The sequence below is a fragment of the Nocardia caishijiensis NBRC 108228 genome (genome assembly GCF_001612825.1).
GTDB classification, from domain to species: Bacteria; Actinomycetota; Actinomycetes; order Mycobacteriales; family Mycobacteriaceae; genus Nocardia; species Nocardia caishijiensis.
Genome location: NZ_BDBE01000030.1, coordinates 400258 through 457928 on the forward strand (window position 1 = coordinate 400258; position 57671 = coordinate 457928).

Annotated in this window: 28 protein-coding genes and 1 pseudogene (2 of these 29 only partly in view); 18 read left to right on the plus strand and 11 right to left on the minus strand. The window is 68.9% G+C overall.

Annotated features, from left to right (window positions below):
- The 3 genes in view from NC7_RS15110 to NC7_RS15120 are tightly spaced (at most 10 nt apart) and all read left to right on the plus strand, a layout consistent with a single transcriptional unit that may run on beyond the window.
- On the plus strand, positions 1-172 hold the 3' end of the coding sequence (locus NC7_RS15110) for an AAA family ATPase (protein ID WP_067983434.1). The gene continues 833 nt to the left of window position 1, outside the view; only the last 172 of its 1005 coding nucleotides appear in the window; the start codon falls outside the window, past its left edge; it ends in the stop codon at positions 170-172.
- Positions 157-1245, plus strand: a complete 1089-nt coding sequence (locus NC7_RS15115) for a class 1 fructose-bisphosphatase (protein WP_067983436.1) — start codon at positions 157-159, stop codon at positions 1243-1245. Before NC7_RS15110 ends, NC7_RS15115 begins: the two co-directional genes overlap by 16 nt.
- A gap of 10 nt (positions 1246-1255) precedes the next feature.
- Positions 1256-2134 carry a phosphoribulokinase gene (locus tag NC7_RS15120; RefSeq protein WP_067983438.1) on the plus strand — a complete coding sequence of 293 codons (879 nt, stop codon included), beginning with the start codon at positions 1256-1258 and terminating at the stop codon, positions 2132-2134.
- On the opposite strand, the gene NC7_RS15125 is transcribed toward NC7_RS15120, so the two are convergent.
- The 4 genes from NC7_RS15125 to NC7_RS28550 form a co-directional block, all read right to left on the minus strand.
- Positions 2135-2488 carry a PLD nuclease N-terminal domain-containing protein gene (locus NC7_RS15125; protein WP_067983440.1) on the minus strand — a complete coding sequence of 118 codons (354 nt, stop codon included), beginning with the start codon at positions 2486-2488 and terminating at the stop codon, positions 2135-2137.
- Positions 2489-2586: 98 nt separating this feature from the next.
- On the minus strand, positions 2587-3822 hold the full coding sequence (dinB, locus tag NC7_RS15130; protein ID WP_067983441.1) for a DNA polymerase IV: 1236 nt from the start codon (positions 3820-3822) through the stop codon (positions 2587-2589).
- Between the two features lie 65 nt (positions 3823-3887).
- Positions 3888-4331 carry a hypothetical protein gene (locus NC7_RS15135; protein ID WP_157102014.1) on the minus strand — a complete coding sequence of 148 codons (444 nt, stop codon included), beginning with the start codon at positions 4329-4331 and terminating at the stop codon, positions 3888-3890.
- Positions 4328-4669, minus strand: a complete 342-nt coding sequence (locus NC7_RS28550) for a hypothetical protein (RefSeq protein WP_157102015.1) — start codon at positions 4667-4669, stop codon at positions 4328-4330. The genes NC7_RS15135 and NC7_RS28550 overlap by 4 nt, the downstream gene beginning before the upstream one ends.
- A gap of 103 nt (positions 4670-4772) precedes the next feature.
- On the opposite strand from NC7_RS28550, the gene NC7_RS15140 reads away from it, so the two are divergent.
- Genes NC7_RS15140 through NC7_RS15160 form a run of 5 tightly spaced genes read left to right on the plus strand, consistent with a single transcriptional unit; the run spans position 4773 to position 8419 of the window.
- Complete coding sequence (locus NC7_RS15140) at positions 4773-5876, plus strand: winged helix DNA-binding domain-containing protein (protein ID WP_067983444.1); 1104 nt, start codon at positions 4773-4775, stop codon at positions 5874-5876.
- 52 nt (positions 5877-5928) lie between these two features.
- Positions 5929-7008 (plus strand): NAD(P)H-dependent amine dehydrogenase family protein, encoded by a 1080-nt coding sequence (locus NC7_RS15145; RefSeq protein WP_067983446.1) that lies wholly within the window; start codon positions 5929-5931, stop codon positions 7006-7008.
- Complete coding sequence (locus tag NC7_RS15150; protein ID WP_067983448.1) at positions 7005-7484, plus strand: carboxymuconolactone decarboxylase family protein; 480 nt, start codon at positions 7005-7007, stop codon at positions 7482-7484. The genes NC7_RS15145 and NC7_RS15150 overlap by 4 nt, the downstream gene beginning before the upstream one ends.
- Before the next feature lie 45 nt (positions 7485-7529).
- Positions 7530-7931 carry an NUDIX hydrolase gene (locus tag NC7_RS15155; RefSeq protein WP_201449887.1) on the plus strand — a complete coding sequence of 134 codons (402 nt, stop codon included), beginning with the start codon at positions 7530-7532 and terminating at the stop codon, positions 7929-7931.
- Positions 7928-8419 carry a hypothetical protein gene (locus NC7_RS15160; RefSeq protein WP_067983450.1) on the plus strand — a complete coding sequence of 164 codons (492 nt, stop codon included), beginning with the start codon at positions 7928-7930 and terminating at the stop codon, positions 8417-8419. Before NC7_RS15155 ends, NC7_RS15160 begins: the two co-directional genes overlap by 4 nt.
- 116 nt (positions 8420-8535) lie before the next feature.
- Here the strand turns inward: NC7_RS15160 and NC7_RS15165 are convergent, their stop codons facing one another.
- On the minus strand, positions 8536-24855 hold the full coding sequence (locus NC7_RS15165) for a non-ribosomal peptide synthetase (protein WP_067983452.1): 16320 nt from the start codon (positions 24853-24855) through the stop codon (positions 8536-8538).
- A 235-nt stretch (positions 24856-25090) separates the two neighbouring features.
- Here NC7_RS15165 and NC7_RS15170 point away from each other — a divergent pair, with 235 nt between their 5' ends.
- From NC7_RS15170 to NC7_RS15180, 3 genes are all read left to right on the plus strand, one after another.
- Positions 25091-26323, plus strand: a complete 1233-nt coding sequence (locus NC7_RS15170; RefSeq protein WP_067983454.1) for a PucR family transcriptional regulator — start codon at positions 25091-25093, stop codon at positions 26321-26323.
- Positions 26324-27009: 686 nt separating this feature from the next.
- Complete coding sequence (locus NC7_RS15175) at positions 27010-45048, plus strand: non-ribosomal peptide synthetase (RefSeq protein WP_067983761.1); 18039 nt, start codon at positions 27010-27012, stop codon at positions 45046-45048.
- Between the two features lie 45 nt (positions 45049-45093).
- Positions 45094-46251, plus strand: coding sequence for an epoxide hydrolase family protein (locus tag NC7_RS15180; protein ID WP_067983456.1), 1158 nt, complete (start codon positions 45094-45096; stop codon positions 46249-46251).
- Positions 46252-46256: 5 nt separating this feature from the next.
- On the opposite strand, the gene NC7_RS15185 is transcribed toward NC7_RS15180, so the two are convergent.
- Positions 46257-46853: a TetR/AcrR family transcriptional regulator gene (locus tag NC7_RS15185; RefSeq protein ID WP_157102016.1), complete on the minus strand. Its 597-nt coding sequence runs from the start codon at positions 46851-46853 to the stop codon at positions 46257-46259.
- Between the two features lie 77 nt (positions 46854-46930).
- Between NC7_RS15185 and NC7_RS15190 the strand changes: the two genes are divergently transcribed.
- The 3 genes and pseudogenes from NC7_RS15190 to NC7_RS30525 form a co-directional block, all read left to right on the plus strand.
- Positions 46931-47167 carry a DUF1272 domain-containing protein gene (locus NC7_RS15190; protein ID WP_067983461.1) on the plus strand — a complete coding sequence of 79 codons (237 nt, stop codon included), beginning with the start codon at positions 46931-46933 and terminating at the stop codon, positions 47165-47167.
- Positions 47168-47235: 68 nt separating this feature from the next.
- A complete protein-coding gene (locus NC7_RS15195) occupies positions 47236-47973 on the plus strand; it encodes an alpha/beta hydrolase family protein (protein ID WP_067983462.1) in 738 nt (245 codons plus the stop codon).
- A gap of 362 nt (positions 47974-48335) precedes the next feature.
- Positions 48336-48419, plus strand: a pseudogene (locus NC7_RS30525) (DUF6183 family protein); the annotation flags it as partial.
- An 87-nt stretch (positions 48420-48506) separates the two neighbouring features.
- On the opposite strand, the gene NC7_RS15200 reads toward NC7_RS30525, so the two are convergent.
- Positions 48507-50942, minus strand: a complete 2436-nt coding sequence (locus tag NC7_RS15200; RefSeq protein ID WP_159372874.1) for a 2Fe-2S iron-sulfur cluster-binding protein — start codon at positions 50940-50942, stop codon at positions 48507-48509.
- A gap of 140 nt (positions 50943-51082) precedes the next feature.
- Between NC7_RS15200 and NC7_RS15205 the strand changes: the two genes are divergently transcribed.
- Together NC7_RS15205 and NC7_RS15210 are read left to right on the plus strand one after the other, a co-directional pair.
- Complete coding sequence (locus tag NC7_RS15205; protein WP_067983467.1) at positions 51083-51646, plus strand: TetR/AcrR family transcriptional regulator; 564 nt, start codon at positions 51083-51085, stop codon at positions 51644-51646.
- A gap of 144 nt (positions 51647-51790) precedes the next feature.
- Positions 51791-51973 (plus strand): hypothetical protein, encoded by a 183-nt coding sequence (locus NC7_RS15210; protein WP_067983469.1) that lies wholly within the window; start codon positions 51791-51793, stop codon positions 51971-51973.
- Between the two features lie 24 nt (positions 51974-51997).
- Here NC7_RS15210 and NC7_RS15215 read toward each other — a convergent pair whose 3' ends face one another.
- Positions 51998-53317 (minus strand): YhgE/Pip domain-containing protein, encoded by a 1320-nt coding sequence (locus tag NC7_RS15215; RefSeq protein WP_236573453.1) that lies wholly within the window; start codon positions 53315-53317, stop codon positions 51998-52000.
- Positions 53318-53395: 78 nt separating this feature from the next.
- On the opposite strand from NC7_RS15215, the gene NC7_RS15220 reads away from it, so the two are divergent.
- Both NC7_RS15220 and NC7_RS15225 read left to right on the plus strand, forming a co-directional pair.
- Positions 53396-54010, plus strand: a complete 615-nt coding sequence (locus NC7_RS15220) for a TetR/AcrR family transcriptional regulator (RefSeq protein ID WP_067983471.1) — start codon at positions 53396-53398, stop codon at positions 54008-54010.
- Positions 54011-54092: 82 nt separating this feature from the next.
- Positions 54093-54476, plus strand: a complete 384-nt coding sequence (locus tag NC7_RS15225; protein ID WP_067983473.1) for a DUF4234 domain-containing protein — start codon at positions 54093-54095, stop codon at positions 54474-54476.
- A gap of 51 nt (positions 54477-54527) precedes the next feature.
- Here NC7_RS15225 and NC7_RS15230 read toward each other — a convergent pair whose 3' ends face one another.
- The 3 genes in view from NC7_RS15230 to NC7_RS15240 are tightly spaced (at most 32 nt apart) and all read right to left on the minus strand, a layout consistent with a single transcriptional unit that may run on beyond the window.
- Complete coding sequence (locus NC7_RS15230) at positions 54528-56897, minus strand: ATP-binding cassette domain-containing protein (protein ID WP_067983476.1); 2370 nt, start codon at positions 56895-56897, stop codon at positions 54528-54530.
- 32 nt (positions 56898-56929) lie between these two features.
- The gene (locus tag NC7_RS15235; protein WP_067983477.1) at positions 56930-57358 is read right to left on the minus strand and encodes a VOC family protein; all 429 of its coding nucleotides are present in this window, start codon (positions 57356-57358) and stop codon (positions 56930-56932) included.
- A gap of 10 nt (positions 57359-57368) precedes the next feature.
- Positions 57369-57671: the 3' portion of a helix-turn-helix transcriptional regulator gene (locus NC7_RS15240; protein ID WP_067983479.1), read on the minus strand. The gene runs 132 nt beyond the window's last position; the window shows 303 of its 435 coding nt (coding positions 133-435); its start codon lies beyond the right edge, outside the window — the gene reads right to left on this strand; the stop codon is at positions 57369-57371.

Consider the following 57671-nt stretch of genomic DNA (forward strand, 5'->3'; position numbering starts at 1 on the left):
CGCCCGCAGCGTGCGCAATGCGATCGATCGGTGCCGCTTGCGTCAGGCGAAACGACTGGTGGAGTCGGGGCGGCCGTTGTCGCGGTCGGATCTGGTCACGCTGTGCGCCGAGGATGTGCTCGGCAGCAGTGTTTTCGAGGAGGTGGGTGCCTCGCCATGCCGACCAGTTTGAAAACGCTGACCCGATACACGATCGAGGAGGAACATCGTCATCCCGGGTCGTCGGGGGAATTCTCCGCGCTGGTGAATGTGGTCGCCACCGCCACCAAGATCATCGCCAATCAGGTGACGCGCGGTGTGATCCCGGGACCGGGTCACGAGGACGAGCTGGGGTCGGCGGGTAGTCGGTTGGATGTCCTGACCGACGAGATCATGGTGGCGCAGACGCAGTGGACCGGGCATCTGTCGGGGTTGCTGTCGGAGCAACGTGCCACCGCGTTGCCGGTGCCCGCCACTCAGCGGCGCGGCAAGTATCTGCTGGCGTTCGACGCGCTCGACGGGTCGAGCAATATCGACGTGAACCTGCCCGTGGGTTCGATCTTCAGCATTCTGCGCGCGCCGCAGGAGGTGCTCGACGGCACCGCCGAACCGTCCGACACCGACTTCCTGCAGCCCGGCGCACGGCAGGTGTGTGCCGGGTTCACCCTGTACGGGCCCGCGACGATGCTGGTGCTCACCACCGGCAGCGGGGTCGACGGGTTCACTCTCGACCGGGAGATCGGTGCTTTCGTGCTCACCCATCCGCGCATGCGGATCCCCGAGGACACCTCGGGTTTCGCGATCAACGCCGCCAACGAACGGTTCTGGGAGCGGCCGGTGCGTCGGTACGTGCAGGAGTGCCTGGAAGGGGTGGAGGGGCCGAGAGGCCGTGATTTCAACATGCGCTGGGTGGCGTCCTTGGTCGCCGACACCTTCCACATCCTGACCAGGGGCGGCATGTATCTGTACCCGCGTGATACCCGCAATCCGGCACGGCCGGGGCGGGTTTCGCTGCTGTACGGCGCCAACCCGATCGCGTTCATCGTCGAGCAGGCGGGCGGGGCCGCCACCACCGGGCACGAACGGGTGATGTTGGTGCCGCCGAGCCAGGTGCATCAACGGGTGCCGTTCATCTTCGGGTCGCGCAACGAGGTGTTGCGCGTCGAGCGGTATCACGCCGAGCCCGACGAGGGCCCAAGCTTCGACAGTTCGCTGTTCGGGACTCGTTCGCTGTTCCGCCCGGCCAAGCACGACCAGCGCACCTAGGAGCCGCCCTATGTCGGTCAAACATCCCGTCGTCGCGATCACCGGGTCCTCCGGTGCCGGAACGACCAGTGTGACACGCACTTTCGAGGAGATCTTCCGTCGCGAGGGCATCAGCGCGGTGGTTGTCGAGGGCGATTCGTTCCACCGCTACGACCGGGCCGAGATGAAACTGGCGATGGCCGAGGCCGAGGCGCGGGCCAACCCCACGTTCTCGCATTTCGGGGAGGACGCGAATCTGCTGCCCGAGCTCGAGGCGCTGTTCCGCGAGTACGGCGAAACCGGTGTCGGGCAGGTGCGCAAGTACCTGCACGACGACGAGGAGGCCAAACCCTACGGGCAGCCCGCTGGCACGTTCACCCCCTGGGAGGATCTCGCGCCGGGCAGCGACCTGTTGTTCTACGAGGGCCTGCACGGTGCGGCGGTGACCGATTCGGTGAACATCGCCCAGCACACGGATCTGCTGGTGGGGGTGGTGCCGATCATCAACCTCGAGTGGATCCAGAAGGTATACCGCGACAAGACCCATCGCGGGTATTCCAGTGAGGCGGTGATCGATACGATCCTGCGCCGCATGCCCGACTACGTGAAGTACATCTGCCCGCAGTTCTCCCGGACCTACGTGAACTTTCAGCGGGTGCCGACGGTCGACACGTCCAATCCGTTCATCGCGCGCAGCATCCCGACAGCGGACGAGAGTTTCGTGGTGATCCGGTTCGCCGATCCGAAGGTGATCGACTTCCCGTATCTGCTGTCGATGCTGCACGATTCGTTCATGTCGCGACCCAACTGCATCGTGGTGCCGGGCGGGAAGATGGAGTTGGCGATGCAGCTGATCTTCACACCGTTGATCCTGCGGTTGATGGACAAACGGCCCAAACGCAACCTGTGATCAGGCCTCGTCGCCGTCGTGCTGCTGTTGCTGTCTGCGGGCCTCGCGGCGCTGCTGTTCGGCGCGTTCGCGCAGGCCGCGCAGGAAGGCCTCGTCGTCGTCGGGGTTGGCGGCGATGTGGCGGCCGGGGCGGTCGTATTCGCTGAAGCGAGTGTTGGACACCGGGCGCGTCGGGCCGACCGGGCGTCCGGCGAACAGCCACAGCAGTGCGCCGATGGTCGGCAGCAGGACGACGACGATCAGCCACCCCATCTTGGGCAGGTGGCGGATGCCGTCGTCGGGGCTGGTGACGATGTCGACGAGGCAGTACACCCACAGGGCGAGGGTCAGAAACCCGATGATCGCGTAATGCATTGCGGTAGTCCTCATGGTGATGGATGGACGGAGGACCCCGACGCCCCCGGCAGCAAGGATGCCGTACGTGCGCACGGTTCGTTGTGTCGGGGTGTCGATCAGTCGGGCAGCAGTGGGACCGACAGGCCCTCACCACGATCGAGCAGGGCGGCGCGGGTGACGGCTGCGGAACCGAAGCGGCGGCGCAGGTCGTCGAGGGTGGCGTCGAGGGTGTTGTCGGCGCGTGGTTCCAGGGGCAGCGTCAGTTGCATGGTGTCGGCGTCGTCGAGGTTGGTCAGTGCCAGACCGATGAGGGTGAGGCCGCGTTCGGCGATGAGTGGTGCGGCGGTGTCGAGGAGTCGGCGGGCGGCTTGTCGGATGGCGGTGGTGGCGTCGGTGGCCTCGGCCAGGGTGTGCGAGCGGGTGGCGCGGGTGAAGTCGTCGAAACGCAGGCGCAGCACCACTGTTCGACACACTCGGTCGGCGGCGCGCAGGCGGCGGCCGAGACGGTCGGTGAGTCCGTCGAGGTAGGCGGCGATTTCGTCGGGTTCGCGGTGGCGGCGTCCCAGGGCGCGTTGGGCGCCGATGGAGCGGCGGCGTCTGCCGGTTTCGACGCGGCGGGGGTCACGCGCCCACGACAGGGCGAACAGGTGGCGGGCGGCAGCGGGGCCGAGGATGGCGCGCAGGTTGGCTTCACCGAGTTCGGCGAGCTGCCCGACGCGGGTGATGTTGTTGGCGTGCAGGGTGGCGGCGGTGACTGTGCCGACGCCCCATAATCGTTCGACCGGCAGCGGGTGCAGGAAGTCGAGTTCGCCGCCGGGTGCGACCAGGCGCAACCCGTCGGGTTTGGCGACGGCGGAGGCGACTTTGGCCAGGAACTTGGTGCGGGCGATGCCGACCGAGATGGGCAATCCGACCTCGGTGCGGACGCGTTCGCGCAACCGCTGGGCGATGTCGGCCGGTTCCCCGCCGATGCGCCGCAGACCACCGACATCGAGGAAGGCCTCGTCGATGGAGATGCCCTCCACGATCGGGGTGGTGTCGTGGAAGATCGCGAACACCGCCTTGCTCGCCTCGGCATAGGCCGACATCCGCGGCGGCACCACCACCGCGTGCGGGCACACGCGCAGTGCCTGCCCCGCGTTCATCGGTGTGCGCACACCGAACGCCTTGGCCTCGTAGCTGGCGGCCAGCACCACCCCACCGCCGACGAGCACCGGTCTGCCCCGCAACGACGGTCGATCCCGCTGCTCGACCGAGGCGTAGAACGAGTCGAGGTCGGCATGCAGGATCGACGCCTCGGCACGGGTCTGGATGCGTGGGTTGCGCGGGGCGGCGGAGTCGGACACGAACATATGTTCGCATCGATGTCCGACAAGAACGCGGCATCCACCAGCTGTCCGCAAATTTTCGGCGAACGTCAGTCTCGGTGAGCTTTCCGGATCCACACTGGTATTCCGGATCGTCGAAGTGCTCCCGCGATGGATTCCATGTCGACTCGAGTACCCTCGAGCCCCGTCTCGTGCAATCGCTGCGCCATCGCCCGTGCCTGCACGAGGGAGACAGACCGCACGGTGCGCAATGCCCGCATCACCAGCGCTACCGGCACGCCGTCGCCCTCGATCTCGAGGATCGACGGGCCGTTCGCCGCCAGGATCGCTTCGCGAAAACCCGCCTGGTCGGGGTGATCGCAGCTCGCCCAGACCGCTCCGCACGCCGCGCAGCATCCGTCCAGGTCCCACCGGACGTGTCCGCCTACCAGCGCCTGGGTCAGGGTCGAGTCCGTTGTCGCGCCGCACTCGATGCACGATGCCGGGTACGGGGACGATTCGGTGACGATGTCGGTTCCGGTGGAGCGGCTCAACACGGTGTCTGTCCAGAAGTTGCCGAATTCCGGTTCGCTACGCGCCGAGGCACCACGATGACTTGGCAGTTCGATGATTCGAGCCACAGCACCAGGCCGTGGACGGACTCGCCGCGCAGTGGAAGCTGTGTATCCAGTGGCAAGCTGGTGACTCGCAAAAGACCGATCGCGTCCTGCTTCTGATCGAGCTCGATGAAGACGCCGAAAGGCTGGCGCCCGATTACTCTTCCGGTCACGAGGCTGCCGACGGGCAGCGATTGCACTGTGTCCGGCCATGCGGTGCGTGCCCGACGCGCCCATTCTTTGTCATCGGGCCAGAAGTACTCGTCTGTCGCCATCGGCTTCGAGTTTATGTGCCGCAGTGTGACGCAACCGCCGGGTTTGTCGTACCGGTCTGCTGGGATGGGGGTCCGGGGTCGTCGGTGAAAGAGGTTGGTGCGCATGGTGAGTGTCGGGTGGGATCAGGTGTTCGCGTGGCGGCTGGGGCGGCAGTTCGTCGCGCCTCGCAGTGGCGGAGCGGTCGAGGAGATCGCGGGGCGGTTGGTCGGGGTGCAGGCGCAGGTGGCGTCGGCGGCGGAGACTGCGGTCGCGGTGCGCGGTGCTTCGGTGGGATCGGTGGGCGCGGCGCTGTCGGCGGGTGGGCTGGTGAAGACGTGGGCGATGCGGGGGACGTTGCACGCGATGGTGCCGGAGCAGGCCGCGGCGGCGTCGGCGTTGATGGGGTCGGCGCGGACGTGGGAGAAGCCGTCGTGGGTCAAGACCTTCGGGGCCACCCCGGACCAGGTGGCGGCCTTGGTCGAGGTGGTGTCGGGGGTGCTGGCCGAGCAGGCGCTCACCCGCGAGGAGTTGGTGGCGGCGGTCCTGGCCGAACCGGGGTTCGAGCATCTGGGTGAGCAGTTGCGGTCGGGGTGGGGCGCGGTGCTCAAGCCGCTGGCGTGGCAGGGGGCGCTGTGTCACGGTCCGATGCGTGGCACGAAGATCACCTTCACCGCGCCGGGGAACGTGGTGCCGGGCTGGGCGGGGCTGCCCGAGCCCGATGTGGCGGCGCCCGAGCTGATCCGGGCTTATCTCGGTGCCTACGGTCCGGCGACGCCGGAGACCTTCGACGCCTGGCTCAGCCGCAACAGCTTGCGCAAGACGGTGGTGCGGGGGTGGTTCGCGGCGCTGGGCGAGGAGTTGACCGAGGTCGAGGTGGAGGGCCGGAAGGGCTGGCTGCTCACCGAGTTCGTCGACGAACTCCGGTCCGCGACCCCGGACGACGCCATTCACCTGCTCGGCCCGTTCGACCAGTACGTGCTCGGCCCCGGCACCGGCGACACCGCGCTGCTGCCGAGCGAGCATCGGGTGAAAGTCAGCAGGACGGCAGGCTGGATCTCGCCGCTGGTCCTGGTCGGCGGTCGGATCGCGGGCACCTGGGAACAGCAGGACGGGCAAGTGGTGGTCACACCGTTCGACGGCGTCCGGTTGCCGCCGCGTGCCCTGAACGCGGCGGTGGAGCGGCTCGGCTCCGCGATCGGGAACACCCTGACGGTCCGGATCGAGTAGGCGGGTTTCTCGAACCGCCTCGAGCGAACCAAGCGCTTGCTACGGTGAGGCGATGATCCCCACGATCGTCTGGGGCACCGGCAATGTCGGCCGCGCGGCCATCCGCTGCGTCACCGCCCATCCGGCGCTGGAATTGTCCGCGGTGCTCGTCCACGACCCCGCCAAGGTCGGCCGCGACGCCGGTGCGCTCGCGGGTCTGGACGCCGAACTCGGCGTGCGAGCGACCGACGACATCGATGCTGTGCTCGCGGCCGGACCCGGTGCGGTGGTGTACGCGGCATCCGGAGACATCCGACCCGACGACGCCCTCGCCGACATCGTGCGCGCGATCCGGGCCGGTGCGGTGGTCGTCACGCCCGCGCTCTACGCCCTCTACGACCCGACCAACGCCCCGCCCGAGATCCGGGAACCGATACTGGCGGCGATCGAGGAAGGCGGCGGCTCGCTGTTCGTGTCCGGGATCGATCCCGGCTGGGGCAACGATGTGCTGCCGGTACTGGTCAGCGGACTCGCGGGCACGCTCGACGTGGTGCGCTGCCAGGAGATCTTCGACTACTCCACCTACGACCAACCCGACTCGGTGCGCTACCTGGTTGGGATGGGGCAGCCGATGGACTACCAGCCGCCGATGCTGCTGCCCTCGGTGCCGACGATGGTCTGGGGTGGGCAGATCCGGTTGCTGGCCAGGGCGTTGGACGTCGAACTGGACGACATCCGCGAGACCGTCGAGCGACGTGCACTCGATGCGACTGTGCAGACGGTGCGGATGGGTGAGTTCGCGGCGGGCACACAGGGCGCGGTGCGCTTCGAGGTACAGGGCATCGTCGCGGGCGAGGCGCGTATCGTCATCGAACACGTCACCCGGATCCACCCCGACTGCGCCCCGGACTGGCCGACACCACCCGACGGTGCGGGCGCCCACCGCGTGATCATCGAGGGCAGCCCACGCATCGAGGTGAATGTGTCCGCCACCGACGAGGGCGGCAACCGGGCGGCGGGCGGAAACGCCACGGCGGTGGGCAGATTGGTCAACGCGATCGACTGGCTCGTGGCCGCCGAACCAGGTCTCTACGACGCGCTCGAGGTCCCGTTGCGCGCCGCGGTCGGCAAACTCGGAAGGAAGACCTCATGATCATCGACGTGCCGCAGGGCAAGGACCCCATCGGGTATGTGTGGGGTGAGATGGTGCCCGGCATCGGTGTCGCGGCGGCGGCGTTCTCGCTGTCGGTGTACGAGCACTCCACGCTGGGGCTGCGGGAATTCGAGGCGGCCCGGTTGCGGATCGCCCAGATCAACGGGTGCCTGTTCTGCCAGGACTGGCGCACCGAACGCGACGGGCACAAGGTCGAACCGGAGTTCGCCGACGCGGTCACCGACTGGCGCGACACCGACCGGTTCGACGAGCGAACCCGGCTGGCCGCCGAGTACGCCGAACGTTATGCCACCGATCATCACGGTCTCGACGACGAGTTCTGGGCGCGGATGTTCGCCAACTACTCCCAGCCCGAGGTGGTGGAGCTGAGCATGAGCATCGGTTCGTGGCTGGCTTTCGGGCGACTCAACCGGGTTCTCGGCCTCGACACGGCCTGCGTGCTGCCCGGGCATTGAGTCGCGCGGGCGCGCTCGGCGGGCCCGCGGGTTAGGCTGCGGGCCGTGGAGTCTCCGATTCGGCAGCTGATCGATACCGTGGCCTGGGTTCTGATCGACAACGGCCGGATTCTGTGTGCCCGTCCGCGCGGTAAGGATGTCTTCTACATTCCGGGCGGCAAACGCGAGGGCTCCGAAACCGATCTGGAGACGCTGGTGCGTGAGGTGGCCGAGGAACTGACCGTCGAGTTGTCGCCCGAGACCGCCGTCCACGTGGGCACCTATGAGGCCGACGACGCGGACGTCGTGGTGCGGATGGCCTGTTACACCGCCGAGTACCGGGGTGTGCTCACGGCGAGCAGTGAGATCGAGGCGCTCGCCTGGTTCGGTTTCGGCGACCGGGATCTGGTGCCGCCGGTCGACCAGTTGTTGTTCGACGACCTGGCCGCCGCGGGGGCCCTGCGGTGATCGACGCGGCGGCCCGCTCGGCGATCTTCGAGCTGATCGCGGTGCCGCTGGCATTCACCCGGGTCCGCACCCGGGTACGGGTGGCGCGGCGGACTTTGCGCGAACCGGTGGGTGCTCATGGGGTGTCGCTGCTCCGGTGCCTGGCGCATTCGGTGCTGTCGGCTGGGGTGGGGGTGGTCGGGTGGTTCCTGGCGTTGCTGAGTGTGTTGGTGCTGGTGCGTGGTCTGGCGTATCCGATGTTGGTTGGCGACGGGTACCGGAATGCGTGGGGCGGGCCGACTCCGGCCGGGGCGTGGGCGGTACACGCAGTGCTCGGTCTGCTTCTGGCACCGTCGTTCCTCGCGGTCGTCGCGGTGCTGGGACGACTACAGGTCCGGTTGATACACACGGTTCTCGGCGGTCACCGATCATGGTGGCCGATTCCGCTCGCCGTGGTGTTCACGGCGGCGGGCACCCTGTTCTGCATCGCGTGGTCACACCAGATCTGACCGATCCTCCGCCGCACGACCTTCTGCGGCATGCGTCCGCACGGGCGCGCCCTGCGCGGATCGGGAGCGCGACGATCCAGGCGTGGGGCAACGACCGTGCCGATTCGTTCGATGCGCTACTGGCCGCCGGAGCGCAGGATCCGGGCGATCTCGGTGAGGGCGTCCGGGTCGGTCATGTGCCAGTGCGTGGCGGGGATCGGGTGGTTGTCGATCGCGGTGACCGCGTCCGTCCACGACGCCGCGCCGGTGGAGCCGGTCGGGTCGTCGGTGGCGGTGAAGTAGGTGAGGGTGCCGTCGAATGTTCGGGGCCGGTAGGCGGCGTCGAGGGTGATCGAGGTTGCCGCGCCGTCGATGATCCGGTCGACGCGCGCTTCGTCGACGGGCAGATCGGGTGCCGATATCGCGCACAGCCGGTGAGCCAGGGCTCGCGCGTCCAGCTCGTCGCCCGCACCGGCGAACCCGCCGAGCAGGTCGGCGGCGGTGACGTCGGTGGCCGTGGCGGGCGAGGCACTGGTGAGACGGCTGTCGAGCATGCCGAGCAAGGCGACCTGTTCGCCGTCTTCCTGCAGTTGCACGGCCATGGCGTGCGCGATCACACCACCCAGCGACCAACCGAGCAGGTGGTAGGGCCCTTCGGGTTGGACTGCGCGCAGATGCTTGAGGTAGAGCAGCGCCCACTGTTCGATCGAATCCGGCAGTGGGTCGGCCGAACTCAGGGCCGGTGACTGCAGACCGTAGACGGGCCGATCCAGGTGCGCGGTGAGACCACTGAACGACCAGGCCAGGCCGCTGACCGGGTGCACACAGAACAGGGGTTCGCCCTGGCCGCCGGTGCGCAGCGGGAGCAGGATGTCGAAGGCGGTGTCGGATCCGGTGGAGTCGGTGCCTGCCGCGCGCAAGGCGGTGAGGATCCCGGCGGGCGTGGGAGCGGTGAATATCCAGGTGACCGGGACGGCCGCGGCCAGCGCCTCACTCAGTTGGGTGGCCAGGCGGGTGGCGAGCAGCGAGGTGCCACCGAGTTCGAAGAAGTGTTCGTCCATGCCGACTCGGTCGAGGCGGAGCACGTCGGCGTAGACCGCGCACACCGCCTGCTCCACCGCACCGACCGGCGCACGGTGGGCGCGCGCGGTGAAGGTGGGTGCGGGGAGGGCGTCGCGGTCGAGTTTGCCGTGTGCGGTGAGCGGAATCCGGTCGAGGACCAAGATCGCCGCGGGCACCATGTGGGCCGGAAACTGGTTGGCCGCCCATTCGCCGAGCCGTTCGACGACGATGCTCTTGCCCTGCGCCGGAACGACATAGGACACCAGCACCGTTTCCCCGGTTCGAGTGACGTGGCCGAGGGTGACGGCGGAGGACACATCGGGGTGCTCGGTGAGCACGGTGTCGATCTCGGTGAGCTCGATGCGGAAACCACGGATCTTGGTCTGGAAGTCGGTGCGACCCCGATATTCGAGTTCACCGTCGGCGGTCCAGGAAGCGAGGTCGCCGGTGCGGTACATGCGTTCACCGGGCGTGAAGGGGTCGGCGACGAACCGGTCGGCGGTCAGGTCGGGTCGCGCGAAGTAGCCGGTGGCCAATTGTGTTCCGGCCAGGTACAACTCACCCGCGACACCGACGGGGACCGGGTTCAGATGAGCGTCGAGGACATAGACCCGGCTGTTGTGGACGGGTCGCCCGATCGGCACGGTGGCCGTGTCGTCTGCTGTCACCCGGTGGCTGGTGATCGACACGGCGGCTTCGGTCGGTCCGTACACATTGAACAGCGCGACCTGCGGGGCGGCGGCGGCGATGCGGCGGGCGAGAGCGACCGGCAACGCCTCACCGATGGCCAGGACACGGCGCAGCGAGGCGGGCATGTCCTCGGTGAGCAGGGCGTCGAGCATCGAGGGGACCGCGTGCAAGGTGGTGACGTTCTCGGTGCGCATGAGCCCCGCCAGGTAGGCGGGGTCGCGGTGCCCGTCCGGCGAGGCGAGCACGATGCGCCCACCGCTGACGGCGGTCGACCAGAACTCCCACACCGACAGGTCGAAGGTCGCGGCGGTCTTCAGCAGCACGGCATCGTCGGCACCGAGACCGAATTCGGCGGTCTTCCACCGCAACTGGTTGACGATCGCGGCGTGCGACACCGCGACCCCCTTGGGTCGCCCGGTCGATCCCGACGTGAAGATCACGTAGGCGGTGTGCGCCGCCCGCAGGGGCGCCACCCGTTCGGCATCGATGAGCGGTTCCGGCGAGTAACCCGCCAAGTCGAGCGCCGCCACCACGACGACATCGTCGGACCCGGCCGCCGCCACCGGTGTTCCGGTATCGGTGAGGGTCAGCAGTGGGGTCGCGGTGTCGAGGATGTAGCGGGTGCGTGCGTGCGGTTGGTCGGGATCGACCGGCACGTACGCGCCACCGGCGGCCGTGACCGCGTACATCGCGACGACCAGATCCACCGACCGTCGCATCGCCAGCGCGACCCGCGTGTGCGGCCCGACCCCGGCGGCGACGAGGTACCGGGCAAGCCGGTTGACCCGCGCGTCGAGGTCGGCGAAGGTCCAGCGGGCGCCGTCGGCGACCAGCGCGATCGCGCCGGGCGTGGACCGGACCGTGGCATCCCGCAGCGAGGCGAGGGTGGCGGCCGGATCACCGTGGCGCACAGGGCGGTTCCCGGCGTCGATGATCCGGGCACGTTCGGCGGAATCGAGCAGGTCGATGGTGTGCAGGGGCGCGGTCGGGTCGGTGAGCACCGCCGACAGCAGCCGGGTGAGACGGTCGAGGAACCCGGCGACGGTGGCCGCGTCGAACAGGTCGGTGGCGTAGGTGCAGTATCCGCTGATACCGGCCGGGGCGCCGTCGTCTCGGTAGCGGTCGGCGACGATCAGGTGCAGATCGAACTGGGACAGCGCACGATCCAGCTCCACCGAGGTGACAGCGATCCCGGGCAGATCCAGGTGGACCTGTCCGAGGTTCTGGAACGACAACCCGACCTGGAACAGCGGGTGCCGGGCCGTGGAGCGGGCGGGGTTGAGCACCTCGACGAGGCGTTCGAACGGGATGTCGGCGTGGGCGAAGGCCTGCAGGTCGATGTCGCGCTGGTGGGTGAGCTGGTCGGTGAAGCTCGCGCGGTGCTCGACCCGGGTGCGGAAGACCAGCGTATTGACGAACATGCCGATCAGGTCGTCGAGGACCGCGTCGCCACGTCCGGCGACGGGTGTGCCGATGGCGATGTCGGTGCTGCCCGACAGTCGTGACAACACCACGGCCAGCGCGGTGTGCACGGCCATGAACAGGGTCGCGCCGTGGGTGCGCGCCAGTTCGGTCAGCGCGGTGTGGGTGGCGGCGTCGAGGGTGAACGGCACCCGGCCACCGGCATAGGTCTGGACCGCGGGACGGGGGCGGTCACGGGGCAGCTCGAGCTGGTCGGGCAGGTCCGCCAGCTCGCGCTGCCAGTAGGCGAGCTGGGTCGCGGCGGTGGAGGCGGGATCGGTTTCGTCGCCGAGCAGGTTCTGCTGCCAGATGGCGTAGTCGGCGTACTGCACGGACAGCGGCGCCCAGTCGGGGGCGTGACCGGCGACGCGGGCGGTGTAGGCCGAGACCAGATCTCGGGTGAGCGGGCCACCGGAGAAGCCGTCACCGGCGATGTGGTGCACCGCGACGGCGAGGATGTGCTCCTCGCCGGTGGCGAACAGGGCCGCGCGCAACGGCACCTCGGTGGTCACCTCGAAGGGTGCCGAAATCAGCTCCGCGACAGCGGCATCCGGGTCGTGTGTGGCAGGTGCGAGCACCAGGCGCGGCACGTCGGGGTGGTCGATGGGCAGCACGACCTGCGCGGGGGCCTGGCCGAGCACCGGGTACACGGTGCGCAGGATCTCGTGGCGGGCGACGAGATCGGCGAACGCGTCGATCAGCGCTGCCGTATCGAGGACACCGGTCAACCGCAGCACGACGGGAATGGTGTAGGCGGCAGTTCCGGTGTCGAACCGGTTCAGGAACCACATGCGCTGCTGAGCGGGCGAGAGCGGAACCCGAGGTGGACGCGGCCCGGCGACCAGCGCGGGCCGGGCCCGCCGCTGCGCCGAGGCGGTGATCGCGGCGGCACACCCGGCGACGGTCGGTGCGGCGAACAGCGCTCGCACCGGCACCCGCGTGCCCACGGCGGCACTCAGTCGTGCGGCCAGCCGGGTGGCGAGCAGTGAATTGCCGCCGAGGTCGAAGAAGTTGTCGTCGGCACCGACGCGTTCGACGCCGAGGACGTCGGCGAAGACACCGGCGACCGTACGTTCCGTCCCGGCGGCGGGTTCCCGGTAGGGGCGGCCGACGAATTCGGGGGCGGGAAGTGCTGTCCGGTCGATCTTGCCGGTGGCCGACACCGGCACACGGTCGAGCACGACCACCGCCGCGGGCACCATGTGCGCGGGCAACAGTGTCGCCGCCCACCGGGTGAGGGCGCCGGGATCGGGGGCGCGACCGGTCACGTACGACACCAGCACCGTCTGCCCGGCCGGGTTCTCGGCGCCGAGCGTGAGGGCGGAACTCACCTGCGGGTGCCGTAGCAGCACGGCGTCGACCTCGCCGGGTTCGATGCGGAACCCACGGATCTTGATCTGGAAATCGCCGCGGCCCAGGTATTCCAACTCGTAGCTGTCCTTGTGGACCCAGCGCACGAGGTCGCCGGTGCGGTACATCCGTGCGCCGGTGTCGCTCCACGGGCAGGCCACGAACCGTTCGGCGGTGGTCGCCGCGCGACCGCCGTAACCACGCGCCAGTGCGGGCCCGGTCAGATACAGCTCACCGGTGACACCGACGGGTACCGGTCGCAGCCGGGTGTCGAGGACGACGGCCCGCATGCCGGGGACCGGGGTGCCGATGGTGATGCGTTCACCGGCGCGCAGGACGGTGTAGGTGGCGCCGATGGTGGCCTCGGTCGGCCCGTATCCGTTGAGGAACGTGCGCCCGGGTGCCCAGGCGGTCACCAGTTCCGGTGCCACGGCCTCGCCACCGGCGGACACACAGCGCAGGTCGGGGAGTCCGGTGGGGTCGAGGGTGCTGAGCAGGGCCGGGGTGATGATCGTGTGGGTGACGCGTTCGGTGCGTAGCAGTTCGTCGAGTTCGGCACCGCCGAGGACCTGCGGTGGGGCGATGACCAGGGTGGCGCCTCGGTGGAAGGCGGTGGTGAGCTCCTCGATCGACTGGTCGAAACTGGGTGAGCACACGTGCAGCATGCGGTCGTCGTGACGCAGGCGCATCAGGTTCGCGGAGTGCGCGACCAGGGCGGCCAGCCCGGTGTGGGTGACACACACCGCCTTCGGGGTGCCGGTGGAACCGGAGGTGTAGATCAGGTAGGCGGTGTTGTCGCGGCGCAGGGGCCTGCGACGGTGGCGGTCGCGCACCGGGGTCGACGCGCGGGCCGCCACCCGGGCACGCACGGCCGGGTCGTCGACGACCAACGACCGCACCGACGCGGCGAGCACACCGGCGTGCGCGGTGACGGTGAGACCCACCCGGGCGCCGGAGTCGGCGAGCATGTGCCGGATCCGGTCGTCGGGGTAGTTCGGGTCGACGGGCAGGTACACCCCACCGGCTTTGGCGACCGCCCACAGTGCGAGGACCGCGTCGTAGGAGCGGGGAATCGCGCAGGCGACGACGGTTTCGGGGCCGACGCCCTCGTCGATCAGGACGCGGGCCAACCTGGAGGATTCGGCGTCGAGGGTGCCGTAGGTGTAGTCGGTTCCGTTGTCACGTACGGCGATTCGACGTTGACCGAAGCCGGTGCCGCGGACCAGGAGCTGGGCGAGTGTGCGGGCGGAGCGGTGGCGCGGCCCGGTCCCGATTCGGTCGAGGAGCTGGATTTCCCCCGGAACCGTCACCGACAGGTCACCGACAGGGGTGGTCGGGCGGCGGGTGATGTCGGTGAGCAGTTCGATCAAGCGGTGAGCGAACAGTGTCGACGCGGCCGAGTCGAGGCCAGTGCCGTCGATGCCGACCGACATTCCCGTGCCCGATTCGGTGACGACGACCGTGAGGTCGGCGGACGGCACGGTCGAATCATGGTCCGGTCGCGCGGCATCGCGCAGTTCGAGACGGAATTGTCCCAGCGATCCGGGTTCGGTGCCGAGCAGCTGGGCGAGGTCGTGGACCGGGATTCCGGCATGGGTATCGGCTTCGGCCGCTGCCCGATCCACCCGGTCGAGTAGCGCGAGAAACGTTTCGTCGGGATCGATCCTGGTGCGCGACAACAGCTCTGATGTGCCGAGCGTGATGTCGGTGGACGTCGTGAGCCGTGCGATCAGGATCGACACCGCGGCGCCGATCGTGCTGGACCAGCCGACCCGCGTGCTGGCGGTCAGGCGGCGCAGCTCGCGGTGCGTGGCCGCCGGGACCGCGAGGGTCCTCGCCGGGTGGAGATCGCCGACCATCGTTTCGGTGGGCAGGGCGAGCCGGGCGGGGAGGTCGGCCAGGGTGGTGCGCCAGAATCGGGAGCGGGTGATCGGGTCGATCGGGTCCGCGCCGATCATCGTCACGATGTCGGTCGCCCGCGCTGATCGGGCCGGATCGGCCTGTGTCGCCCGTGTTCGCGTGGTTGTCAGTTCGGACAGGGCGGTACGCAGCCGGTCGGTGACCGCCCCCGCTACCGCGTCCGACACCAGGTCACGCCGGTATTTGACCTGCACCTGGGTGCAGGCGCCGAGGAAGACCAGGACGGTGATCGGGTAGTGGGTGTGGTCGGCGCCGTGCAGGTCGTCGACGCGCAGACCGTCGAGCGCGCCACCTGCCTGCCGCAAACCCTCGACATCGACGGGGTAGGACTCGAATGCCAGCATGGTGTCGAACAACTCGCCCCGATCGGCGAGGCGTTGGATCGCGCCGAGGCCGAGGTGATGGTGGTCGAGCAGCGCGGCCTGTTCGGTCTGCACCGCGCGGATCACCTGCTCGACGGTGCCGTCCACGCGTACCCGCACCGGGACGGCATCGACGAACAGGCCGATCATGTCGCCGACACCGTCGAGCTGGGGCGGACGACCGGACACGGTGGCACCGAACACGATGTCGGCGCGGCCGGTACTCGCCGCGAGGACCAGCGCCCACGCGGTCTGGAACACCGTGTTGGCGGTGACCTCCGCCGCCGCGGCGAAGGTGGTGAGCGCGGCGGTGGCGGTGACATCGAGGTCGAACTCGCACAGCCCGTAGCCGGTTGCGGTGGGGCGTGGCCAGGTGAGTTCGGGCGCGAGCATGGTCGGCTCGACCCCGTGCAGCAGCCGCGACCACGCCTGCTCGGCGGCGGCCCGGTCCTGGCGGGTGAGCCAGTCGAGATAGTCGCGGTAGGGACGCACCTCGGGCAGGACGCTCGCGTCGCCACCGGTGGTGTACAGGACGAGCAGTTCCTTCATCAGCAACGGCATGGACCAGCCGTCGAGCAGGATGTGGTGACCGGTGAGCACCAGACGGTTGCGCCCGGAACCGGTGCGGTACACCGTGAACCGCAGCAGCGGGGCCACCGCTGGATCGAATCCGGCCGCCTGGTCGGCGGCGAGCAGAGCGGCCAGTTCGGATTCGGTGGTGTCGAGCACGCGCACCGGTGCCTCGATGCTGTCGGCGATCACCTGGACGGGGGTGCCGTCGGCGGTGGTGACGAACGCCGAACGCAGGTTCGCGTGCCGGGTGAGGACGGCGCCCGCCGCGTGCCGCAGCCGGTCGACGTCGAGGTCGCCGGTGAGATCGACCATGAGCTGGATGACATAGGCGTGCACCGATTCCTCGAGCATGTCGCCCAGCGCGAACAGCGAATGCTGCAACGGGGAGAGCGGCAGCACCTCCGACAGCCCGGGACGGTCGCGCCGCCAGGTGTCGAGTTCGGTCTGGGACACCCGGACCAGCGGCGCATCGGACGGAGTCAGCCCACCCGCGCGCGGGTGCCGGGTGTGATCGGCGAGGGCCGACAGCCACTCCGACCAGATGTCGGCCAGCTCCCGAACCTCGGATTCGGCGAGAATGCCGGTGGCATAGCGGAAGTCGGCTTGCAGGCACGGCCCGGTGTCGGTGGCGACGGCGAGGGTGTTGATGTCGAGGACGGCGTTCGCGGGCAGGGCAGGGTCGTGTTCGACGGCGATGTCGCCGAGGTCGTCGGTGGGCAGCCAGTCGCCGTCGGCGGGTCCGGTGGTCACCGCGCGACCGAGGTAGTTGAATCCGATCTGGGCGACCGGTTCGGTCGGGAGATCCCCGGCGCGACGTAGCAGCCCGAAACCGATGCCGTTGTCGGGCACCGCCAGCAGTTGTTCCTTGACCGCGCGCATCGTTGCGGCGAGTGCTTCGTCGTCGAAGCTGGTCGGCCGCAAGGCCGACAGGTCGAGCACGACCGGGTACACGGTGGTGAACCAGCCGATCGTGCGGGTGAGATCGGCGCCGGGCACGACCTCTTCCTGTCTGCCGTGACCCTCGAGCCGCAGCCGCAGCGCGGGAGCGTCGACACCGCGACGGGCCCGCCACACCCGCACCGCCAGCGCCAGCGCCACGAGCAGCCCGTGGTCGGCACCGGCCCGGTACAGGGCGGGCAACGTGGTGAGCAGGGGGTCGGTCACCTCGGACGGGATCCGCACGGTGATCGAGCGGGTGGTTGCCTCGGTGTCGACCGTCGGGTCGAGGGCGCGCGCACCGAGCAGCGGGTCGGTGGTCGCGAGCGCCTGCTGCCAGTGGGGGAGTTCGGCGGTGCGGTCCACGGTGGTCAGGGCGTGCGCCCACCGCCGGAACGACGTGCCGACCGGCGGCAGCGTGATCGGCTGCCCGGCGCTGTGTTGCGCCCACGCCAGGATCAGGTCGGGGAGCAGGATGCGCCACGACACCCCGTCGATGACGTAGTGGTGGGCGGCGACCACGAGCACGTCACCGCCACCGGCGCCGCGCACCCAGGTGAACGCGATCATGCGGGCCGCGGCCGGGTTCAACGTCGCCAGTGCGGCTTCCATCGCCAGGGCGCCGACACCGGTGCGGTCCTGGCCCGCGTCGATCTCGCCGATCAGTTCCTCGACCGGCACCGCGTGCGGTTCGAGCACCTCGAGTCGCCAGCGGCCGTCGAGGTCGCGCAGTCGCGCACGCAACATGTCGTGGTGCGCGACGACGGCACCGAGGGTGGCGAGCAGGCCCGCACGGTCGATGCCGTCGGGCAGCGCCAGCACCATCGTCTGGGCGAAACGGTCGCTCGACCCGGTGGTCAGGAAGTCGGCGAGCACAGGGGTCGGCGGGACCTCACCGACACCGCCACCGGGGAGTTCGGCCAGGGTGATCGTCGCCGGACCGTCGGTGGTCGCGACCCGGGCCAGCGCGGCCACGGTGCGGTGCTCGAAAACATCCCTGGTGGAGAAGGTGATTCCCGAGGCACGGGCCAGTGACACCAGTTGGATCGACAGGATGCTGTCGCCGCCGATGGCGAAGAACGAGTCGTCCACCCCCACCGACGGCACACCCAGCACGCGGGCGAACAGCTCGGCCAGGCGCGTCTGCATCGCCCCCACCGGGGTCTGAGCCGTCTCGGTGACCGCGACCGGATCGGGCAGGGCGTCGCGGTCGAGTTTGCCGTTGGAGGTCAACGGCCAGGCATCGAGGACCACGACCGCCGACGGCACCGCGTGCGCGGGCAGATGGTGCGCGGCGTAGTCGATCAGGTTCGTCGGCACGGGTGTGCTGCCCGATGCCGCGAGCACATAGGAGATCAGTGAGATCGATCCGGTGGCTGTGCGTCTGCCGACGGTGACGGCGCACTCGACGTCGGCGTGGCCGGTCAGCACCGCATCGATCTCGCCGGGTTCGATACGGAAACCACGTACTTTCAGCTGGGCATCGGCGCGGCCGACGTAATCGAGGTCGCCGTTCGCGCGGAGGCGAACCCTGTCGCCGGTCCGGTACAGGCGGGTGCCCGGGGCGCCCCAGGGGTCGGCGACGAAACGCGCCGAGGTGGTGACGGGCTGGTCGCGGTAGCCGCGTGCCAGCGCCGGGCCCGACAAATACAGCTCACCGGTGACACCCGGTGCGACCGGGTTCAGCCGGGCGTCGAGGATCACCGCACGGGTGCCCCGAACAGGGGCACCGATCGTGATCGGTTGTCCGGCGACCAATTCGGCGTAGGTGGAGATGATCGTCGTCTCGGTGGGACCGTAACCGTTGAGGTAGCGACGGTGCGGGCCCTGCCATTTCGCCAGCAGTTCCGGTGTGGTCACGTCCCCACCGACCGACAGGCAGACGAGGGTGTCCAGGCCCGTGGGGTCGAGGGTGCCGAGCACAGCGGGGGTGATGATCGCGTGCGTCACCGCTTCGGTGGCGAGCAGCTCGGCCAGCTCGACCCCGCCCAGGATGTCGGAGCTGACGACGACCAGCGTGGCACCGGTCGAGAAGGCGCACAGCCATTCGAGCACGGAGGGGTCGAACCAGGGCGAACAGACGTGCAGGAACCGATGATTCGACTCGAGACCGTAGCGTTCGACAGCCTCGGCCACCAGCGGACCCAGCCCGGCATGCGTCACTGTGACGCCCTTGGGCAGACCGGTGGAACCGGAGGTATAGATGATGTAGGCCGGGTGGTCGACGCGCAACGGGCTACGGCGGTCGTGGTCGGTGACCGGGGCACCCGATCGGGCGGCACAGGACTCGACGACGTCGGGGTCGTCCAGGACCAGCCAGGTGATGCCGGTCGGGAGCTGATCGAGGTGCGCGGCGAGGGTGATGCCGAGCGCCGCACCGGAATCGGTGACCAGGTGGTCCAGGCGCTGGGCGGGGTTGGCCGGATCCATCGGCACGAACACACCACCGGCCGTGGTGATCGCGACGGCGGCGGCGACCATCTCGAACGAGCGCGGCACAGCCACGGCGACGGCGACTTCCGGGCCGACACCGTGTGCGATGAGCTCGCGGGCCAGGCGCGCGGTGTGCTCGGTCAGCTCGCCGTAGGTGGTCGAGTGACCATCGTGGCGGACGGCGACCCGGTCCGCACCGAGCACCGCGCCCCGGGCCACCAGGTCGGGGAACAGTGAGGTCGTTGTTTCGGTGGGGCGGGTGAACAGTGCTGCCTGCTCGGCTGTGCTGAGGATCGTCAGGTCGCCGACCGGGGTTGTCGGATCCTCGGTGGCGGCGGACAGGACGCGTACCCAGCGCCGGGCGAAGGTCTCGATCGTCTGCGCGTCGAAGAGTGCTGTGTCGTAAGCGAAGTGGGCGCTGATATCGGTCGGCTCGTGGTCGCCGTCGAGTCTGGCGGTGTCGACCGACAAAGCGAGATCGAACGACGCGGTGTCACCGAGGGTCGTCGAGGCCAGGGCGACACGAACCAGGGGATGAGCCGCTGCCCGCGACCTGTCCTGAACGGATGCGGAGTGCTCGCCAGCGAGGTCGCGCGAAGGGCACTGCTGTGGCGGCGCGGAGACGGCGTGCAGCGCCACCATCTCCTCAGGTGTGATTCCGGGACGGGCCACAGCGTGGTCGATGGCCACCGATGCCTCGGTGAGAAGCCGTTCGAAGCTCAGGGCGCCGAGCACACGCAGGCGCAGCACACGGTGCGCGGCAGGAGAATCCGGGACCGCGATGACGATGTCGTCGGTGCCCGACAGACGCGACAGCAGCGTCGCGAAGACCGCATGGACAACGCTGAACGCCGTGGTGTCGTAGGTGTGGGCGGTCTCGCGCACCCGTCGGAACACCTCGGCCGGGACGATGAAATCCACCCGCCCGGGACGCTCGCCCTCGACGACCGAGCCAGCCGGGCCGGGCTTCGCGCGCACCTCGTGGGTGGAACCGGAACCCAGCAAGACGGCGCTGGCCGGAGCCCTTCGAGGGCGATCCATCGGTAGGGCCGACTCCAGCGGAAGGTCCGCGAGGACCGCACGCCAGTACACCGAGTCCGAGAGCGCATCACGTTCGCGTGCAAGGGTTTCGAGCAGATCAGCGGTGCCTCGCTCGGGGGCGGACACGATGACGTCGAGGACCGTGCGCAAGCGACCGGCCAAAGCCTCGGCGATCGGCGCGCCGATCGCCTCGAGCTGGTACTGCAATCCGACCCGGATTCCCACACCGACCTCGACCCCCACTGCGATGGGGTAGTGGGTGGCGTTGGCGGCCCGGACGTCGAGGATCTCGAGACCGTCGAGCGAACCCTGTGCCTGCTGTATCCCGGCCGAATCAACCGGATACGACTCGTAGGCCATGAGCGTGTCGAACAGCTCACCCGCGCCCGCGACCCGCTGGATCTCGGTCAGCCCCAGGTGGTGACCGTCCAGCAGCGCGATCTGCTCGGATTGGACCCGCGACAACAACTCCCGCAACGACGCGGCGTCGCTGACGCGCACCCGCACGGGAACGGTGTTGGCGAACAACCCGACCATGCCGTCCACACCGTCGAGCTGCGGCGGCCGCCCGGACACCACCGCACCGAACAGCACATCGTCCCGCCCCAGCGCACCGGCCAGCACCACACCCCACGCGACCTGGAACACGGTGTTGAGCGTGACCTCGGTGGCAGCCGCGAAACCCGCGAGCTCGCGCGCCTGCTCCGGCGACAACTCCACGACCGCCATCCCGTGACCGCTGGCGGCACCGGAGGGCGCGACGGTGGCGGCGAGCAGACTCGGCTCGTGCCCGGCCAGGGCCACACGCCACGCCTCGCGGGCGGCGCCACGGTCCTGATCGGCGAGCCAGGCGAGGTAGTCACGGTAGGGGCGCACGTGCGGCAGCAACGTCGACACGCCGTCGGCGGCGTAGCAGACGAGCAGTTCACGCATGAGCAGCGGCATGGACCAGCCGTCGACCAACAGGTGATGCGCGGTCACCACCAGGTGCAGGCTTTCGGGCCTGCGATAGACGGTGAATCGGAGCAAAGGAGCGGTGGCCAGATCGAACCGGATGCGGGATTCGGCGGCCAGCAACGCGTGCGGGTCGGTGAGATCGGTGTCGACGACGCGCCAGGGCACCGCCACGTCCGCCACCACGAGGCCGACCGGGATTCCGGTGCCGGTCGTGGCGAAGGCGGTGCGCAGGATGTCGTGGCGGCCGAGTACCGACTCCGCCGCGCGTCGGAGCCGCTCGAGGTCGACCGCGCCGGTCATCTCGACAGCCAACTGCACCAGGTACGGGTCGGTCGGCGACACCTGTGCCAGGAACAGCAACCCGAGTTGCAGCGGCGCCAACGACACCACCTCGCCGAGGCCGGGGTAGGAGCGATGCCAGTCGTCGAGCTCGGCCTGCGAGACGCTCACCAGCGGCACGTCGCTGGGCGAGAGACCACCGGCCGCCGGATGATCCAGATGTTCGGCGAGCACGATCAACGCCGAGGTCCAGCAGTCGGCCAGCTCCCGCACGGCCGACTCGTCCAGGATCAGCGAGGCGTAGGAGAACGAAGCACGCAGCAGCGCACCGTCTTCCGTGGCGACCGCGACCGCGTTGATGTCGACAACCGCGGCGGCGGGCAACTCCGGGTCCTGCTCGGCGTGTGGTTCGCCCCAGTCCGATGTCGGCAACCAGCTGTGGTCGGTCACGTCACCGGTGGAGATTCGCCCGAGATAGTTGAACCCGATCTGCCCCAGCGGACCCGTCAGTTCCGACTCCGGGTCGAGGTGGCGGAGCATGCCGAATCCGATGCCCCGGTCCGGCACCGCACGCAACTGTTCCTTGATCGCCTTGACCACCGCGGCGGTCTGCGCACCCGGTTGCCACGCGCCGTCGGCATCGACCCCACCCACATCGAGGACCACCGGGTACATGCTGGTGAACCAGCCGACCGTCCTCGTCAGATCAGCGCCGTCGACGGCGGACTCCTCCCGCCCGTGGCCTTCCAGACGCACCCGGGTCGCGGACGCGTCGATGCCGCGCCGCGCACGCCAGCTCCGCACCGCCAGGGCGAGGGCGGCGAGCAGACCGTCCTCCGCGCCCGCCCGGTATCGGGCGGGCAGGTCGGTGAGCACCGCGCGCGTGACATCGGCGGGGATCTCGACGCTGAACGTGCGCACGGTCGACGCGGTATCGGCGACCGGGTCCAGGGCGCGCCGCCCCAGCAACGGGTCGGGCACCGCCAGGATCCGCCGCCAGTGATCCAGCTCGGCGCGACGGCTCGGAGCGGACTCCACCAACCCGTGTGCCCACCGGCGAAACGATGTGCCGACCGGCGGCAACGTGATCGGCTGGCCCGCCGCGTGCTGGGCCCACGCGGTCACCAGGTCCGAGAGCAGGATGCGCCACGAGACCCCGTCGATCACGAGGTGGTTGGCGGCCACGATCAGGCCGTCGGGGCCGTCGTCGCGGGTCAACCACCCGAACCCGATCATGCGGTGGCTCGGCGGATCCAGCGTCTCGAGGACGGCATCCATCGCCAACGCGGCGATGTCACCGGAGCCGTCGAAACGTCGCAGCAGGCCGTCCACCTCGACCCCGCCCGGCGGCAGCACATCGAGCGAGCACTGTTCCTCGACCGCGCGCACCCCGGCGCGCAACATGTCGTGATGATCGACGACCGCGGTCAGGACGCGAACCAGGTCGGCCCGATCGATGCCCTCGGGTAAGGCGAGCACCATCTGCTGGGTGAACCTGCCGAACACCCGACCGCCGGTGAGGGTCGCGGCGAGCACCGGTGTCAGCGCGACCTCACCCACCCCACCACCGGGCAACTCGGCGAGCGTGGGCACGGTGTCGGCGCCGAGCGCGGCCACACGGGCCAATCCGGCCACGGTGCGATGCTCGAACACCTGCTGTGGGGTGAACGAGATGCCCGCGTTGCGGGCACGGGTCACCAGCTGAATCGACAGAATGCTGTCGCCACCGGCCGCGAAGAACGAATCCTCGGCGCCGACCCGCTCGACACCGAGCACCTGGGCGAACAGTTCGGCGATCGCCGTTTCCACCGAGCCTTCGGGAGCCCGCGACGTGACGGCGGCGAAAACGGGGGTGGGGAGGGCGTTGCGGTCCAGTTTGCCGTTCGGGGTCAGCGGGATCTCGTCGAGTACCAGCACCAGTGTCGGCACCATGTGCCCCGGCAGCGAGGTGCCGACGAAACGGATCACTTCCTCGGTGTCGACCGAAAGGCCCGGCCGGGGCAGCACATACGACACGAGCGCGGTCGCCCCCGAACCGGCCTTCGCGCCGACGGTGACGGCGTAGTCGAGATCCGGATGCGCGGTGAGCGCCGCGTCGATCTCACCCAGCTCCACCCGGAAGCCACGGATCTTCACCTGGAAGTCGGACCGACCCAGGTACTCGAAGTCGCCGGTGTCGGTGCGCCGCACCAGGTCACCGGTGCGATACATCCGTGCCCCCGCCCCCGCGAAGGGCGCCGCGACGAACCGCTCCGCCGTGAGCCCCGGCCTGCCCTGGTAGCTCTGGGCCAGCGCCGGGCCCGACAGATACAGCTCACCTGCCACACCGACCGGTACGGGACGTAATCGCGCGTCGAGCACAACGGCCCCGATTCCGGGGAACGCGGACCCGATCGTCACGGGCTCACCCGGGTTCAGCGCCGTGCTGCCGGTGGCCAGGACCGTTGCCTCGGTGGGGCCGTATCCGTTGAAGAACGCGCGCCCCGGCGCCCAGCGGCGCACGAGAGTCGGCCCGAACGCGTCACCGGCGACCACCACGACCCGCAACGCGTCGAGACCGTGCGGATCCACCGACTCCAGCGCCGCCGGGGTGATGAGCAGATGCGTCACCCGTTCCCGGGCGATCAGTTCGGCCAGCTCCCGGCCCGCGTAGACCTGTGGCGGCGAAACGATCAGCGTCGCACCGGCAGTGAACGCCACCAGCAGTTCCAGCACGGACACGTCGAAATTGGGGGAACACACGTGCAGCACCCGCGCGGAGGCGTCGACCGAATAGCGCTCGCGCGCGGCCGCGACCAGTCCGGCCAGGCCGGTGTGCGTGACGACCACGCCCTTGGGTCTGCCGGTGGAACCCGAGGTGTAGATGACATAGGCCGGATGCTGATCGGTGAGCGGACGCACCCGGTCCAGATAGGAGAGTGGGTGGGCCGGGTGCGCGGCGATCCGGTCGGCGTCGGAATCCAGCTCGAGCCAGGCGATCGACGCACCCAGGGCAGACCGGTGCGCCGAGCAGGTGAGACCGAGGGCCGCGCCGGAGTCGCTCAGCAGGTAGGCGATGCGCTCGGCGGGCAACGCCGGATCGACGGGGACATAGGCGGCGCCCGTCTTGGCCACCGCCCACACCGCCGCCACCGATTCGATCGAGCGGGTCGAGCCGAGTGCCACGACGTCACCCGGGCCGATGCCGCGGGCCAGCAGCTCGCGCGCGAGCCGGGTCGAGTACTCGTCGAGTTCGGCATAGGTCAGTTCGCGGCGGTCACCGTCGAGGGGGGAGTAGGACACGGCGATCGCGTCACCGGCAGTGTCCACCGCGGCCGTCAGCAGCTGTGCGAAGAGGGGAGCGCCCGGCTTCCGATTGCCTCGACCACGCGGCGACCGACGAACTTCACCCATCCGAGTACAACATCCTCACCTGTCCGGCCCACCACTGCTGAACGACCCACGAACCCTGTGCGGATTCTGGATCTACCGGGGGTGGACCAGGGTGTTCGGCGACCATGACACCACACGACTCGCGGCTACGACACATCTCCGGTCTGTTTGGAGGGCGAAAAAGCTACCTCAAGCCCGAATTTGTGCGGATGGCACAATACGACCGACGGAATTTGGGCAGCGGACGGAGAGTCACGTGGCGGCATACGGAACCCTCGTCTGGGTCGGGCACGCCCTGGCACCGCTGACCGCCGACATCACCGACGACCTCATCCGGGTCACCGAGCAGATGATCCCCGTCGACGACATCGCGGTGGATCTGGCCGAGATGCGCGCCGCCAGCATCGCCGAGAACATCGCCGCCGTGCAGTACGTCCTGGCCAACAACATCGACCCCGCGACCGTCGGCCCGCCCCCGGGCGCCGCCGCCTACGCACAGCGCCTCGCCCGGCGCGGGGTGCCACTGACCGTGCTGCTGCGTGCCTACGGACTCGGCCAGTATCGGCTGCTCGACGCGGCCATCGGGCTGATACTGGCCACCCCGGGCATCGACCACAACGCCCGCATCGCCGAACTGCTGCGCTTCGCCAGCACCTACCTCGACCGCCTCAACTCGTCGATGGGCCGCATCTACGAAGCCGAACGCGACCGCTGGCTCAGCAGCAGGCAGGCCGCACGCCAGCAGTGGATCGCCCGGCTCCTCGAGGACGACGACGTCGATGTGCCCGCGGCGGAGGAGGCACTCGAATACCGCCTGGACCGCGGTCATCTCGCCGTCGAGATCTGGACCCCGCCGACCGTCACCGGGGTCGAGGCCACGCGCGCGCTGGAGCAGGCACGCCACATCGTGGCGTCGGCTCTGCGCACCACCGGACGCGGCCTGGTCGCCTCGACGGGGGACCGCGCGCTGCGACTCTGGCTCCCGATCGAAGGGGCACAGCCGAGTGAGGACCTGACCGTCCAGATCGCCGCGTCCGGGCTCCCGGTGCACATCGCCCTCGGTTCCGCCGGGGACGGTCTGCCGGGCTTCCGGCGCTCCACTCGCAACGCGGCGCGCGCCAAAGACCTCGCTGTCTCCGCGGGCCACACCGCCCCACCGGTGGTGGCCTACGACGCCGTCGCCCCGTTCGCCCTGCTCACCGCCGACCCCGACGAACTCACCGCCCTCGTCCGCCGCGCCCTCGGTCCCCTGGCGGGCACCGGCGCCAAGAAGGAACTCCTCCGCCACACCCTCGACGTCTTCCTCACCGAGGGCGCCAGCTACTCCCGCACCGCTCGCGCCCTCGACGTCCACCGCAACACGATCCAGTACCGCATCCAACAGATCACCACTCGTTACGGAATCTCGTTGGACACCAACAGTTTCGACCTCCGCTTCGCGCTGGGCATCTGCCGCTGGCACCCGCACGCGTCGAGTCGGACAATCTGAGCCCGGCCGGTTTGTGCTGGCCGCACAGCCGGGTCGAGACCGAGGCCACGGATCCCGCCCCGAACGCACGATCGGGCAGATTCCGCGGTCCCGCCCCCGCGCGCTCCTCGGCCGGTTGAATAAAAAAGCTCTTTACCCGTTGCGTCGCTTGTCTAAACTTGCCTATTATGACTTTATAGGCCGGTCGCCGGGGTGTGACAATACCGTGGCGACCGTCGGTCCGATATGTCGCAACGGCATGTCGGGCGAAACGGTTGAATCCTCCAATTGTCGGGGTTGCGGGGAATCCGTAGCACGCATTCGGCGACAGTGTGGTCGTCGAATCCTCCTGGAACACAGCTGGGACGTAGGTATGCCACCCTCCCAGAAGGCCGATCCGGTGCTACCAATGACTTTCGCTCGCATCCACTTCCTGCTCGTCAAGCGACGAGACACCACCGCGACCTGGGTTCACCCTGCCCTACGGGCAGTGACCCCCATTGTTCGAAGGTGATTTGTCAGCAGATCAACCAATAATTCCCACTGCCGAAAGCCGCAGCGGTAACGTGCCGCATTTCTCTGCGGCGGGCGTTGCGCGCCCTTTTGCTGAATTCATACGCATTTTCGGTGGTGGCGTACTTTACGGGGTAAATGGCTGCCCGATTTGTCGGCCGTGCCCCGGGATGACGCATTACTCGGAGGTCCGAATGACCCAGTCGAAGCGCAACCTCGACAGCAGCTGGGAGCAGTCTCTTCTCGCGCCGAGCAACGGCGCGCAACCACCCGATGGCAACGGAGCCGGGCCGCGCGCTCACAGTCTGCTGCCGCTGTCCGCGGCGCAGCGTGGGATCTGGTTCGCCCAGCATTTGGCGCGCGAATCCCCCATTTCGGTGGCTCAGTACGTCGAGATCGCCGGTCCCGTCGACATCGGTGTACTCGTAGCCGCCTGCAAGGCAGCGGGGCACGAGTTCGGGTGCGCGCGTGTGCGACTGGTCGAGGTCGACGGTGAGCCGTATCAGGTCGTCGACGAGGATCTGCCCTCACCGGTGTCGGTGCTGGACCTGCGGGCCGACGACGACCCGGTCGCCACGGCCCACGACCTGATGGTTCGCGACTACTCCGCCCCACTCGATCTGGCCGTGGACCGCCTGATGAAATGCGTCCTCTTCCAGACCGGCGACGATCACTACCTGTGGTATCAGCGCGCCCACCACATCGTGCTCGACGGGTTCGCCGCGGTCACGATGATGCAGCGGATCATCGAGCTGTACAACGCGGGGGTCTCCGGGGAGCAGGCGCCGCCGTCCACGGCGAAGGACCTCGGCGACATCGTGGACCAGGACCTCGCGTACCGGGGTTCGGCACGTTTCGACAACGACCGCGCCTACTGGACCGACCACCTCGCGGGCGCCCCGCCCGTGGTCGGCCTCGCGGGCCACGCAGGCACACCGACCATTCATCCGATCCTCGTCAGCGCAGCTCTCCCGGAGCGGACCGCGCGGCAGCTCGATCGGGTCGTCGCCGAGCGCGGCACCAGCGTCACCCCGGTGGTCGTCGCCGCGTTCGCCGCCTATCTCGCCCGGATGACCGGCAGCGACGAGGTACTACTGAGCCTGCCGGTCTCCGGGCGCCATTCCGCGGTGCTGCGACGGTCCGGGGGAATGGTGGCCAATGTGGTCCCGTTGCGGGTGCCCGTCGCGAACAGCGGCACCGGGGACGTGATCGCGGCCGCGCAGAGCGAGCTGACCAGCGCCCTGCGCCGACAGCGGTACCGGCAGGAGGACATCTTCCACGACATGGGGATCGCCCGCGACGAGACCGCGTCGTTCGGCCCGGCGATCAACCTGATGATGGTGGACAACGAGATCACGCTCGGCGCAACCGTCGGCCGACTGCACGTGCTGACCTCGGGGCCGACCTCAGATCTGTTCGTCAACATCTATCCGGGTGCCGGTCGCGACAGCACCCACATAGATTTCCAGGGGAACCCGGAGGTGTACAGCGGCGACGAACTGGCCGCGCACCACGCCCGATTCCTGATGTTCCTGCACGCGTTCCTCGTCGGCGGCCCGGATCAACCGGTGCGGACCCTGCCGCTGCTCACCCCGGCGGAGCGGGCCGCGCTGCTACCGGTACGGGGACCGGAGAGCACCGCCGACCGACTGCTTCCCGACATCCTCACCGCTGGGGCCCTGCGCGACCCGGCCGCGACAGCGGTCGTCTCGACCTCCGCGACACTGACCTACTACGAGCTGGACACCCGATCGACACAGCTGGCTCGGTACCTGATCGGCCGCGACTGCGGGCCGGGGACCTCGGTGGCGATCGCGATGCGCCGGTGCGCCGAGTCGATCGTCGCGGCGTGGGCGGTCGCGAAATCCGGTGCCGCGATTGTCCAGATCGATCCGGACTATCCGGAGCGACGGATCGAGCACATGATCACCGACAGCGGTGCCCGGGTGGTCCTCGCCGTCGACGCCGACCTGGATCGGCTCCCGCGCACCGTGCCCGTACTGGTCGTCGACGACCGCTCGATCCGAGACGCCTGCGGGCGTCTCGGCGACCAGCCGGTCACCGATGCCGACCGTCTCCGCCCACTGCACGTCGGCGACGTCGCCTACATCACCTACACCTCCGGTTCCACCGGTGTGCCCAAAGGTGTCCAGGTCACCCACCGTGGCTTGGCGAATCTGGTCGCCGACCGCAGCACCACCTACGGCATGAGCCCGCGATCCCGGGTTTCCTACGCTCTCTCACCGGCCTTCGACGCTTCCTTCGAACAGTTCCTGACCTGTTTCGCGAACACGGCCACTCTGGTGGTGGTGCCACCGGAGGTGATCGGCGGCGACCAACTCACCCGGCTGCTGACCGACCAGCACATCACGCATCTGACGCTGACGCCCGCGATGCTGGCGACGGTGAACCCGCATCCGCTCACCGATCTGCGAACCGTGGTGGTCGGGGGCGACGTCTGCCCACCGCATGTCATCGAGCGCTGGTCGCGGCGGTGCGCGATGTTCAACGAGTACGGGCCGACCGAAGCCACGGTGACCGTCGCGGGCGCCCGGATCCGGTCCGACCGTGAGCTCACGGTCGGCGGGCCTGTCCGGGGTGTGGCGGCGATGGTGCTGGATCGGGCGTTGCAGCCGGTGCCGGTCGGCACCGCCGGTGAGTTGTATCTGGCCGGGCCCGGCTTGGCCCGCGGCTACCTCCGCCGGTTTCCCGACACCTCGGCTCGTTTCGTCGCCGACCCCTACGGCGGTCCGGGACAGCGCATGTACCGCACCGGCGATCTCGCCCGCTGGATGGCCGCCGAGGACGACGCGGTGTCGTTGCAACTGCTGGGGCGCAGCGATTTCCAGGTGAAGATCCGCGGCTACCGGATCGAACCGGCCGAGATCGATGCCGTCCTCACCGCCCATCCGGACGTCGATCTGTCGGTGACCGTTCCGGTGCGCAACTACGCGGGCACCACAGTCCTGGCCTCCTACGTCGTCCCTGTCGAGGACCACCGGGTGGACCCAGCGCAGCTGCAACGGTTCGCTCGGGAATGCTTGCCACCACACATGGTTCCGGCGGTGTTCGTGACACTGGACCAGTTGCCGGTGACCGCGTTCGGCAAACTCGATCGCAGCGCGTTACCGGAACCGGAATTCGAGGCGGCCCCGGCGGGGCGCGACCCGGAAACGGCGCGGGAGATCCTCATGGCCGGGCTGTTCAGCGAGGTGCTCGGCGTCGCACAGGTCGGCGCCGACGACAGCTTCTTCGCGCTCGGTGGTGACAGCATCCTGTCGATTCAGCTGGTGGCGCGGGCCAAGGCCGTCGGTCTCGGGTTCTCGACGCAGGACGTGTTCGAGCACAAGACCGTCGCGGGCTTGGCGGCCATGGCCACCGAGGCCGGTGGCGCCCCGCAGTTGCGCGAACTCCCCGGTGGGGGCATCGGCCCGGTCCCGCTGTCACCGATCGTGCACGCCATGCTCGGTCGCGGCCACTACGACCGGTTCGCGCAAGCCACCCTTGTCGAGCTTCCCGATCGGCTCGACTCGGGGCATCTCGTGCGCGCCCTGCAGACCCTGCTGGATCGTCACGACATGCTGCGCGCCGTGCTGCGAGTCACCACCACGGGCGAGCATCATCTCGAAGTTCCGGCTCCCGGCAGCGTCGACGCCGATTCCGTCGTCACCCACGTCACACTCGATCACCGGGACGCCACCGAGGTCGACCGGCACCTCCAGACGGCCGCTGATCACCTCGACCCCGCCGCCGGGGTCCTGGTGCGGGCCGTCCGCATCCAGGACGGCACCGGCGCGGGCCCGGACCTGCTGTGGCTGGTGGTCCATCACCTCGCCGTCGACGCGGTGTCGTGGCGGATTCTGCTCGCCGACCTCGCCCGCGCCTGGTTGCAGGTGTCGACGGGTGAGGACCCCCAGCCCGGTCTTCGAACCACCTCCGTGCGCAGCTGGCTGCACGGCCTCACCGAACGGACTGCCGCGCGTCGTCCGGCCGAACTCGCCCGCTGGAAAGCTGTTCTCGCCGAGGGCAACCGGTCGCTCGGTTCGCGGTCGCTCGACCCCGAACGCGATGTCGTGGCCACCGCCGGTCGGATCCGGTCGCGGCTCGCGGCAGATGTCACCGAAGACGTTCTCACCGGTATTCCCGCCCGGTTCCACGGCAGCGCCAATGATCCACTGTTGGCGGCGCTGGCACTCGCGCTGGCGCATTGGCGGGCCCTTCGCGGTGATTCCTCGGGTCCGGAGCTGATCTCGCTGGAAGGACACGGTCGGGAAGAACAGGCGGTGCCCGGCGCCGACCTCAGTGGCACCGTCGGCTGGTTCACCACCCGATTCCCGGTCCGCCTCGACCTACCCGGCATCGATCTCGACGACGCCTTCACCGGCGGCCCCGCCGCAGGGGCGGCGATCAAACAGGTGAAGGAGCAACTCCGTGCGGTGCCCGACAACGGGATCGGTTACGGCATGCTGCGGTATCTCGACCCGGTGGGAAGTGGCGAGCTCGGGCGCGCACCGGAACCTCAGATCAGTTTCAACTATCTGGGGCGGGTGGGTGTCGGCGACCACTCGGGGGCGTGGACACCCACCACCGAATTCACCTCGCTCACCGCGACCACCGACCCGAGGATGTCGCTGCCCGCGGTCGTGGATGTCAACGCGATCGCCGTGCCGGGACCCGACGGACTCGAACTCGAGGCCACCTGGGAGTACGCGCCCGAGATCGTCGACGCCGACGAGGTCGCCGCCCTGGCCGAGCTGTGGGTGCGGGCGCTGCGCGGCCTGGCCGCGCATCTGCGCACCGACACCGCGGGCGGCTACACCCCGTCCGATTTCCCGCTGGTCACCGTCTCGCAGACCGACATCGACGACTGGTCGCGGGAATTCCCGGCGATGACCGATGTGTGGCCGCTGACCGCCCTGCAAACCGGGCTGCTGTTCCACACCCTCTACGACCGTGACGGCGACGACGGCTACATCGTGCGGGCCACCCTCACCTTGGCCGGTGCGGTGGACGCCCCGCGCCTGCGGCAGGCCGCCCAAACGCTGATCGACCGACACGACAGCCTGCGCACCGCCTTCATCGAAACAGTCGACGGCCCGCGCCAGATCGTGCTGCACACCGTCCGCGCCGACTGGCGCGAAACCGATCTCAGTACCTTCGACCCCGTCACCCGGGACCGCGAATTCCGTCGCCTCACCACCGAGGCGGTCACACCGTTCGATCCCGCCCGGCCACCGCTGTTGCGATTCCGGCTGTTGCGCACCGGCGCCACCGAGTATCGGTTGCTGATCACCGACCACCATCTGGTGCTCGACGGCTGGTCGATGCCGCTGTTGATCCACCAGCTTCTCGTCCTGTACTCCGGTGGGGCGGGCGAGCTCGCCCCACCCCGGTCGTTCCGGGACTACCTGCAGTGGTTGCACACCCAGGACGATGCCGCCGCCACGACCGCCTGGCAGCGGATGCTGGCCGGGGTCGACAACCCAACCCGGGTCTCGGGTCGCCCCGACCGGACGGGCACCGCCAGCGGCGCGGTCGGGACCGACCTCGACACCGCGACCGCCGCCGCCGTCCTCGACCTGGGCCGCTCCCACGGTGTCACCGCGGGGACCGCCGTCCAGGTGGCGTGGGCGCTGCTGCTCACCGCCCTCACCGGACGCTCCGATGTGGTGTTCGGCAACACAGTGTCGCATCGGCCGCCGCAGCTGCTCGGCGTCGAGCACATGGTCGGCCTGTTCATCAACACCCTGCCGGTGCGGGTCCGGTTCAACCCTGAGGAGACCGTCGGCGACCTGCTCATCCGGGTGCAATCCGAACAGGCCGCGATGCTCGAGCACCGTCACATCGGTCTGGCGGAACTGCAGCGCACCACCGGGATCGCCGACATGTTCGACACCGTCACGGTGCTGGAGTCCTATCCGCTGGACCGTGCGGCCCTGGCCGACGATCTCGACGCCGCCGGACTACGGCTGATCGATCTCGACGCCGAGGACGCCACCCCATACCCGCTGAGCCTGCAGGTGACGCCGCCGCGCCCGGTCGGTGGCGAGCCCGGCACCTTCACCGTCACCCTGCGCTACGCCACCGACCGGTACGACGCCGACCGAGCCGCTGCCCTACTCGGCCGATTCGAACGGATCCTCACCCAGCTGGTCACCGAAACCACCACCAGCACAGCCGCCGTCACGCCCGGCAGTGGTGAACCGTCGACGGTCACCGGTGCCCCCGCCGTCCCCGAACGCACCCTGCACGAGATCCTCACCGCCACCGCCGACCGGTATCCCGATGCGGTCGCCGTCCGCTCCGGCCACACCACCCTCACCTACCGCGAGCTGCGTGGGCGTGCCGACGAACTCGCCGCCGTGCTCACCGGCCGCGGCGCACGTCCCGAAACGCTTGTCGCCCTTGTGCTTCCGCGTTCGGCCGACCTGACCGTGGCGATCTGGGCGGTCGCGGCCACCGGGGCCGCGTTCGTTCCCCTCGACCCCGCCGATCCGGGCGAACGCCTCGTCCGGATGCTGTCCGACGTGGGCACCACCCTGGGTGTCTCCACCTCCGCTGTCGCCGCACACCTTCCCGACTGTGTCGAGTGGGTCAGCGTCGACGACATCGCAACCCCCGCCCAGCCGAAACCCAGTCGACTGACGGCACCCGATGCCACGGCGTACCTCATCTTCACCTCCGGGTCGACCGGCACCCCGAAAGCTGTGCAGGTGACCCACCGCGGCCTGGCCGACCTCGTCGCCGCGCACACCACGGCCTTCGGCGCCGACTCCACCTCCACCGTATTGCAGGTCGCCTCACCAAGTTTCGACGCAAGCGTCTCGGAATTGCTGCTGGCCCACAGCAGCGGCGCCTGCCTACTGATCGCACCCCCCGATGTCTACGGCGGCGCCGATCTCACCGAACTGCTCCACGCCGCACACGTCACCCACGCCATCCTCACCCCGTCCGTGCTGAACACCCTCGAACCGGCGCGGCTCCCGAACCTCACCTGCCTCGCGGTGGTCGGCGAAGCCACCGGGGCGGACACCGTGAACCGGTGGGCGCCCGGGCGACGCCTGATGAACCATTACGGGCCGACCGAAACAACGATCTGGGCCACCGGGTCCGCCGCCCTGCACCCGGGGGAACCCGTCACGATCGGCGGACCCGTCCACGGTGTCTCCGTCGCGGTCCTCGACATGTGGTTGCGACCGGCACCGGTCGGAGTCGCCGGAGAGCTCTACGTCGGCGGCCCGGGTCTGGCGCGCGGCTATGTCGGCCGGGCCGCGACCACCGCCGCCCGATTCATCGCCGACCCGCACTCCGGCAGCGGCGAACGGCTCTACCGCACCGGCGATTCCGTGCGCTGGATACCGGGCCGCACCGGGCTCGAACTGGAATACCTCGGCCGCAACGATCAACAGGTCAAGATCCACGGTTTGCGCATCGAGCCGGGGGAGATCGACATCCAGCTCGCCCGTCATCCCTCGGTTGGCAGCGCCGCCACCGTCACCCGCACCGGCCCCACCGGAGAACCGATCCTGGTGTCCTTCGTCGTCGGCGCACCAGGGCAAACCCTGGACACCACGCGACTACACGACCACCTCGACCACACCCTCGCCCGCTACATGCACCCCGCGGCGATCGTGGAACTCACGGAGATGCCGGTCACCGCGACCGGCAAGATCGACCGCACAGCGCTGCGACACCACGAACTCGCCGCACCCGACACCACCGGACGCCCACCCGCCACACCGGCCGAACGCACCATGGCAGAGCTGTTCGCACAGGTCCTGAACCTGGACGAGGTGTCAGCCGACAGCAACTTCTTCACCCTCGGCGGCGACAGCATCGTCTCCATGCGCCTGGTCGCCCTCGCCAGAACCGCCGGGCTCGCCCTCACCCCTCGCGAGGTGTTCGAAGGCAAGACGGTGGCCGCCCTCGCCGCCACCGCCCGCAACGACACCACCGCACCGGGCGCCGACGACAGCTCACGATCACCGCTGGTCACCCTCGACGAACCCGAGATCTCCGTACTGCGGCAACGGTATCCGGCCCTCACCGAAGTCTGGCCGCTGTCGCCGATGCAGTCGGGTATCCACTTCCACTCCTCCTTCACCACCGGCTCCGCCGACAACTACACCGTCCAGACCGCGATCGAATTCACCGGCGAGATCGACACCGACCGCCTGCACCGCGCCACCCAGGCACTCCTGGACCGCCACGACATCCTGCGCGCGGGGTTCGCCGAAACCGCGACCGGACCACAGCAGATCGTGCTCGGTCACGTCGACACCGACTTCCGCGTCATCGACCTGACCCCGGGACACGATCCCCGCACGGCCGCCGACATCGCCGCCGCCGACGCCGCGACCGATTTCGACCTCTCCGCGCCACCGCTGATCCGGTTCACCCTGCTCCACCTCGCCCCCCACGTGCACCGGCTGCTGGTCACCGACCATCACGTGATCCTCGACGGCTGGTCGATGCCCCTGCTGCTGGGCGAACTGCTCGAAAACTACGGCGCACCAGCGCGGATCGGCACCACCGAACCCGCCCCCTCCTACCGTGACTACCTGAACTGGCTGCGACACCAGGACCACGCCGCCTCCAGAGCCGCCTGGGCACAGGAATTCGCGGACGTGGATTCCCCGACCCGTGTCGCCCCGGGAGCGAACATCGCCGGTACCGCCGACGAGGTGAGCGCCGACCTGCCCGCCAACCTGTACGACGCACTCCGTGCCGTCGCCGCCGACACGGCCGTCACCGTCAACACCACCATCGCGGCGGCCTGGGCGCTGAACCTGCGCGACCTCACCGGCGACACCGATGTGATCTTCGGTGCCGCGGTGTCGGGGCGGCCACCGGAACTGCCCCAGGTGGAACGAACCCTCGGCATGTTCCTCGACACCATCCCCGTTCGGGTCGAGCTCGCGCCCGCGCAGACACTGCGCGACCTGCTCATCCGGATCCAGGACCAGCATGCCCGGATGCTCGACCACCACTACATCGGGCTCCCCGAGATCCTTCGCAGCGCCGGTGTCACCGAATTGTTCGACAGCGCGGTCACTTTCCAGTCGTTCCCGGTCGACCGCCCAGCCCTGCAACGCCTCGTCGACGCCGCCGGTCTGCGCGTCGGAGAGATCAGCGGCGTCGACGCCACCCCGTTCCCATTGAGCCTGGTCGTCGCCCCCGACTCGACGGGCCTACGGATCACGCTGCGCTTCCTGACCGACGCCTTCGACAGCACCCACGCCGACCACATCCTCACCGGGTTCGTGGACGTCCTCACCCGCATCGCCCGCGACCCCACCACCCGGCTCGGCGCGCTCGCCCTGCCCGCCACACCAGGCCCCACACACCCGCACACCGCCCAGCACCCCCCGAAGACCCTCGCGGACATCCTCACCGCCACCGCGGCACGCACACCGGACGCCGTCGCCGCACACGACGGGGAGAGGTCCCTCACCTACCGAGAAATCGACGAACAGTCCACCCGCCTCGCACGCGCCCTACTGCGTCGCGGCGCCCGGCCCGACCGGATCACCGCCGTCGCGCTCCCACGCTCCCTCGCCGGTGTCGTCGCCCTGTGGGCGGCGACCAAAGCGGGCACCGCGTTCCTCCCGATCGACCCGAATCTGCCCGCCGGGCGGATCGAATTCCTGCTGTCGGACTCCGGGGCACAGATCGGCATCACCGACACGGCCACCGCACCGACCCTGCCCGACGGCACCGACTGGCTGATCGTCGACGACGAACACACCCGGCGCGGCGTCGCCGCCGAATCACCGGAACCGATCACCGAACCCCGCGTGCGACCCGACCGCGGCGCCTACGTCATCTACACCTCCGGCTCCACCGGCACACCCAAAGGCGTCGTGGTCTGCCACCGTGCCCTCACCGACCTGGTGGCGGCCCAGCACCGGACACTGCGGGTCGACGACCGGTCGACGGTCCTGCAGGTCGCGTCCCCCAGTTTCGACGCCAACCTGTTCGAACTGCTCATGGCACACGGGTCAGGCGCACGGCTGGTCATCGCACCACCGGAGGTGTACGGCGGCGGCGAACTGGCCGATCTCATTCGGCGCGAGCGCATCTCCCACGCGGTGATCACCCCGTCAGCGTTGGCCACCGTCCCCACCGACGACCTCGCTACGCTGCGGGTGCTGGCCACCGCCGGGGAACCGGTCGGACGGGAACTGGTCCAGCGGTGGGCACCGGGGCGCACCATGCTCAACCTCTACGGTCCCAGCGAAACCACCATCTGGGCCACCGCGGCCGAACTGTCCGCCGCCACGCCGATCGGAATCGGCCGCCCCGTCGGCCCTGTCTCCACCGTCGTCCTCGACACCTGGCTGCGGCCCGTCCCCGAGGGCGTGGCAGGTGAGCTGTACCTGTTCGGTCCGGGACTGGCCGAAGGCTATATCGACCGGCCGGGACTGACCGCTACCCGGTTCATCGCCTGCCCCTTCGGCAACACCCGCATGTACCGCACCGGCGATCTCGTCCGCCGCGCCACCGACGGAGACCTGGAATTCGTGGGCCGCAACGACTTCCAGGTGAAAGTGCGCGGCTCGCGTGTCGAACTCGGCGAAATCGACACCGCGCTCTCGGCCCACCCCGACATCGCGTTCGCGACCACGATCGCGCACACCGGCGACGGGGGACCGGCACGCCTGGTGTCCTATGTGGTCCCGACACCGGGACAGCACATTTCGGTCGAGACACTCACCGCCGCACTCGCCGACACACTGCCCACCTCCATGGTGCCCGCCGCGATCATGATCCTCGACGACGTACCGCTCACCGCCCACGGCAAACTCGACCGCGACCGTCTGCCCGCACCCGTCTTCGTCGCCCGCGCATACCGGGCACCCACCACCTGGCCCGAAGAGCTCGTCGCCGCCGCCTACGCACAGGTCCTCGGCGTGCCGAGGGTCGGCGCCGACGACGACTTCTTCGCCCTCGGCGGCGATTCCCTCAGCGCATCGCTGGTGGTGGCCCGCGTCGGCGCCGCACTCGGAATCCGTGTACCGGTGCGCGCCGTGTTCGAGGCACCGACCGTCGCCGCCCTGGCCCGCCACACCACCACGTTGCGCACCGGTGAGCGAACACCGCTCACCGCCCGCCCACGCACCGAACCCGTACCGCTGTCACTGGCTCAGCAGCGCATGTGGTTCCTCAACAGGCTAGAACCCGACTCCGCCGCCTACAACATTCCGGTCCTGCTGCGCCTCACCGGACACCTCGACACCGACGCCCTGCGCCAGGCGCTGATCGACGTCGTCGCCCGACACGAAGTGCTGCGCACCCGCTACCCCGAAACCGACGGCGAACCCCGACAGCTCGTTCTCACCGAACCCGAGCCCGCCCTGCACACCGTCTCCGCCGACCCCACGACCCTCACCGATGCCGTGAACACGTTCGTGCGCAACGGATTCGACGTCACCACCGAGGTCCCGCTCCGCATCGGACTGTTCGACCTCGGCACCGGCGAGTACCTACTGGCCCTGGTGGTCCACCACATCGCCGGTGACGGACGGTCCATGGGACCGCTGGCCCGCGACGTCGTCACCGCCTACGCGGCCCGCGTCGACGGGCACGCACCCCGCTGGCAACCCCTGCCGGTCCAATACGCCGACTACGCACAGTGGCAGCGGGAAGTCCTCGGCGCCGACGACGACCCCGCATCGCCGCTCTCCACCCAGCTCCGGTTCTGGCGCGACACCCTCGCCGACGCCCCCGACCGACTCGACCTGCCCACCGACCGGCCCCGACCGCCCGTCGCGTCACTGGCCGGGGGACGCATCCGATTCGACATCGACGCCCACCTGCACACCCAGCTGCGCGACCTCGCCCACCGCCGCGGCTGCTCGCTGTTCATGGTGATGCACGCCGCCCTCGCCGCCGTCCTCGGGCGTCTCAGCGGCAGCGACGACGTCGTGATCGGCACTCCGGTCGCCGGTCGCGGCGAACCCGGCCTCGACGACCTCGTCGGCATGTTCGTCAACACCCTCGCCCTGCGCACATCCGTCCACACCGGCCAACCTTTCACCGACCTCCTCGCCCGCACTCGCGACACCGACCTGGCCGCCTTCGAACACGCCGATGTCCCGTTCGAACGGGTCGTGGAGGAACTGCACCCACAACGCGCCGCCGACCGCCACCCCCTGTTCCAGGTGATGCTCGCCTTCCAGGGCCTCGCCGGGACCGACGTCGAACTCCCGGGCGTCACCGTCTCCCACGCCGACATCGACACCGGGCTGACCCCCTTCGACATGCAGCTGATCCTTGCCGACACCTACGCCGACGGGGGAGCGGCGCAAGGACTGCCCGGAACCCTCACCTACGCCCGCGATCTGTTCGACGAAGCGACCGCGCACAGCTACCTCACGCGGTTGCTCCGAGTCCTCCGAGCCGTCACCACCGACCCGTCAGCAGCCGTCGGTGACCTCGACTGGCTCGACACCACCGAACACCACGACCTGTCGACCCGAATCGGCCCGCATCCGGCCGGACCCCGGCCACCTGCCCTGCTCCCGGAGGTCCTCGCCGCCGCCGTCCACGACAACCCCAGCGGCACCGCCGTCGTCTCCGGCGACACCCAACTCACCTACCAGGAGCTCGACACCCGATCCACCCAGCTGGCACGCCTGTTGATCCGCCGCGGCGCCCGACCCGAACGTCCCGTGCTCGTGGCGACCGGCCGCACCGCGGACGAAGTGATCGCCTGGTGGGCCGTGGTCAAGACCGGCGCGCCCTACGTCCCGATCGATCCCCGCTATCCCACCGGCCGCATCGAACAGATGGTCACCGACTCGCGCGCCGACCTCGGCATCACACTCACCGCCGCACGGCCCCAGCTACCCGACACCGCCGACTGGATCCTGCTCGACTCTCCGACCGACAACACCCGACTCGTCCGCGAATCCGCCGAACCCGTCACCGACGCCGACCGGCTCCGGCCACTCCACCCCACCGACATCGCCTACATCGTGTTCACCTCCGGATCCACCGGCCGCCCCAAAGGCGTCGCCGTCACCCACACCGGAATCGCCGACTTCGTCGCCGGACAACGCCGCAACACCCCACCCGACACCACCGACCGCGTCCTGCACTTCGCCTCACCGTCCTTCGACGCCGCACTGCTGGAAATCCTGCTCGCCACCGGCCGCGCCGCCACCCTCTGCATCGCCCCCACCGACATCTACGGCGGCGACGAACTGGCCGATTTCCTCCGCACCCAGCGCATCACCCACGCCTTCGTCACCCCCGCCGGACTCGCCTCCGTCGATCCCACCGGACTCGACGACCTCCAGAGCATCCTGTCCGGCGGCGACGAGGTCCCCGCCGACCTCGTCAACCGGTGGGCAGGCAGCGACCGCACGGGCACACGCGAATTCCGGGTCCTCTACGGACCGACCGAAACCACCATGCTCGCCACCGCCACCGAACCCCTGCACCCCGGCGAACGACCGACCATCGGTACCCCGCTGCCCGGCATACGGACACTGGTCCTCGACGACCGGCTCCGACCCACACCCGTCGGTGTGACCGGCGAGCTGTATCTGGCCGGTGCCGCCCTGGCCCGCGGCTACCTCCACCGCACCGCCACCAACGCGGCCCGATTCACCGCCTGCCCGTACGCCGAACCCGGCAGCCGCATGTACCGCACCGGCGACCTCGTCCGCTGGAACCCCCACGGCAACCTCGAGTTCGTGGGACGCAACGACTTCCAGGTGAAGGTCCGCGGCTACCGCGTCGAACTCGGCGAAATCGACACCGCACTCGGTGCCCGCCCCGACATCGCCTACGCCGTCACCATCCCACGCCGGGACGGCACCGGCCCCGTCACCCTCGTGTCCTATGTCGTCCCGACCCCCGGCGCCGAGATCTCCGTCGAGGCCGTCACCACGGCACTCACCGACACCCTCCCCGCCTACATGGTGCCCGCCGCGATCATGGTCCTCGACCGGATGCCACTGTCACCCAACGGCAAGCTCGATCGCCGAGCCCTCCCCGAACCCGTCGCGCAAGCCCGCCGGTTCCGTGCCCCCGCCTCCCCGGTCGAGGAAATCGTCGCCGGTGTCTTCAGCGACGTACTCGGCCTCGACCGTGCCGTCGGCGCCGACGACGACTTCTTCGAACTCGGCGGCAACAGCCTCGTCGCCACCCGGGTCGCCGCCCGCATCGGCGCCGCACTCGACGCCACGGTGCCGGTCGCGATGATCTTCGACGCACCGACCGTCGCCACCCTCGCCGCCCGCGCGGAATCGCACGCCGACACCGGCCGCGTCCCCCTCACCCCGCAACCCCGACCCCAGCACATCCCGCTGTCCTACGCACAGCAGCGCATGTGGTTCCTCAACCGGTTCGAACCCGACTCCGCCGCCTACAGCATTCCCGTCGTCATCCGCCTCACCGGCCATCTCGACACCGACGCGATGCGACACGCCCTCACCGACATCATCGAACGGCACGAAGTCCTGCGCACGCACTACCCGCACATCGACGGCGAACCCGTGCAAGTCGTCCTACCGGCCCACCTCACCACACCGTCCCTGCATCCCACCTCGATCACCGACACCGACCTGCCCGCCGTGATCGCCGAATTCCTCGGCACCGTATTCGACGTCACCACCGAAACACCGTTGCGGGCCCGGCTCTTCGACACCGGACCAGACACCTGGGTACTCGCGGTGGCCCTACACCACATCTGCGCCGACGGATCCTCCCTCGGCCCCCTGGCCCGCGACATGATGACCGCGTACCAGGCCCGGGTCGACGGCCACCCACCCAGCTGGACACCGCTGCCGGTCCAATACGCCGACTACGCCATCTGGCAGCACACCGTCCTCGGTTCCGCACACGACCCCGAGTCGCTGCTGCGCGCCCAGATCGACTACTGGACCACCCAACTCGCCGACCTGCCACCACTGCTCGAACTCCCCACCGACCACCCGCGACCCCCGATCCAGACCTACACCGGCGCCACCGTCGCACTCGCCGTCGACGCCGACCTCCACGCCCGACTCGACAAGGTCGCACGCGCCAACAACACCACCCTGTTCATGGTGTTCCACGCCGCCCTCGCCGCCACCCTCGGCCGACTCGCCGCCACCGACGACATCGCCGTCGGCACCCCCTACGCCGGTCGCGGAGAACCCCAACTCGACGACCTCGTCGGCATGTTCGTCAACACCCTCGTCCTACGAACCCGCCTCACCGACCACATGACCTTCACCGAACTCCTCGACCACGTCCGCGACACCGACCTCGCCGCGTTCGGCCACGCCGACGTGCCGTTCGAACGCCTCGTCCAAGAACTCAACCCCCTGCGCTCCCACGCCCACCACCCCCTGTTCCAGGTGATGCTCGCCTTCCAGAACCACACCACCACCGACTTCGAACTGCCCGGCCTCACCGCCTCCGCCATCGAAGTCGACACCGCGACCTCCCTGTTCGACCTCCAGATCACCGTCTCCGACAACTACGACACCAACGGCACACCCACCGGAATGGACGGCACCCTCACCTACGCCACCGACCTGTTCGACCCGGCCACCGCCACCACCATCGCCGACCGCCTGCACCGGATCCTGCACGCCCTGGCCACCGACCCCACCCAGCAGATCCACGACATCGACCTCCACGACACCGCCGAACGCGACGCCGTCCTGCACCGGTGGAACGCCACCCGACACCCCCTCGACCCCCACGAAACCCTCCCCGACCTGTTCACTCACGCCGCCGCCGCACACACCGACCGACCCGCCGTGTCCGCCGACACCGAAACCCTCACCTACGGCGAATTCGCCGCCCGCGTCCACCGCCTCGCCCGCTGGCTCATCGCCCAGGGCGTCGGCCCCGACACCCTCGTCGCGCTCCGCATGCCCCGATCCCTCGACCAGGTCACCGCCATGTACGCGACCCACGCCGCGGGCGGCGGCTACGTACCCATCGACCCCACCCACCCCGCCGATCGCATCGACTACATGCTCGCCACCGCCGCACCGGTCGTCGAACTCACCTCCCTCGACGGCATCGACCTCACCGGATACGACGACACCCCCGTCACCCACGCCGACCGCCGTACCCCGCTACGCCCACACAACATCGCCTACGTCCTGTTCACCTCCGGATCCACCGGACGCCCCAAAGGGGTCGCGGTACCGCACAACGCGGTCCTCAACCAACTCCACTGGATCATCGACACCTACCGACTCACCGCCGCCGACACCGTCCTCCAGAAGACCCCCGCCACCTTCGACGTCTCGGTGTGGGAACTGTTCGCCACCCTCGCCGTCGGTGCCCGACTGGTCATCGCCCGCCCCGACGGACACACCGACCCCGCCTACCTCGCCGCCACCATCGACGACCACCAGGTCACCGTCACCTCCTTCGTCCCGTCCATGCTCGCGGCCTTCGCCCACGCAGCCCCGGCAGCATCCCTGAAATCGCTGCGCGCCCTGCTCGTCGGCGGCGAGGCATTCGGCGCCGACGTCGTGGCCGCCGCGCGAAACACCATGCCCCACACCGCACTACACAACCTCTACGGCCCCACCGAATTCACCGTGCACGCCACCGCCCACCCCATCACCGACAGCGACACCGGCAGCACCCCCATGGGCACCCCGGTCTGGAACGTCCGCGCCCACGTCCTCGACACCCGCCTGCGTCCGGTCCCACCCGGCGTAGCGGGCGACCTGTACCTCGCCGGGAACCAGATCACCCGCGGCTACCACGCCCGCCCCGGCCTCACCGCGGAACGGTACGTCCCCGACCCGTTCACCTCCGGCCTGCGGATGTACCGCACCGGCGACCGCGCCCGCCTCCTGCGCAGCGGCGAACTGGAATACCTGGGCCGCACCGACTTCCAGGTGAAACTCCGTGGCCTGCGCATCGAACTCGGCGAAATCGAAACCGTCCTCGCCGAACACCCCACCGTCGCCCGCGCCGTCGCCGCCGTCCACACCGCCGGAACCGGAGACCGGCTCGTCGCCTACCTGGTGCCCACCGTTCGCATGCGCATCGACACCGACGCCGTCCTCGCCCACGCCGCCGCCGAACTACCCGACTACATGGTCCCGACCACCGTCATGGTGCTCGACACCGTGCCGATCACCGACTCCGGCAAACTCGACCGCAAACACCTGCCCGAACCCGTCTTCGACGTGGCGGAATTCCGAGAACCGGAATCCTGGCTGGAAAGCGAGGTCGCCCGCGTCTACGGGCACGTCCTCGGCATGGCCCGCGTCGGCGCCGACGACGACTTCTACGCACTCGGCGGCAACTCCCTCAAATCGGTGCAGGTGGTCAGCGAACTCCGCGAGGAACTCCACTACGAGATCCCCGTCAGCTGGATCCTGTCCGACCCGCGCCCCACCGACCTCGCCAAACGCATCGAAAGCGGTATGCGCACCGGCGACATCCACACCGAACCTGCCACACCCGGATTCGACGTTCTGCTACCGATCCGCACCACGGGCACGCAACACCCGCTGTTCTGCGTCCATCCCGCCTCCGGTCTGGCCTGGAGCTACCGGCCACTCGCCGAATACCTGACCGAGGACCGGCCGATCTACGGAATCCAGTCACCACAACTCAGCGGCGAAACCGGCCCGACCACCATCGAGCACACCGCCCGCCGCTACCTCGACGAGATCCGCACCATCCAGCCGCACGGCCCGTACCACCTGCTCGGTTGGTCGCTCGGCGGCCAGATCGCCCACGCCATCGCCGCCGAAATCCGCGCCGCCGGAGAACACGTCGCGCTACTGGCCTTACTCGACGCCGAAGCCGACGGATTCGATCGCGCGGCGCTCACCACCGTGACGGCCGGGGAACTCGTCGCCAATCTCGGCCCCGTGATGGGGATCGACTTCGTACCCCCCGACGCCACCGCCGAGGAAGCCGCCGCGCTGATCGAACAGAAACTGGGGGAGCGGCTCGGCATCGACGCCGCCCTCATCCAGCGCATGACCGACGCCTACAACCAGTCCCTCCAGGCAGCCGCAAACTGGCGACCACCGGTACTCGACTGCGACATGCTGTATTTCACCGCCACCCGCGAACGCCGTGCCGACGCTGCCGGTCACCACGGATGGGCATCGTACGTCCGCGGGCACATCACCGATGTCGACATCGACGCGACCCACCTGGCCATGACCGAACCCGCGATCCTGGCCGACATCGCGCGCGTCTTGAACGAACAACTCGATCGGGAAGCGGCCGGACACAGCGGCTGACCGCCTCCCAGTACTACCGGGCGAACTTCAGGGAACTCGGTACGTATGGATGTACAAGCCTTCGAAGCACACGCGACCGACGCCGAACTCGACGATCTGCGCGCACGATTGGCCGCGGCGCGGTTCCCGGAACCCGAGACGGTCTACCGGCCGGGGCCCGACCCGCGCCGGTGGGATCAGGGCGTTCCCCGTGCCGACCTCGTCGAGGTCGTGCGCTATTGGCGCGACGAATACGACTGGCGATCGTTCGAAGAGCACCTGCACCGGATCGGCCAGTTCCGCACGACCATCGACGATCTCGGAATCCACTTCCTACACCGCCGCTCTCCGCGCGCGGACGCCACACCACTGATCATGACGCACGGTTGGCCGGGGAGCATCGCCGAATTCACCCACCTCGTCGACGAATTGGCGGACCCGGCCGATGCCGACACACCGGCGTTCCACGTCGTCGTCCCGTCACTGCCGGGCTTCGGCTACAGCGACAAACCGACCACCACCGGCTGGGGTACCGAAAAGATCGCGGCCGCCTGGGTCGAACTCATGAGCAGGCTCGGCTACCGCGAGTTCGTGGCCCACGGCGGCGACTGGGGCGGCAATATCACCACAGTGCTCGCCGGGAGGTTCCCCGACCGCGTTCTCGGCATCCACACCCTGTTCGCCGAGGCACCGCCCGGGCTCAGCACCCACGGGCTGACGCCCACCGAACGGCGGTGGGCCGAGGAAACCCGCGACTTCTGGCAGTTTCGCGCCGCCTACGCCAAGCAGCAGGCGACCCGACCACAGACCATCGGCTACTCGCTCGTCGACTCACCCGTCGGGTTGCTGGCCTGGATCCTCGACAAGTTCGCCGAATGGTCCGACACCGCCGACAGCCCGTTCGAAACGATCTCGATGGATCGCGTCCTCGACGACGTCACCCTGTACTGGTTGACCCGCACCGGTGCCTCCGCGGCCCGCATCTACTACGAGAGCCACAACTCGCTCGACCCGGAGCTCCGGGTGGATATTCCGTCGGCGATCACGATGTACCCCGCCGACATCGAGAAATGCCCGAGACCGTGGGCCCAGCAGCGTTATCGGCGGATCGTGCGGTGGGCGACGCCGCAGACCGGAGGACACTTTCCTTCGCTCGAGGTCCCGGAGTACTTCGTGACGGACCTCCGGGAAGGGCTCGCGGCGGTTCTGGCCGCCGACCGGTGACGGGGTCATCGTGTTTCGGTGAACATGCCGTCGAGCACGGCACGCAGTTCGGCATGAGCCGCAGCCAAGGCCTTCTCCCGTGAGCGTGACGCGGCCACGAACATCGCGAGCTCGTTGAGACCGCCCAGCAGCAGGTGGGCGAGCACCTTCGGATCGTGCCGGGGGAGCAGTTCGCCTTGGTCGTGTGCCGCGACGAGCAGGTTCTTCACCAGTCCGAGGGAGCGTCCGCCGTCGATCTCGCGCCAGCGTGCCCAGCCCAACGCGGCGGGCGCCTCCACGAACAGGATCTGCCGGACCGTCTCGTCGGCCAGTTGATCCACGAAAGCGTGGCTGACCGCGCGCAACCGTTCGACCGGTCGCCCTGTGTGCGCATGGGCCGACAAGGTGTCGACCACGCCGTGGTCGACGGACGCGAAACAGGCTTCCATCAGCCCCACCATGCTGCCGAAGTGGTGATACAACGCTCCCCGCGTGACGCCCGCGGCCTCGCACACCCGTGCCGTCGTCACCTCGGCGAAGCCGTGCTCGGCGAACAACGCCGTGCCGACCTCGATCAACCTCGCCCGAGTTCGTGCCGCGCTCGCTTCGCGAACCGTCGTCATCTTGCCTTCTCTCCTCCCATGACATACACATTGTATGTGACATACAGTTTGTATGTGAAAGCGAGGGAGTGGTTGCGATGCTGAAGATGAAGTCCACCTGCGAAACCTGTGCCGCGTCGTTGAGCGACGACGCCGAGGCATTCATCTGCAGTTATGAATGCACCTACTGTCCGACCTGCACGGCGGATCACCGGGTGTGCCCGAACTGCGCGGGGGAGTTGGTCCGGCGGCCGCGACGCACCACCGGGGTCGCCGAGATCGCGCGGCGGGCACCGGCACGGCTGCGCCGCAAGATCCGGGGGACCGGTCGATGAGTGCGACCGCACTACCCAGCGGAGGCATCGCGCACTGGTTCCCAAGCCGGTCCGGGGCACCCACGCTGGTGGTCCTGCCCGCACTCGGGGTGAATGCCCGCCACTACCAGCGCTTCGCCGAAACGGCGTCAGCACAGGGGTTTTCCGTGGTGACGTTGGACTATCGCGGCCAGGGTGACAGCACCCTGACCATTTCGCGGACTACGCGATTCGGCTACGCCGACCTGGCGACCGGCGACCTGACCGAGGCCATCGCCTGCGCACGTGAGCGCGGGGACGGCCCGCTACTGCTGGTCGGCCACAGCCTCGGCGGACAACTGACCGCCGCGCTGGAGTCGATATCGCCGGGGGAGTTCGACGGCCTCGTGCTGGTCGCCGCAGGCACACCACACTGGCGAGCGTTCACAGGGTGTGCTCGCCTGGCACCCTTGATCCTCCCGACCGTTTTCGCTGCAACGGCCCGTCTGCGAGGCGTGTTCGACGGCCGCCGATTCGGCTTCGGCAGACAGTCGGCGCAGCTGATCGGAGACTGGGCGCGCATGGCCCGAACAGGGTGGTGGTCCAAGACCCCGGCGAACCGCTCGAGCCGCAGCTTCCCATTGTTGGCGATGTCGTTCGGCGACGACGGTCTGGCACCGGCATCCGCCGTGGACGCTCTGGTGCGACTGTTCCCAGGAGCGAGGACCACGCGCACGCACTTCGATGATCCAGCGGGCCATACCGGATGGACGAAGCAGCCTGATGTGGTTGTCGAGGGGTTGGCTAGATGGGTGACGGAAGCCCTCACGCCAGAGAATCGGGGATGAGCCACACATTCGTAGAGATTCGCCTTACTTGACATAATGTGCATTATCGGCGTTCCAACGCGGCCGGTCGGAGGAAGTTTGTGTGCGCATTCGTGCAGTGAGTGCACTGCTGCATTGCGTGCCTCCGCGCCCTCAGCCCTTTCTCTGGCTCGAACGCCGCGCCTGGCCTGGCCGGACCACAACGCCGCAGATGCGTTCGACTGGTAGGAGTTCCGGGATGGATGCGAACGCCAATGCCTCATTCATGACAATTCAGGATGAATGCCCGGTCCGGCGGTGTTGGGTTACGAAGATCCGGGCCCTGCACTCCCCCTCCACTTCCCCGCTCCTAAGTTTCGTCACAGTGACGAAACGTTTGGTTCGAACGCGTCGCGTGGGATATCGGCATCGCCGCCATCACCCCGGAGCCGGGTCTGTCGATTCTCGCCGCCACCGACACCGACTGATGTGAAAGGCGGTGAACCAGCAGGTTGTGTGCTGCTCGGCGGCGGCGAAGGCCGCGACCCCCGAACGGGCGTGGGACACCGCAGGACTCAGGGGGCGAAGCGCAGCGCGACCTCGGCGGAGACCGGGCGGGCCCGGCAGGCCAGGACGTGCCCCGCGGTGATCTCCTCGTCGCTGATCGCCAGTAGTGGGTCGTCGTCCATCATGACCTGTCCGGATTCGACGGTGGCGCGGCAGGTTCCGCAGGAGCCGCCGAGGCATGAGTACGGCAGGTCCTCGCGGTGGTCCAGGGCGGCATCGAGGATGGATCGGTCCCTCGACATGTCGAAGGTGAGGGTCGGACCGTAGCCGGTCACGGTGACGTGGCTGCTGGCCGTGTCCGCCGCCGGGACCGACGCGCTCGAGGTGCCGGTGTCGAAGAGTTCGAACTGGATTCGCGAACGATCCACGCCACGTGCGGTGAGCTCGGTGACCGTTCGGGACACCAGATCTCGCGGGCCGCACAGGAACCAGTGGTCGGCATCGGCGAGCTCGGCCGGGTCGATTCGGCCGCGCCGGTAGGACACTGCCTCCGTCGACCGGGGCAGGGTGCTCGTGCCCTGCTGTGATAGCTGGTGCCGTATCCGCAGTCGATCCGGGAACCGATCGACGAGTTCGTGCAGTCGGTCGGCCAGCATGATGCCGCCAGCGGCACGGTTGCCGTAGCACAGGGCAACCGTACTGTGCGGTTCGGACTCGAGCACGGCGGCGATGATGGCGGCGATCGGGGTGATACCGCTACCGGCCGCGACCGCGGCGTAGTGCCGCCGCGCCGCGGGGTCGAGAGACGGCGTGAACGTGCCCGCTGGTTCGGCGACGTACAGGACCGAACCCGTGATCCGGCCGTCGAAGACGTAGGTGGAGAACGTCCCCGCGTCCTGTCGTTTCACGCCGATCCGTAACCGCCCGGCGCCGGGTGGGTCGCACAGGGAGTAGCTGCGCCGGATCGGTTCGCCGTCGCGGGTGCCGCGTACCACCAGGTGCTGGCCAGCGGTGTAGCGGAAGCTGTCGGAGAGGTCGGCCGGGACGGTGAATTCGACGATCGCGCTGTCGCGGGTGTCGCGCATGACCGAGCGGACCGTCAGCCGGTGGAAGCCGCGAGCCGGTCCGTGTGGGAGCGGATCGAACAAGGTCTTGCGCGGGGACAGTAGCGGCGCGGCGAGCAGGCGACGAGCATGGTCCAGGCCCACACCACCGAGCGCGGTCGCGGTGTGCGCCAGCGTTTCCGGATGCAGAACCGCGCTCGGCCGGTCCAGCAGACCGGCGATGCGGGCGACCGCCCGCCCGACCCGCTCGTCGCGTGCTCCGGCGGCCAGCCCGATACCCGCCAGGTGTCCGGCCAGTCGCATCCGCGCCTGTCCACTCGCGTCGACGTGCGGCATGGCCAGATCGAAGAGTTTGGTGATCATCCACGCGTCGTCGATGGCCGCGGCCGCGGCCCGGAACCAGCGACGAGGTAACTCGTGGTCACCGGCGGCCAGTATCTCGCGCAATTGGAGGGCCTGCAATGCGGAGACCGTCATCCCCTGACCGAAGGCCGGACTGAAGCTGCACACCGCGTCGCCGAGGACAAGCAGCCCGTCGGGGAACCGGGACAGACGCTCGTAGCGGCGCCGCTGGTTGGCCAGGTAGCGGTAGGTGGCGACATCGGTGAGCGGTTGTGCCTCCACCAACGCCCGGCGCACATCCGGCGGGGCCACCGAGGCGGCGAAGCGCCAGTAGCCGTCGGGGTCGGTCGGCGGGTGATCGTTGCCGTAGCCGATCAGGGTGAGCAGGTGTCGGCCGTCCTCGACCGCGAACATCGCCAGACCGCGAGCAGGGTCCTGGTGGGAGACGATGATCTCCTTGTCTTCGACGACGCCCGCGGGCAGCCGGATGTACCGGCTGGCGTACATCATGTCGATCCGCACGCCTTCCTCGGGCGGCCGTTCGTAGCCCGACTCGGCGAGCCAGTCCCCGATCGGACCGTGCCTGCCCAGGCAGCTGACGACCAGATCCGCCGCGAGCTCACCCACACCGTCGACTCGGACGCCACGCACCCGTTCGGCGGCAGCGTCGTAGTCCAGGGCTTCGGCGGTGTGGCTGTCGAGGATCACGACGTTCGGCAGCGCCCGAACGCGTTCGCGCACTCGCCATTCCAGGAACGGCCTGCTGGCTTGCAGTACCGAGTACCCGCTGTCGGATCGGCGCAGTGTGTGGCCCGACAGCGACATCCGCATCTCGGTGAGCGCGCGGCACTCGACCGCGCCGTCGGCGAGCAGCCGCGCGGTCAGGCCGGGGAACAGTTCCTCGAAGATCTGCGTTCCCCGCGCCAGCAGGGCGTGCACGTGCCTGCCCTGCGGCACGCCGCGCCGATCCCCCGGCGCGGACAGGTCGTCGCGTTCGATCACGGTGACCTGCGCGAAGCTCTCGCTGAGTATCCGTGCGGTCAACAGCCCGGCCATGCTCGCGCCCAGCACTATGGCGTGGGTCCGCTCTTCTGCCACTTGGTCCTCCGACATCGTTGTCCGGCGACTGCGGCGACCGGTTCGTCGCCCAACACCACCGTGAGACTCTTCGGTAGAGTAGTCTCACGCAGTGACGGGGTGTCAAGAGTTCCCAGCGTCCGAGCGGAGTAGAAAGAGCCATGACCTTCTCGACCCGGTCCACCGACGAACTCCTCGACACCGCCGTGGAGCTGATCGCCGAGTCCGGCCTCGACAGGCTGACGCTCACCATGGTCGCCGAACGGGCAGGCGTCTCACGGGCCACCGCCTACCGCGAGCTCGGCGACAAGAAGGCACTGATCTCCGCGATCGGACGCCATGAGATCGGGCGGATGGTCGCGGCGGCGTACGGCACGCTCGACCTGCTCGCACCCGTGGCCGATATCGCCCGGTCAGCAACTCTTTTCACGCTCGGGTACTTGCGCGCGCACGCGGCGTTCGGCTATCTGCGCGACCACGAGCCCGCCTGGCTGCTGACCATCGCGATCCGGAACGATCAGTCCGAGCAGAACCTTGTCGAGACCGTCGCCGCCTTCGCCGAGCCGCTCGTCGCCGTGCGGGGCGACGCCGCACTCGCCCTGCCTCCGCGCCAGGCCGCCGAGGTCATCGTCCGGACGGTCCTGTCGCACGTACTGCTACCCGACAGCAGTCTCAGCGACGAGCAGGTCGCCGAGACTGCTGCTCGGGCGATCACCCAGCGGTGAGATTCACCAGCTGTACCGTCTCACGATTCAGCGGCGGACCGCTGCCGAATGGCAAGCTGTCGAGTCCGGGGATGATCGTCACCGACCGACACACCCATGGATAGGCCGACCTGATGGAACTGACAAACCAGGCAAGCAGTCAAGGTGATCAGCCTGTTCGCGCCGGTGCTCGAGCGGGGACCCGTCGGCCGGATGAGTGCCGCGGTCGAGTATCCGGTCTCGCTGGCGGTCGAGGCCTTCGCGCGGTCCCGCTCACCACGCTCGGCGTGCTGCTGCTGCGGCACAGCGTGGCGCAACAGCGTGCGGTCGTCGTGGCGGCGGCGCTGATCGGCGTCCAGTTAGTGAGTCTCCTCATCTGCCTGCCGGTACGAGGGTTTCGTCCTCGCGACGGTGATCCAGGCCGAGGCGATGCATACCACGCAGGTCATAGGCGTGGGTGGCCGCGAATCCGAGGATCAACCCGATGGCGAGACCGGCGATGGTCATCCAGAGGCCACGGCTCAGGCCCGCCTCGAAGCTGCCGTCGAAGAACATGATGGCGCGCACCGCCAGGTAGATCTGGTGCATCGGTTCGAACGAGGCCAGGTCGGCGATCCAGCGCGGAGTCGCTTCGAGCGGGATGGTGCCCGAGGACGAGGGGATGCCGAGGACGACGAATACGATGAGGTTGATCATCAGGCCCGCGGTGCCGAACGTGGCCATCACCGACAGTCCGGTCACCGCGATCGCGATGACCGCCAAGGTGCCGTAGAGGAACAGCATGAGTGGGCGTTCGATGCTCATGTCGAGCAGGCCGCCGACGCCGAGGAACGCGGCCGAGGCCAGTGGGGCGCTGATGACCGCGATGGCCCATTTGATGAGCAGGGTGCGCCAGCGGCTGATGCGGGCGGGGCTGGTCGGCTTGTGCCACGGCCCGTACTCGGCGGGGACGAAACCCAGGGAGCCGTCGACGAGGGAGTTGATCATCATGGCCCCGCTGAAGCCGACGATCAGCAGGACGAGGGTGTAGAAGAACGCGGCGAGGCCCTGGCCGGTGCCTTCGGGCAGTGGGTGGTAGGCGCTGACGACCACGTCGATGGGGTGGGCGAGTTGCAGTTGGGCGGCGCCGCTGAGTGGCGTGCCGCCGATCGCGGCGCGCACCTGTTCGGCGAGTTGGGTGCCGACGGTCGCGTCGACCTCGGTCATCGCCTTGTCCGCGATGGTGTGCATGATCTGCGCGGCGAGGGTGCCCGCGCGGGGGTTGGTGAGGACGGAGATCATCGGCTGTTCGACGTCGCCGGTGACGACCGAGGCGGCGCCGAGGATGGCGACACGTTTGGTGAAGTCGCCGGGAATGATGATGGCGCCATACACCTCACCGTTGCGCAGCTGGCGGTGGGCCTCGTTGATGCCGACGGTGCGAAGGTCGATCTTCTCGGCGGGAATCCGCTCGCCCAGCGCGGTGGTGATCTGCGCGCCGAGGTTGGCGGGTCTGCCCGCGAGTGTGTCGCCGACATCCTGGTTGACCAGGGCGATCGGGAAGTCGTGCAGGTGCTTCTCGGGGTCGGCGGTGTAGCCGAGGTACATGGTTCCCAGGAGCGCGGCCAGCACGGTGACCAGCGTGATCGGCGCTAACCATTCACGGATCGGCATGCTGCGCGGCGGGCGCGTCGGCGCGGTGTTGTCAGTCATGGCACCGTCAATGTAGTCACCGACTACAAAGTAGTCAATGCAAACATTCGGGGGTGTGTCGGATATCCTGCTGGCACCATGTCCTTGCATTCGCGCTACCACCACGGCGATCTGCGCGCCGCCTTGCTGCAGCATGCCGAGGCGACGCTGCGAACGGTCGGCGCCGACGGCCTGTCGCTGCGTCAGCTCGCCCGCGACATCGGCGTCAGCCACGCGGCGCCCAGCAGACATTTCCGCGACAAGCAGGCCTTGCTCGACGCCCTGGCCGTGACCGGTCTGCGGCGACTCGGCGCTTGCTTCGAAGAGGCGGAGACCGACGGCCCGATCACGACGCGCCTGCGAACCATGGCCCACACCTACCTGCGTTTCGCGGTCGACAACCCGGAGCTGCTGCCGCTGATGTTCGCGCGCAGGCACAGCTCGACCGAGACCGAGATCCACGAGGCCGCCGAGCGGGCCTTCGCCGTACCCATCGCGCTGATCGCGCAAGGTCAGGCCGCGGGCGAGATCATCCCCGGCGATCCCAAACGCATCGGGGTCACCGCGCTGGCGGCGCTCCAGGGGCTCGCGACCTTCGTCGGTTCCGGCTACACCGCCGACTACGACGCCGAGCTGCTTCTCGACGACCTGGTCAGCCACCTGACCCTCGGCCTACTCCCCCGCCGGACTTCCTCGGGTGGCGCGACCGGGTGACGTGCAGTACGTTGCGAGGTTGCGGTGGCGCCGAAAAGCCCTGCTGTGACATTCCATTCGCATTCAGATAGGTGTCACCGACATGACTACAGCCCTCGCCCCATCACCGGTGCAGCGACGCAACCCGGTATTGGTGTGGCTGGTCTTCCCGATCATCACGTTCGGGATCTACTTCTTCGTCTGGTACTACAAGATCCACAAGGAGATGGCCGAGCAGCGCCGTGACCCCGAGGCCCCGGTCACCGGTCCTCTGCTGGTGATGCTGTTTCTGTCGTGGACCGGGATCGGTTTCATCGTCAGTTACTGGCGGACCGGTAACCGGATCAGGGCCACCCAGGAGAGCGCCGGGATCGAGCCATCGTGCAGCCCGGCGATCGGGTTCCTGCTGAATCTTGTTCTCGGACTGGGGATTCTGTACTACCAGCTCGAACTGAACAAGGTCGCCGCCCCCGAGCGCGACCAGTAGGCCGACCTGACGGCCCTCCCCCCGGCGGGATTCCCAGGGGGAGGGCCTTTTTCAGGCGCCGACGTAGGCGGCGAGGTGCTCGCCGGTGAGGGTGGAGCGGGCGGCGACGAGGTCGGCGGGCGTTCCCTCGAAGACGATCTGACCGCCGTCGTGGCCCGCACCGGGACCGAGGTCGATGATCCAGTCGGCGTGGGCCATCACGGCCTGGTGGTGCTCGACGACGATGACGGACTTGCCGGAGTCGACGAGGCGGTCGAGCAGCCCGAGGAGTTGTTCGACGTCGGCCAGGTGCAGACCGGTCGTCGGTTCGTCGAGGATGTAGACCCCGCCCTTGTCGGACATGTGGGTGGCCAGCTTCAGGCGCTGGCGTTCACCGCCGGACAGGGTGGTCAGCGGCTGACCGATGGTGAGATAGCCGAGGCCGACCTCCGTGAGATGAGTGAGGATCTTGTGAGCCGCCGGTGTGCGTGCCTCCCCCTCGCCGAAGAACTCCCGCGCCTCGTCGACGGGCATCGACAGCACCTCGCTGATGTTCTTGCCCGCGAAGGTGTAGTCGAGGACTTCGGCCATGAACCGTTTGCCCTCGCACACTTCGCAGACGGTCGACACGCCCGCCATCATGGCCAGGTCGGTGTAGACGACGCCCGCGCCGTTGCAGTTCGGGCACGCCCCTTCGGAATTGGCGCTGAACAGGGCGGGCTTGGCCCCGGTGGCCTTGGCGAAGGCTTTGCGGATGTGGTCGAGCAGGCCGGTGTAGGTGGCGGGGTTGCTGCGGCGCGAACCCTTGATGGGGGCCTGGTCGATGGAGACGACGCCTTCGTCGATCGGGATGGAGCCGTGCACGAGCGAGCTCTTGCCCGAACCGGCCACACCGGTGACGGCGACGAGCACACCGAGCGGAATGTCGACGTCGACCTTGCGCAGGTTGTTGGCGACGGCACCACGGATCGGCAACGCGCCCGTGGACTTTCGCACCGTGTTCTTGACCGAGGCGCGGTCGTCGAAGTGACGGCCGGTGACGGTGTCGCTGGCGCGCAGCCCGTCGACGGTGCCTTCGAAGCAGATCGTTCCGCCCTTGGAGCCCGCGGCGGGACCGAGGTCGACGATGTGGTCGGCGATAGCGATGGTTTCGGGCTTGTGTTCCACGACGAGCACCGTGTTGCCCTTGTCGCGCAGGCGCAGCAGCAGGTCGTTCATGCGCTGGATGTCGTGGGGGTGCAGGCCCGCGGTGGGTTCGTCGAAGACGTAGGTGACATCGGTGAGCGAGGACCCGAGGTGGCGGATCATCTTGACGCGCTGCGCCTCACCGCCGGACAGGGTGCCCGAGGGGCGCGACAGCGACAGGTAGCCGAGGCCGATCTCGACGAACGAGTCGAGGGTGCCGCGCAACGATTCCAGGAGCGGCGCCACGGACGGATCGTGGATCGTCTTGACCCATTCGGCGAGGTCGGTGATCTGCATGGCGCAGGCGTCGGCGATGCTCTTGCCCTTGATCTTCGACGAGCGCGCTTCGGCCGAGAGCCGGGTGCCGTCGCAGTCGGGGCAGGTGCCGAAGGTGACGGCGCGTTCGACGAAGGCCCGCACATGCGGCTGCAGCGACTCGACGTCCTTGGACAGCATCGACTTGCGGATCTTGGGGATCAAGCCCTCGTAGGTGAGGTTGATGCCGTCGACCTTGATCTTGGTCGGTTCCTTGTAGAGCAGGTCGGCGAGCTGCTTCTTGGTGTACTTCTTGATCGGCTTGGCGGGGTCGAAGAAGCCGCTGCCCTTGTAGATTCGACCCATCCAGCCGTCCATGCTGTAGCCGGGGATGGTGAACGGGCCTTCGTCGAGGGACTTGTTCTCGTCGTAGAGCTGGGTGAGGTCGATGTCGTTGACGGTGCCCTTGCCTTCGCAGGTGGGACACATGCCGCCGGTGACGGAGAAGCTGCGGCGTTCCTTGACGGTGACCCCGTTCTTCTCCACCGCGACCGCGCCGGAACCGCTGATGGAGGCCACGTTGAACGAGAACGCCTGCGAGGAGCCGATGTGGGGGTCGCCGAGGCGGCTGAACAGGATGCGCAGCATGGCGTTGGCGTCGGTGACGGTGCCGACCGTGGAGCGCGGGTCGGCACCAAGACGCGACTGGTCGACGAGAATGGCGGTGGTGAGCCCGTCGAGGACGTCCACGTCGGGGCGGGCCTGGCTGGGCATGAACCCTTGGACGAAGGCGCTGTAGGTCTCGTTGATGAGGCGCTGGGATTCGGCGGCGATGGTGCCGAAGACCAGGGAGCTCTTCCCGGAGCCGGAGACACCGGTGAACACGGTGAGTCGGCGCTTGGGGATTTCGACGCTGACATCACGCAGGTTGTTCACCCGGGCACCGGTGACCCGGATCAGGTCGTGGCTGTCGGCAGGCGCGGGCGCTGCGGTCTTGCTCATGGGTCTCCTCGGTCGTTCGGCGTCCACCGAATCTAGCGGTCGGGTCCGACGTGTTTCGTCTGCTGGATGCGAATCATGTTGCCCGCCGGGTCGCGGAAGGCACAGTCGCGGATACCGTAGGGCTGGTCGGTGGGTTCCTGCACCACTTCCACGTCGCCTGCCTGCAGTTTCTCGAACAGGCCGTCGAGGTCGTCGGTGGCGAGGTTGATTCCGGCGTAGGTGCCCTTGGCCATCATTTCGGTGATGACGCGCTTCTCGTCGTCGGTGATGCCGGGGTCGGCGGCGGGCGGGTGCAGGACGATCGCGGTGTCGGGCTGGCCTTGCGGGCCGACGGTGATCCAGCGCATGCCGTTGTAGCCGACGTCGTTGCGGACTTCGAAGCCGAGGGTGTCGCGGTAGAAGGTCAGCGCGGCGTCGGGGTCGTCCTGGGGCAGGTAGCTCTGGTGGATGGTGATGTTCATGGGCTCGACGCTAACGGTCGCCGGAACCGGTTGCTTCTCGATTCCTGATCGGTCGTGTCACCGCTTTGGCCACGCAGGAGGGGATGCCGTCGGTCGGGGCGTTCTGCTGTCGGTAGACGCTCGGCGGGACACCGACGAGTTCGGTGAAGCGTGTGCTGAAGGTGCCGAGTGAGGAGGATCCGACGGCGAAGCAGACCTCGGTGACGCTCATCTCGCCCAGACGCAGCAGGGCCATGGCGCGTTCGATGCGCCGGGTCATGAGGTAGGAGTAGGGCGATTCGCCGTAGGCGAGGCGGAATTGGCGGCTCAGGTG

Bases quoted from the DNA above. Each gene is read 5' to 3' on its own strand.
- NC7_RS15115 (WP_067983436.1), top strand. From the start codon at position 157: ATGCCGACCAGTTTGAAAACGCTGACCCGATACACGATCGAGGAGGAA.
- NC7_RS15120 (WP_067983438.1), top strand. From the start codon at position 1,256: ATGTCGGTCAAACATCCCGTCGTCGCGATCACCGGGTCCTCCGGTGCC.
- NC7_RS15125 (WP_067983440.1), bottom strand. From the start codon at position 2,488: ATGCATTACGCGATCATCGGGTTTCTGACCCTCGCCCTGTGGGTGTAC.
- dinB (WP_067983441.1), bottom strand. From the start codon at position 3,822: ATGTTCGTGTCCGACTCCGCCGCCCCGCGCAACCCACGCATCCAGACC.
- NC7_RS28550 (WP_157102015.1), bottom strand. From the start codon at position 4,669: ATGGCGACAGACGAGTACTTCTGGCCCGATGACAAAGAATGGGCGCGT.
- NC7_RS15140 (WP_067983444.1), top strand. From the start codon at position 4,773: ATGGTGAGTGTCGGGTGGGATCAGGTGTTCGCGTGGCGGCTGGGGCGG.
- NC7_RS15145 (WP_067983446.1), top strand. From the start codon at position 5,929: ATGATCCCCACGATCGTCTGGGGCACCGGCAATGTCGGCCGCGCGGCC.
- NC7_RS15150 (WP_067983448.1), top strand. From the start codon at position 7,005: ATGATCATCGACGTGCCGCAGGGCAAGGACCCCATCGGGTATGTGTGG.
- NC7_RS15165 (WP_067983452.1), bottom strand. From the start codon at position 24,855: ATGGGTGAAGTTCGTCGGTCGCCGCGTGGTCGAGGCAATCGGAAGCCG.
- NC7_RS15175 (WP_067983761.1), top strand. From the start codon at position 27,010: ATGACCCAGTCGAAGCGCAACCTCGACAGCAGCTGGGAGCAGTCTCTT.
- NC7_RS15180 (WP_067983456.1), top strand. From the start codon at position 45,094: ATGGATGTACAAGCCTTCGAAGCACACGCGACCGACGCCGAACTCGAC.
- NC7_RS15185 (WP_157102016.1), bottom strand. From the start codon at position 46,853: ATGACGACGGTTCGCGAAGCGAGCGCGGCACGAACTCGGGCGAGGTTG.
- NC7_RS15190 (WP_067983461.1), top strand. From the start codon at position 46,931: ATGCTGAAGATGAAGTCCACCTGCGAAACCTGTGCCGCGTCGTTGAGC.
- NC7_RS15205 (WP_067983467.1), top strand. From the start codon at position 51,083: ATGACCTTCTCGACCCGGTCCACCGACGAACTCCTCGACACCGCCGTG.
- NC7_RS15215 (WP_236573453.1), bottom strand. From the start codon at position 53,317: ATGACTGACAACACCGCGCCGACGCGCCCGCCGCGCAGCATGCCGATC.
- NC7_RS15220 (WP_067983471.1), top strand. From the start codon at position 53,396: ATGTCCTTGCATTCGCGCTACCACCACGGCGATCTGCGCGCCGCCTTG.
- NC7_RS15225 (WP_067983473.1), top strand. From the start codon at position 54,093: ATGACTACAGCCCTCGCCCCATCACCGGTGCAGCGACGCAACCCGGTA.
- NC7_RS15230 (WP_067983476.1), bottom strand. From the start codon at position 56,897: ATGAGCAAGACCGCAGCGCCCGCGCCTGCCGACAGCCACGACCTGATC.
- NC7_RS15235 (WP_067983477.1), bottom strand. From the start codon at position 57,358: ATGAACATCACCATCCACCAGAGCTACCTGCCCCAGGACGACCCCGAC.